General features: G+C 69.1%; 58 protein-coding genes (1 of these 58 only partly in view). 28 read left to right on the top strand and 30 right to left on the bottom strand.

The genetic code is table 11. The features are described 5' to 3' along the window. The 3 genes in view from KBY86_RS11050 to KBY86_RS11040 are tightly spaced (each overlapping or abutting the next) and all read right to left on the bottom strand, a layout consistent with a single transcriptional unit that may run on beyond the window. On the bottom strand, positions 1-908 hold the 5' portion of the coding sequence (locus KBY86_RS11050; protein ID WP_255141111.1) for a DNA polymerase III subunit delta'. Its footprint begins 52 nt before the window's first position; 908 of the gene's 960 nt are visible here — the first part of the coding sequence; the start codon lies at positions 906-908; its stop codon lies off the left edge, out of view. Continuing rightward, on the bottom strand, positions 901-1,575 hold the full coding sequence (tmk, locus tag KBY86_RS11045; RefSeq protein WP_255141110.1) for a dTMP kinase: 675 nt from the start codon (positions 1,573-1,575) through the stop codon (positions 901-903). Before tmk ends, KBY86_RS11050 begins: the two co-directional genes overlap by 8 nt. Beyond that, positions 1,562-3,994 (bottom strand): heavy metal translocating P-type ATPase, encoded by a 2,433-nt coding sequence (locus KBY86_RS11040; RefSeq protein WP_399221437.1) that lies wholly within the window; start codon positions 3,992-3,994, stop codon positions 1,562-1,564. The genes tmk and KBY86_RS11040 overlap by 14 nt, the downstream gene beginning before the upstream one ends. A gap of 160 nt (positions 3,995-4,154) precedes the next feature. On the opposite strand from KBY86_RS11040, the gene KBY86_RS11035 reads away from it, so the two are divergent. After that, a complete protein-coding gene (locus KBY86_RS11035) occupies positions 4,155-4,676 on the top strand; it encodes a photosystem I assembly protein Ycf3 (protein ID WP_094511597.1) in 522 nt (173 codons plus the stop codon). Positions 4,677-4,757: 81 nt separating this feature from the next. Here KBY86_RS11035 and radA read toward each other — a convergent pair whose 3' ends face one another. Continuing rightward, positions 4,758-6,239, bottom strand: coding sequence for a DNA repair protein RadA (radA, locus tag KBY86_RS11030; RefSeq protein WP_255141109.1), 1,482 nt, complete (start codon positions 6,237-6,239; stop codon positions 4,758-4,760). 92 nt (positions 6,240-6,331) lie between these two features. On the opposite strand from radA, the gene rpaB reads away from it, so the two are divergent. Genes rpaB through KBY86_RS11005 form a run of 5 tightly spaced genes read left to right on the top strand, consistent with a single transcriptional unit; the run spans position 6,332 to position 11,151 of the window. After that, entirely contained in the window at positions 6,332-7,078 is a 747-nt protein-coding gene (gene rpaB / locus KBY86_RS11025) for a response regulator transcription factor RpaB (protein WP_094511601.1), read from the top strand. After that, positions 7,059-8,432, top strand: a complete 1,374-nt coding sequence (plsX, locus tag KBY86_RS11020; protein ID WP_094511603.1) for a phosphate acyltransferase PlsX — start codon at positions 7,059-7,061, stop codon at positions 8,430-8,432. Before rpaB ends, plsX begins: the two co-directional genes overlap by 20 nt. Positions 8,433-8,483: 51 nt before the next feature. Then, complete coding sequence (locus KBY86_RS11015) at positions 8,484-9,476, top strand: beta-ketoacyl-ACP synthase III (protein WP_094511605.1); 993 nt, start codon at positions 8,484-8,486, stop codon at positions 9,474-9,476. Between the two features lie 53 nt (positions 9,477-9,529). Beyond that, positions 9,530-10,429, top strand: a complete 900-nt coding sequence (gene fabD / locus KBY86_RS11010; RefSeq protein ID WP_094511607.1) for an ACP S-malonyltransferase — start codon at positions 9,530-9,532, stop codon at positions 10,427-10,429. After that, positions 10,426-11,151: a 1-acyl-sn-glycerol-3-phosphate acyltransferase gene (locus KBY86_RS11005; RefSeq protein WP_094511609.1), complete on the top strand. Its 726-nt coding sequence runs from the start codon at positions 10,426-10,428 to the stop codon at positions 11,149-11,151. The genes fabD and KBY86_RS11005 overlap by 4 nt, the downstream gene beginning before the upstream one ends. Here the strand turns inward: KBY86_RS11005 and KBY86_RS11000 are convergent. From KBY86_RS11000 to KBY86_RS10990, 3 genes are read right to left on the bottom strand one after another with little or no spacing between them, the layout of a single operon-like run. Beyond that, a complete protein-coding gene (locus tag KBY86_RS11000; RefSeq protein ID WP_255141108.1) occupies positions 11,093-11,650 on the bottom strand; it encodes a YdcF family protein in 558 nt (185 codons plus the stop codon). The genes KBY86_RS11005 and KBY86_RS11000 overlap by 59 nt on opposite strands. After that, the gene (tsaB, locus tag KBY86_RS10995) at positions 11,650-12,291 is read right to left on the bottom strand and encodes a tRNA (adenosine(37)-N6)-threonylcarbamoyltransferase complex dimerization subunit type 1 TsaB (RefSeq protein WP_255141107.1); all 642 of its coding nucleotides are present in this window, start codon (positions 12,289-12,291) and stop codon (positions 11,650-11,652) included. Before tsaB ends, KBY86_RS11000 begins: the two co-directional genes overlap by 1 nt. Further along, positions 12,291-12,542: a Ycf34 family protein gene (locus KBY86_RS10990; protein WP_094511615.1), complete on the bottom strand. Its 252-nt coding sequence runs from the start codon at positions 12,540-12,542 to the stop codon at positions 12,291-12,293. The genes tsaB and KBY86_RS10990 overlap by 1 nt, the downstream gene beginning before the upstream one ends. Here KBY86_RS10990 and KBY86_RS10985 point away from each other — a divergent pair. From KBY86_RS10985 to KBY86_RS10975, 3 genes are all read left to right on the top strand, one after another. Beyond that, entirely contained in the window at positions 12,541-13,848 is a 1,308-nt protein-coding gene (locus KBY86_RS10985; protein WP_255141106.1) for a CCA tRNA nucleotidyltransferase, read from the top strand. The genes KBY86_RS10990 and KBY86_RS10985 overlap by 2 nt on opposite strands. A gap of 191 nt (positions 13,849-14,039) precedes the next feature. After that, positions 14,040-14,474, top strand: a complete 435-nt coding sequence (locus KBY86_RS10980) for an RNA-binding protein (RefSeq protein ID WP_094511619.1) — start codon at positions 14,040-14,042, stop codon at positions 14,472-14,474. Between the two features lie 38 nt (positions 14,475-14,512). Beyond that, positions 14,513-15,514, top strand: coding sequence for an alpha/beta fold hydrolase (locus KBY86_RS10975; RefSeq protein WP_255141105.1), 1,002 nt, complete (start codon positions 14,513-14,515; stop codon positions 15,512-15,514). Here the strand turns inward: KBY86_RS10975 and KBY86_RS10970 are convergent. Beyond that, complete coding sequence (locus tag KBY86_RS10970; protein ID WP_094512340.1) at positions 15,490-16,431, bottom strand: phytoene synthase; 942 nt, start codon at positions 16,429-16,431, stop codon at positions 15,490-15,492. The two genes, KBY86_RS10975 and KBY86_RS10970, sit on opposite strands and share 25 nt — an antisense overlap. Further along, positions 16,428-17,828, bottom strand: coding sequence for a 15-cis-phytoene desaturase (gene pds / locus KBY86_RS10965; protein ID WP_094511624.1), 1,401 nt, complete (start codon positions 17,826-17,828; stop codon positions 16,428-16,430). Before pds ends, KBY86_RS10970 begins: the two co-directional genes overlap by 4 nt. Positions 17,829-17,962: 134 nt before the next feature. On the opposite strand from pds, the gene KBY86_RS10960 reads away from it, so the two are divergent. After that, the gene (locus tag KBY86_RS10960; RefSeq protein WP_094511629.1) at positions 17,963-18,313 is read left to right on the top strand and encodes an NAD(P)H-quinone oxidoreductase subunit M; all 351 of its coding nucleotides are present in this window, start codon (positions 17,963-17,965) and stop codon (positions 18,311-18,313) included. After that, on the top strand, positions 18,310-19,080 hold the full coding sequence (locus KBY86_RS10955) for a DUF3172 domain-containing protein (RefSeq protein WP_255100075.1): 771 nt from the start codon (positions 18,310-18,312) through the stop codon (positions 19,078-19,080). The genes KBY86_RS10960 and KBY86_RS10955 overlap by 4 nt, the downstream gene beginning before the upstream one ends. A gap of 52 nt (positions 19,081-19,132) precedes the next feature. Here the strand turns inward: KBY86_RS10955 and KBY86_RS10950 are convergent, their stop codons facing one another. Then, entirely contained in the window at positions 19,133-20,131 is a 999-nt protein-coding gene (locus KBY86_RS10950; RefSeq protein ID WP_094511634.1) for a LysR family transcriptional regulator, read from the bottom strand. A gap of 73 nt (positions 20,132-20,204) precedes the next feature. Here KBY86_RS10950 and KBY86_RS10945 point away from each other — a divergent pair, with 73 nt between their 5' ends. From KBY86_RS10945 to KBY86_RS10920, 6 genes are all read left to right on the top strand, one after another. Continuing rightward, a complete protein-coding gene (locus KBY86_RS10945) occupies positions 20,205-20,984 on the top strand; it encodes an NnrU family protein (RefSeq protein WP_094511639.1) in 780 nt (259 codons plus the stop codon). A 72-nt stretch (positions 20,985-21,056) separates the two neighbouring features. Further along, a complete protein-coding gene (locus KBY86_RS10940; protein WP_255141104.1) occupies positions 21,057-23,063 on the top strand; it encodes an NAD(P)H-quinone oxidoreductase subunit 5 in 2,007 nt (668 codons plus the stop codon). 193 nt (positions 23,064-23,256) lie between these two features. Next, positions 23,257-24,831, top strand: coding sequence for an NAD(P)H-quinone oxidoreductase subunit 4 (locus tag KBY86_RS10935; protein ID WP_233132916.1), 1,575 nt, complete (start codon positions 23,257-23,259; stop codon positions 24,829-24,831). Positions 24,832-25,000: 169 nt separating this feature from the next. Further along, on the top strand, positions 25,001-25,372 hold the full coding sequence (locus KBY86_RS10930; protein ID WP_094511648.1) for a lipopolysaccharide assembly protein LapA domain-containing protein: 372 nt from the start codon (positions 25,001-25,003) through the stop codon (positions 25,370-25,372). A 43-nt stretch (positions 25,373-25,415) separates the two neighbouring features. Continuing rightward, positions 25,416-26,318, top strand: coding sequence for a segregation/condensation protein A (locus KBY86_RS10925; protein WP_233132890.1), 903 nt, complete (start codon positions 25,416-25,418; stop codon positions 26,316-26,318). A 48-nt stretch (positions 26,319-26,366) separates the two neighbouring features. Beyond that, the gene (locus KBY86_RS10920) at positions 26,367-27,554 is read left to right on the top strand and encodes an NDP-sugar synthase (RefSeq protein ID WP_094511658.1); all 1,188 of its coding nucleotides are present in this window, start codon (positions 26,367-26,369) and stop codon (positions 27,552-27,554) included. Positions 27,555-27,581: 27 nt separating this feature from the next. Here KBY86_RS10920 and KBY86_RS10915 read toward each other — a convergent pair whose 3' ends face one another. After that, the gene (locus tag KBY86_RS10915; protein WP_255100078.1) at positions 27,582-28,520 is read right to left on the bottom strand and encodes a methylenetetrahydrofolate reductase; all 939 of its coding nucleotides are present in this window, start codon (positions 28,518-28,520) and stop codon (positions 27,582-27,584) included. Between the two features lie 124 nt (positions 28,521-28,644). On the opposite strand from KBY86_RS10915, the gene KBY86_RS10910 reads away from it, so the two are divergent. Continuing rightward, the gene (locus tag KBY86_RS10910; RefSeq protein WP_094512353.1) at positions 28,645-28,920 is read left to right on the top strand and encodes a response regulator transcription factor; all 276 of its coding nucleotides are present in this window, start codon (positions 28,645-28,647) and stop codon (positions 28,918-28,920) included. Here the strand turns inward: KBY86_RS10910 and KBY86_RS10905 are convergent. The 9 genes from KBY86_RS10905 to KBY86_RS10865 form a co-directional block, all read right to left on the bottom strand. After that, the gene (locus KBY86_RS10905) at positions 28,880-29,434 is read right to left on the bottom strand and encodes a CYTH domain-containing protein (protein ID WP_255100079.1); all 555 of its coding nucleotides are present in this window, start codon (positions 29,432-29,434) and stop codon (positions 28,880-28,882) included. The genes KBY86_RS10910 and KBY86_RS10905 overlap by 41 nt on opposite strands. 60 nt (positions 29,435-29,494) lie before the next feature. Then, the gene (locus KBY86_RS10900) at positions 29,495-30,421 is read right to left on the bottom strand and encodes an NAD(+) kinase (RefSeq protein ID WP_255141103.1); all 927 of its coding nucleotides are present in this window, start codon (positions 30,419-30,421) and stop codon (positions 29,495-29,497) included. Between the two features lie 15 nt (positions 30,422-30,436). Beyond that, positions 30,437-30,766, bottom strand: a complete 330-nt coding sequence (gene nuoK / locus KBY86_RS10895) for an NADH-quinone oxidoreductase subunit NuoK (RefSeq protein WP_094511673.1) — start codon at positions 30,764-30,766, stop codon at positions 30,437-30,439. Next, positions 30,766-31,395: an NADH-quinone oxidoreductase subunit J gene (locus tag KBY86_RS10890; RefSeq protein WP_094511677.1), complete on the bottom strand. Its 630-nt coding sequence runs from the start codon at positions 31,393-31,395 to the stop codon at positions 30,766-30,768. The genes nuoK and KBY86_RS10890 overlap by 1 nt, the downstream gene beginning before the upstream one ends. Further along, a complete protein-coding gene (ndhI, locus tag KBY86_RS10885; RefSeq protein WP_255100080.1) occupies positions 31,395-32,006 on the bottom strand; it encodes an NAD(P)H-quinone oxidoreductase subunit I in 612 nt (203 codons plus the stop codon). Before ndhI ends, KBY86_RS10890 begins: the two co-directional genes overlap by 1 nt. A gap of 106 nt (positions 32,007-32,112) precedes the next feature. Next, the gene (gene nuoH / locus KBY86_RS10880) at positions 32,113-33,231 is read right to left on the bottom strand and encodes an NADH-quinone oxidoreductase subunit NuoH (protein ID WP_198948273.1); all 1,119 of its coding nucleotides are present in this window, start codon (positions 33,229-33,231) and stop codon (positions 32,113-32,115) included. Between the two features lie 93 nt (positions 33,232-33,324). Then, positions 33,325-34,473: a citrate synthase gene (locus KBY86_RS10875; RefSeq protein WP_094512362.1), complete on the bottom strand. Its 1,149-nt coding sequence runs from the start codon at positions 34,471-34,473 to the stop codon at positions 33,325-33,327. A gap of 215 nt (positions 34,474-34,688) precedes the next feature. Further along, the gene (locus tag KBY86_RS10870) at positions 34,689-35,297 is read right to left on the bottom strand and encodes a histidine phosphatase family protein (protein WP_255100081.1); all 609 of its coding nucleotides are present in this window, start codon (positions 35,295-35,297) and stop codon (positions 34,689-34,691) included. Beyond that, the gene (locus KBY86_RS10865) at positions 35,275-37,053 is read right to left on the bottom strand and encodes a DUF3352 domain-containing protein (RefSeq protein WP_255141102.1); all 1,779 of its coding nucleotides are present in this window, start codon (positions 37,051-37,053) and stop codon (positions 35,275-35,277) included. The genes KBY86_RS10870 and KBY86_RS10865 overlap by 23 nt, the downstream gene beginning before the upstream one ends. Before the next feature lie 97 nt (positions 37,054-37,150). Between KBY86_RS10865 and KBY86_RS10860 the strand changes: the two genes are divergently transcribed. The 3 genes from KBY86_RS10860 (at position 37,151) to KBY86_RS10850 (ending at position 39,872) form a co-directional block, all read left to right on the top strand. Continuing rightward, on the top strand, positions 37,151-37,516 hold the full coding sequence (locus KBY86_RS10860; RefSeq protein ID WP_255141101.1) for a rhodanese-like domain-containing protein: 366 nt from the start codon (positions 37,151-37,153) through the stop codon (positions 37,514-37,516). 516 nt (positions 37,517-38,032) lie between these two features. Next, positions 38,033-39,046: a heat-inducible transcriptional repressor HrcA gene (locus KBY86_RS10855; RefSeq protein WP_255100084.1), complete on the top strand. Its 1,014-nt coding sequence runs from the start codon at positions 38,033-38,035 to the stop codon at positions 39,044-39,046. A gap of 28 nt (positions 39,047-39,074) precedes the next feature. Further along, on the top strand, positions 39,075-39,872 hold the full coding sequence (locus tag KBY86_RS10850; protein ID WP_094511708.1) for a 20S proteasome subunit A/B: 798 nt from the start codon (positions 39,075-39,077) through the stop codon (positions 39,870-39,872). Here KBY86_RS10850 and trpB read toward each other — a convergent pair. Together trpB and KBY86_RS10840 are read right to left on the bottom strand one after the other, a co-directional pair. Beyond that, complete coding sequence (gene trpB / locus KBY86_RS10845; protein ID WP_255141100.1) at positions 39,857-41,116, bottom strand: tryptophan synthase subunit beta; 1,260 nt, start codon at positions 41,114-41,116, stop codon at positions 39,857-39,859. The genes KBY86_RS10850 and trpB overlap by 16 nt on opposite strands. A gap of 78 nt (positions 41,117-41,194) precedes the next feature. After that, positions 41,195-41,461 (bottom strand): hypothetical protein, encoded by a 267-nt coding sequence (locus KBY86_RS10840; protein WP_094511718.1) that lies wholly within the window; start codon positions 41,459-41,461, stop codon positions 41,195-41,197. A gap of 45 nt (positions 41,462-41,506) precedes the next feature. On the opposite strand from KBY86_RS10840, the gene KBY86_RS10835 reads away from it, so the two are divergent. Continuing rightward, the gene (locus KBY86_RS10835) at positions 41,507-41,833 is read left to right on the top strand and encodes a translation initiation factor (protein WP_094511722.1); all 327 of its coding nucleotides are present in this window, start codon (positions 41,507-41,509) and stop codon (positions 41,831-41,833) included. Here KBY86_RS10835 and KBY86_RS10830 read toward each other — a convergent pair. Together KBY86_RS10830 and purE are read right to left on the bottom strand one after the other, a co-directional pair. Continuing rightward, positions 41,793-42,908, bottom strand: a complete 1,116-nt coding sequence (locus KBY86_RS10830) for an AI-2E family transporter (RefSeq protein ID WP_198948263.1) — start codon at positions 42,906-42,908, stop codon at positions 41,793-41,795. The genes KBY86_RS10835 and KBY86_RS10830 overlap by 41 nt on opposite strands. A 3-nt stretch (positions 42,909-42,911) precedes the next feature. Then, on the bottom strand, positions 42,912-43,409 hold the full coding sequence (purE, locus tag KBY86_RS10825) for a 5-(carboxyamino)imidazole ribonucleotide mutase (RefSeq protein ID WP_094512368.1): 498 nt from the start codon (positions 43,407-43,409) through the stop codon (positions 42,912-42,914). Between the two features lie 131 nt (positions 43,410-43,540). On the opposite strand from purE, the gene KBY86_RS10820 reads away from it, so the two are divergent. From KBY86_RS10820 to KBY86_RS10810, 3 genes are read left to right on the top strand one after another with little or no spacing between them, the layout of a single operon-like run. After that, positions 43,541-44,710 carry an N-acetylglucosamine-6-phosphate deacetylase gene (locus KBY86_RS10820; protein ID WP_255141098.1) on the top strand — a complete coding sequence of 390 codons (1,170 nt, stop codon included), beginning with the start codon at positions 43,541-43,543 and terminating at the stop codon, positions 44,708-44,710. A gap of 28 nt (positions 44,711-44,738) precedes the next feature. After that, positions 44,739-45,476 (top strand): magnesium protoporphyrin IX methyltransferase, encoded by a 738-nt coding sequence (bchM, locus tag KBY86_RS10815; protein WP_255141097.1) that lies wholly within the window; start codon positions 44,739-44,741, stop codon positions 45,474-45,476. Then, positions 45,473-46,375 (top strand): NAD(P)-dependent oxidoreductase, encoded by a 903-nt coding sequence (locus tag KBY86_RS10810; protein WP_255141096.1) that lies wholly within the window; start codon positions 45,473-45,475, stop codon positions 46,373-46,375. Before bchM ends, KBY86_RS10810 begins: the two co-directional genes overlap by 4 nt. Before the next feature lie 17 nt (positions 46,376-46,392). Here KBY86_RS10810 and KBY86_RS10805 read toward each other — a convergent pair whose 3' ends face one another. Genes KBY86_RS10805 through KBY86_RS10795 form a run of 3 tightly spaced genes read right to left on the bottom strand, consistent with a single transcriptional unit; the run spans position 46,393 to position 48,828 of the window. Next, positions 46,393-47,409 carry a pseudouridine synthase gene (locus KBY86_RS10805; protein WP_255141095.1) on the bottom strand — a complete coding sequence of 339 codons (1,017 nt, stop codon included), beginning with the start codon at positions 47,407-47,409 and terminating at the stop codon, positions 46,393-46,395. A 43-nt stretch (positions 47,410-47,452) separates the two neighbouring features. After that, positions 47,453-48,271, bottom strand: coding sequence for a response regulator transcription factor (locus KBY86_RS10800; RefSeq protein WP_255141094.1), 819 nt, complete (start codon positions 48,269-48,271; stop codon positions 47,453-47,455). 59 nt (positions 48,272-48,330) lie between these two features. Next, complete coding sequence (locus tag KBY86_RS10795; RefSeq protein WP_255141093.1) at positions 48,331-48,828, bottom strand: hypothetical protein; 498 nt, start codon at positions 48,826-48,828, stop codon at positions 48,331-48,333. A gap of 189 nt (positions 48,829-49,017) precedes the next feature. On the opposite strand from KBY86_RS10795, the gene KBY86_RS10790 reads away from it, so the two are divergent. Next, a complete protein-coding gene (locus tag KBY86_RS10790; protein WP_255141092.1) occupies positions 49,018-50,205 on the top strand; it encodes a cysteine desulfurase family protein in 1,188 nt (395 codons plus the stop codon). Here KBY86_RS10790 and KBY86_RS10785 read toward each other — a convergent pair. After that, positions 50,183-50,728, bottom strand: a complete 546-nt coding sequence (locus tag KBY86_RS10785) for a DUF456 domain-containing protein (RefSeq protein ID WP_094511761.1) — start codon at positions 50,726-50,728, stop codon at positions 50,183-50,185. The two genes, KBY86_RS10790 and KBY86_RS10785, sit on opposite strands and share 23 nt — an antisense overlap. Then, a complete protein-coding gene (gene rsmH, locus KBY86_RS10780; RefSeq protein WP_255141091.1) occupies positions 50,728-51,621 on the bottom strand; it encodes a 16S rRNA (cytosine(1402)-N(4))-methyltransferase RsmH in 894 nt (297 codons plus the stop codon). The genes KBY86_RS10785 and rsmH overlap by 1 nt, the downstream gene beginning before the upstream one ends. A 61-nt stretch (positions 51,622-51,682) precedes the next feature. Between rsmH and KBY86_RS10775 the strand changes: the two genes are divergently transcribed. Both KBY86_RS10775 and KBY86_RS10770 read left to right on the top strand, forming a co-directional pair. Next, on the top strand, positions 51,683-52,867 hold the full coding sequence (locus tag KBY86_RS10775; RefSeq protein WP_094511771.1) for an NAD(P)H-quinone oxidoreductase subunit H: 1,185 nt from the start codon (positions 51,683-51,685) through the stop codon (positions 52,865-52,867). A 71-nt stretch (positions 52,868-52,938) separates the two neighbouring features. Beyond that, positions 52,939-53,304 (top strand): DUF2752 domain-containing protein, encoded by a 366-nt coding sequence (locus tag KBY86_RS10770; protein ID WP_255141090.1) that lies wholly within the window; start codon positions 52,939-52,941, stop codon positions 53,302-53,304. Between the two features lie 43 nt (positions 53,305-53,347). Here KBY86_RS10770 and KBY86_RS10765 read toward each other — a convergent pair whose 3' ends face one another. After that, positions 53,348-54,046 (bottom strand): hypothetical protein, encoded by a 699-nt coding sequence (locus KBY86_RS10765; RefSeq protein ID WP_255100094.1) that lies wholly within the window; start codon positions 54,044-54,046, stop codon positions 53,348-53,350. Positions 54,047-54,052 lie beyond the last annotated feature (6 nt).

Genomic DNA, 54,052 nt, shown 5'->3' with positions numbered 1-54,052 from the left:
GGTTGCACAGCCCCCTGCAACTGGCGCCGGAGGCGCTCGATCCGCTGCTGATCGGCCTGGCAGAGATCGCGGCGCCAGCTCTGCAGTTGCCACCAGTCGAGCAGCCACAGCTGAAGATCGAGGTCCAGGGCTTCGGTGAGCTCACGGGCCAGGGCCAGCGCCTCCAGCGGTTGGCCCGGCCGCTCCAGCAGCCGCTCCGCCAGCCCCGGTGGCAGGGCCTGCCATTGCTCCCGGTGGCGCAGCAACGCCCCCGGCGAGCCGGCCGCCAGCGCGATCAGGCCGGCGGCCTCTGGCCCCTCCGCCACGGGTGAGAGATCGGCGCGGCGGTGCAGCACCGCCTGCAGGGAGGCCGGATCCAGCCGGCTGAACACGATCTGCTGGCAACGGGAGCGAATCGTGCTCAGCAGGCGCTCGGGCGCGCTGGTCAGCAGCACGAGCAGCCCGTTGCCGGGCTCTTCCAGGGTTTTGAGCAGGGCATTGGCCGCCCCCTCCGCCATCATCTCCACTGCCTCGATCACCACAAGGCAGTGGTCGCCCTCCAACGGCCGACGGGCCAAGAAACGGCTGATCGCCCGCACCTGCTCCAGGCGCAGCTGGGGCAGCGACCGCTTCGCCACTCCCTGGGCGATCGCCTCCGAACGGGGGATCAGCTGGCCCTGGTGCTGGTAGGTGGGCTCCACCCAGAGCAGATCCGGGTGGTTGCCCTCCTCCAGCCGGCGTCGCAGCGGGGCTGAACCAGCGATCCCGGCCAGGACGCCCTCGAGGAAGCGCAGAGCCGCCAGGCGCCGTCCCACCCCATCCGGCCCGCTGAACAGGTAGGCCGGCGCCAGCCGCTGGCGCTGCAGCGACGCGGCAAGCAGGGCCACGGCCTGGGGCTGGCCGATCAGGTCGGCGAACAGATCAGCCATCGCAGCCACCAGCAGCGGCGAAACGGCACCGCAGCAGCGCCGCAATCGCTTCCGCCACCTGTTCGGGAGCAGCGGCAGCCTCCACCCGCGCCCAGCCCCGCTGCGCCGCCAGCTGGGCGAATCCTCCAGCCACCCGCTGCAGGAAGGGCAGTCCCGCCGACTCGATCCGATCGGCGGGCCGGTGGCCGCGACGCTCCAGTGAGAGCGGCAGGGGCAGGTCCAGCCAGAGGGTGAGGTCGGCCGTCAGGCCGGCGGTGGCGATGGCCTCCAGCTGGCCGATCAACGCGAGATCCAGGCCACGGCCATAGCCCTGGTAGGCGGCCGTGGAGCCGGCAAAGCGGTCGCTGATCACCCAATGGCCCGCCGCCAGGGCGGGCGCGATGCGGGCCTCCACGTGCTGGGCGCGGTCGGCCGCATAAAGCAGCAGTTCCGCGGTGGGGCAGGGGCTGGCCGCCTCCGGCGGATGCAGCAGCAGCTGCCGCAGCGCCTGGCCCAGCGGCGTCCCTCCCGGCTCGCGGCACACCACCAGCTCCGCCCCGGGCGCCAGCAGGCCGCTGCTGGGCAACCAGGCCTGCAGGCGTTTGAGCTGGGTGGTCTTGCCACAGCCATCGATGCCCTCCAGCACGAGAAAGCGCCCCCTGGGGCGATCGGGGTCAGGCTGGACCATGCAGCAGCAGCGCGTTCACCACCACGGTGATCGAGCTCATCGCCATCAGCAGGGCCGCCAGGGGTGGGGAGAGCACCACACCGAAGCCTGGCAGCAGGACGCCGGCCGCGATCGGCAGCACCACAAGGTTGTAGCCGAAGGCCCAGAAAAGGTTCTGGCGCACCTTGGCCAGCGTGCGCCGCGCCAGCTGCAGCGCCAGCACGAGCGAGGACAAGCGGTCGCCAAGGATCACCAGATCGGCGGTGTCCTGAGCGATCTGGGTGCCGGTGCCCACGGCGATGCCGAGATCGGCCGCCGCCAGAGCGGGCGCATCGTTGATGCCATCGCCCACCATCGCCACCGGCCCCAACTGCTGCCAGCGCACGATCTGGTCGAGCTTCTGCTCGGGGCGCAGTTCCCAGGCAAGGGCGTCGTCCGGCAAGCCGAGCCGTTCACCGAGGCGCCGCACGGCAGGCTGCCGGTCACCGCTGAGCACGCCGAGGTTCAGCCCCATGGCACCGAGCTCCTGCACGGTGGCGACCGCATCGGCGCGCGGTTGGTCGTGGACCGCCACGAGGCCCAGCAGGCGGCTGCCAACCGCCACGGCCAACACCGAGCCGCCGTCGGCCTCCAGTGCTGTGAGCCGCTGGCGGAGCGGAGCGCCCAGACCAACCCCTCGCTGCTCCAGCCAGTCGAGGCGACCCACCCGGCAAGGGCCGCTGACCCCTTCCAGTTCCCCCTCCACCCCGGTCCCGGCGAAGGTGACGCAGGTGCTCACCGGCCAGAGAGGAAGCTGGCGGCGCTCCGCCTCCTGCAGCAGGGCATGGGCGAGCGGGTGGCGGGTCTGCTGCTCCAGGCTGGCCGCCACACGGATCAGGGCATCGGCGTCGACCAGCTCGGCCGCCAGCTGGTGAGCTGGATCCGTGGGGGACAGCTCGATCGCCACCACCAGGGGGCGGCCCAGGGTGAGCGTGCCGGTCTTGTCGAACAGCACCGCCTGCAGACGCGCGGCGGTCTCGATCGCATCGCCGCCCCGGAACAGCACACCAGCCCGGGCCGCCAGCCCTGAGCCGACTGTGATCGCCGTGGGGGTGGCCAGGCCCAACGCACAGGGGCAGGCCACCACCAGCACGGAAATCGCCAGCTGCAGGGCCAGGCTGAACGGGGTCTCGGCGGCGGCCCCAGCCAGCCCGTGGCTGGGGCCGCCCATGCCCATACCACCAAGGCCGTGCCCACCGAAGCTGTGAGCAGCCCCGGCCCCATGGCCCAGCAGCGGAGCCACCATCAGCACGTCCGGCCACAGGCGGGTGCCCCACAGCCACCAGAACAGGAAGGTGGCCAGGGCGAGAACAAGCACCAGCACGGTGAAACGGCCGGCCACCCGGTCCACCAGGCGCTGTATCGGCGCCTTGCGGGCCTGGGCCTGCTCGACCAGCGCAATGATCCGGGCCAGGGCCGTCTCCGCACCGGCGCGGGTCACCTCCAGCACCAGCGGCGCCTGCAGGTTGAGCATGCCGGCCGCCAGCTCACAGCCCGGGCGGGCCTCCAGCGGCAGGGGTTCACCGGTGAGACTCGACACATCCACCGCCGAGCAGCCCTCCAGCACCACCCCATCCACCGGCACCCGGTCGCCCGGCAGCAGTTGCAACCGATCAGCGGGCCGCAGCCCTCCCACCCGCACCTCTCGCGGGGGGCCATCGCCCACCAGCAGCAGCGCCGTTTCGGGTTGGAGCTGGGCCAGCTGCTCCAGCGCCCGGCCGGTGCGGAAGCGGGCCCGTTCCTCCAGGAAGCGGCCCAGCAGCACGAAGCCGAGCAGCATCACCGGCTCATTGAAAAAACAGGGCCAGCCCGCCGCCGGCCAGAGCAGGGCCGCCAGGCTGGCGAGGTAGGCGCTGCCCATGCCCAGGCCCACCAGGGTGTCCATGCTGGGCATGCGGTGCCAGGCGCTCAGGGCGCCGCGCACCAGGATCGAACGACCCGGCAGCGCCAGGGCCAGGGTGGCCACGAGGGCGTGGAACCAGAGCGCCGCCAGCAGGGCTCCGAGCGGGGACGCCAGCAGCGATGCCGGCAGGCTGCCCGCCTCCGCCAGATGGCCCAGCACCGACACCACCAGCAGCGTCAGCGCCGCGATCAGCTGGCGCCACTCCAGCCACCAACGATGGCGCTGGGCCAGCTCGGCCGCCGTGGGTGCCGGCAGCGACTGATCACGCAGGCGTGCCGCAAAGCCGAGCCCCTCCAGGCTGGCCAGCAGGGCCGCCACCTGGGTGTCGAGGCCTGGCTGCGCGGCCTCGACAGGAGCGGCCAGGCCCACCCAGGCGGTGTGGGTGAGCAGGTTCACGCTTGCCTGGTGCACACCGGGCACGGCCAGCAGGCGCTTCTCCACCGCACGCACGCAGCCCCCGCACTTCATGCCGTCCACCTCGAGCAGCACCGGCACCAGGGGGCAGGGAGACGGTGCAGCCGGAAGCGGTGAGACGGCGGGGCCGGGGGAAACCTGAACCACTGGGATCGGCAGCTGGGTTTCAGGCTAGGGATGGCCTCCGGCAGAAGCTGGCTCGCCGCGCAGGCGTCAGGATGGGTCCACAAACCAGACCGTTCCCGTGCCCCGCAGCCAACGCAACGACAACTTCATCGACAAGAGCTTCACGGTCATGGCGGACCTGATCCTCAAGGTGATTCCCACCAACCGGCGGGCGAAGGAGGCCTTCGCGTACTACCGCGACGGCATGAGCGCCCAGGGCGACGGCGAATATGCCGAAGCGCTGGAGAACTACGAGGAAGCCCTGAAGCTGGAGGACGACCCCAACGACAAGGCCTTCATCCTCTACAACATGGCGCTGGTGTTCACCAGCAACGGCGATCACCAGAAGGCGCTGGAGTTCTACGAGCAGGCGCTGGATCTCAACCAGCACATGCCGCAGGCCCTCAACAACATCGCGGTGATTCACCACCACCTCGGCTCCCTGGCGGAAGAACGGGGCGACACCGATGAGTCGGACCGCTGCTTCTCCCGCGCCGCCGACTACTGGACCAAGGCGATCCGCATGGCGCCGAACAACTACATCGAAGCCCAGAACTGGCTCAAGACCAGCGGGCGCGGCAACGTCGACGTCTACTTCTGAGCCTCGTCGGGGCGCCTGGGCAGGGCGTTGCCCGGGGCGGGGTGTGGCCTGGCCGGGGCAGGGTGGAGCCGCCGGCCCGGCTCAGTCGGCAGCAGGGTCAAACCCCAGCCCGGCCACCAGGGCCTCCGCCACAGTGGCGGCTTCCAGCAGCTGGAGATCAAGCCCGGCGGCGATCGCCCCGAGGCCGCTGCCGCGCGGCACCACCGCCCGGCGGAACCCCAGCCGCGCCGCCTCCTGGAGGCGCAGCTCCAGCTGGCCCACCGGCCGCAGCTGCCCCCCCAGCCCCAGCTCCCCTACCAGCACCGTGCCGGCCGGCAGGGTCAGATCGCGGTAGCTGGCCACCACCGCCGCGGCCACGCCGAGATCGGCCGCCGGCTCCTCCACGTCGAGGCCACCGGCCACCGCCAGGTAGCAATCGAAGCGTGAGAGGGGCAGCCCCATGTGCTTTTCAAGCACGGCCAGGATCTGGTGCAGCCGGTTGATGCCGATGCCGGTGGCCGTGCGGCGTGGGCTGGCGTAGCTGGTGGTGCTCACCAGGGCCTGCAGCTCGACCACCAGCGAGCGGGTGCCTTCACAGGCCACGATCGTGGCGGTGCCGGCGGCGGGGCCGTCATGGCCGAGGAACAGCTCGCTGGGATTGGTGACTTCCGCCAGCCCCCGGTCGCGCATCTCGAACAGGCCCAGTTCGTGCGTGGCACCGAACCGGTTCTTGACCGCCCGCAGCAGCCGGTGGCTGGCGAAGCGGTCGCCCTCGAAGGTGAGCACCGCATCGACGAGGTGTTCGAGCACCTTGGGCCCGGCCAGCATCCCCTCCTTGGTGACATGCCCCACCAGCAGCAGGGCGGTGTCCTGGCGCTTGGCCAGCCGTTGCAGGGCACCGGCGCATTCGCGCACCTGGGCGACCGATCCCGGCGCGCTGCTGAGCTGGTCGTCATGCAGGGCCTGGATGCTGTCGATGATCGCCACCGCCGGCCGCAGCGCCTCAAGCTCCTGCAGCACCAGCTCCAGATCGGTTTCCGCCAGCAGCTGCAGCCCGGCACCCGCCGGCACGGCCCCATCGGCCCCAACCGGCTGCTCCGCAGCGCCGGCATCTGGCGGGGCGAGCCGGCTCCAGCGCAGGCGAACCTGCTGCGCCGACTCCTCGGCGCTCACGTAGAGCACCGAGGTGATGGCGGCCAGCGCCTGGGCGCTCTGCAGCAGCAGAGTGGATTTGCCGATGCCGGGATCGCCCCCCACCAGAACCAGCGCCCCGGGCACCAGCCCGCCGCCCAGCACCCGATCGAACTCGGCGAAGCCGCTGGGCAACCGCTGGAGCGGCCGCTCCACCGCCATCAGGATCGATTCCGAGCGCCGGGGACGCCCTGGCGCCTGGGCCACCTTCTCGCCCGCACCGGTACGGGCAGGCGCGCCCTCAGGGGCGGCGCGGCGGCGGCGGCCATCAGCGGCGGGGCCGCTCTGTTCCACCAGCGTGTTCCAGGCACCGCAGCCATGGCAGCGGCCGAAGAACTGGCGGGTCTGAGCTCCACAGGCCTGGCAGATGAACAGCGGTGCGGATCGGGCCACGGCGGTGTGTGAAGAATGGTGGCGTTGGGTGAATTTGCCGCCCCTCCGACCAGTTCAGTGGTCAGGACTTGTGTACCCAGGCCGGCGCAACCATGACGGCTTCCTCCTCCGCCAAGGAAACCATCCTGGTCGTTGACGACGAGGCGAGCATCCGCAGGATTCTCGAAACCCGCCTCACGATGATCGGCTACGACGTCGTCACCGCCTGTGACGGCGTGGAGGCGCTTGAGGCCTTCCGCCATTCCAGCCCGGATCTGGTGGTGCTCGACGTGATGATGCCCAAGCTCGACGGCTATGGCGTCTGCCAGGAGCTCCGTAAGGAATCCGATGTGCCGATCGTGATGCTCACCGCTCTGGGCGACGTGGCCGACCGCATCACCGGCCTAGAGCTCGGTGCCGACGACTACGTGGTGAAGCCCTTCAGCCCGAAGGAGCTGGAGGCCCGCATCCGCTGCGTGCTGCGCCGGGTGGAGAAGGAGCAGGTGGTGGGCATCCCCAACTCCGGCGTGATCCAGGTCAACGAGCTGCGCATCGACACCAACAAGCGCCAGGTGTACCGGGGCGAAGAGCGCATCCGCCTCACCGGCATGGAGTTCAGCCTGCTGGAGCTGCTGGTCAGCCGTTCGGGTGAGCCCTTCAGTCGCGGCGAGATTCTCAAGGAGGTCTGGGGTTATACCCCCGAGCGTCACGTGGACACCCGGGTGGTGGATGTCCACATCTCACGGCTGCGTTCCAAACTGGAAGATGATCCAGCCAACCCCGAGCTGATCCTCACCGCACGGGGTACGGGTTACCTGTTCCAGCGCATCGTGGAAGCCGTTGCCTCCGAAGGACTCTGATTCAGAACTGAGACAACGCCGCGCCAAACCCAGCCGCGCGATCCGCCGGCTGGTGGTCTGGTATCGCCGCAATGCGACGGTCACCAGCCTGGTTGACACGGCCACCTCCTCAGCCAGCACTGCCGCCTCCGCTGCTTCCGCCGCCGCCTCGGTGGCCGGCTCGATGGCCTCGGCGGCAGGTTCGGTGGCCTCCTCCGCAGGCACCATGGCGGGATCGGTTGCCGGCACAGTGCTGCAGCCGCTGATGAGTTACCCCCGCCGGCGCCTGCAGACCGGTGGCGATGGGTCCGCTCCGATCCGCGACCGTGACCGCATCTGGATGGCCGTCGACGGCATGGGGGGAGACCATGCCCCCGGCCCGATCCTCGAGGGCTGCCTGGCCGCCGTGCGCTGCCTGCCGGTGAAGATCCGCTTCGTGGCCGAAGCCGCGGCGGTGCAGCAGGCCGCGGCCGCCCTGAACCTGGAAGACGACCTGCGCGAGAGCCTGCAGGCCGGTCTGCTGCAGCTGGTCGCCAGCGGCCCTTCGGTGGGCATGGACGAGGAAGCCACGGTGGTGCGCCGCAAGCGCGACGCCAGCATCAACATGGCCATGGACCTGGTCAAGAGCGGTGAGGCGGCGGCGGTGTACTCCGCCGGCAACTCCGGTGCGGTGATGGCCTCGGCGATCTTCCGGCTCGGACGGCTCAAGGGCATCGACCGCCCCGCCATCGGCGCCCTCTTCCCCACCAAGGACCCGGGCCGGCAGGTGCTTGTGCTCGACGTGGGCGCCAACATGGACTGCAAGCCGGTGTACCTGCAGCAGTTCGCCCTGCTGGGCAGCATCTACAGCCGCGACGTGCTCGGCATCCCCCAGCCCCGCATCGGCCTGCTGAACATCGGCGAGGAGGCCTGCAAGGGCAACGAGCTCACCATCAAGGCCTACGCCCTGCTCGCCGCCGAGCAGCGGCTGCGCTTCGCCGGCAACTGCGAAGGCCGCGACGTCCTCTCCGGCAGCTTCGATGTGGTGGTCTGCGACGGCTACACCGGCAACGTGCTGCTCAAGTTCCTGGAGTCGGTGGGCAGCGTGCTGCTCGATGTGCTGCGGGCCGAACTGCCCCGGGGCAGGCGCGGCAAGGTGGGCTCCGCCTTCCTGCGCAGCAACCTGGTGCGGATCAAGAAGCGCCTCGACCATGCCGAGCACGGCGGCGCCCTGCTGCTCGGCGTCAATGGGGTCTGCGTGATCGGCCACGGCAGCAGCAAGGCCCTTTCGGTGGTCAGCGCGCTGCGTCTGGCGCACCTGGCCGCCAGCCATGGGGTGATGGAAGATCTGCACAAGCTCAGCAGCGAGGAGAGCTCCGTTCCTGCCTGTGGTTGACTGAGCCGAACCGTGGGTGAGTCGGTGGCGCTTGGCCGGATGGGCGCAGGCATGGCGCTCGTGGGATGCGGCAGTTCGCTCCCCGCTCTGATCGTCAGCAACGACGCGCTGAGCCTTCGCGTCGACACCAACGATGAGTGGATCCGCAGCCGCACCGGCATCGCTGCGCGCCGTGTGGCCGGGCCCACGGAAACGGTGACGTCGATGGCCACCGCCGCCGCCCGCAACGCCCTTGATCACGCCGGCTGGTCGGCGGAGACGGTGGATCTGATCCTGCTGGCCACCTCCAGCCCGGACGACCTGTTTGGCACCGCGCCGCGGGTGCAGGCGGGGCTGGGGGCCACCAACGCCGTGGCCTTCGATCTCACAGCCGCCTGCAGCGGCTTTCTCTTCGCCCTGATCACCGCAGCCCAATACATCCGCGCCGGTAGCGCGCGCAAGGTGCTGGTGATCGGGGCCGACCAGCTCAGCCGCTGGGTCGACTGGGACGACCGGCGCACCTGCGTGCTGTTCGGCGACGCCGCCGCCGCCATCGCCGTGGAGGCCTGTGAAGGCGAGCGGGATGGCCTGCTGGGCTTCCGCATGCGTTCTGACGGCCGCCGCGCCGCCTGCCTGACCCTGGCGCAGCGGGAGGAGCGGCAGGCGCTGCTCGACGGCCACACGGCCCAGCGCGGAGGCTTCGCGCCGATCCACATGAACGGCCAGGAGGTGTACAAGTTCGCCGTCAAGGAAGTGCCGGCCGTGCTGCAGGAGCTGCTCGCCGCCACTGGCACCACCGCGGCCGAGCTCGACTGGCTGCTGCTGCATCAGGCCAACCAGCGCATCCTCGATGCGGTGGCCCAGCGTTTCGCCATTCCCAACCAGCGGGTGCTCAGCAACCTGGCGGCCTACGGCAACACCTCTGCCGCCACGATCCCGCTGATGCTCGATGAAGCGGTACGTGATGGCCGCATCCAGCCTGGCCACCTGATCGCCAGCAGTGGCTTCGGCGCCGGGCTGAGCTGGGGAGCGGCGCTGCTCCGCTGGCGTGGACCCGGCGGCTGAGGGGGCTGGCCAGGGCGTCGCCGTAATCTCAGATTCCGTTCAAGACGAACAGGATGGGCATTGCCTGGGTGTTTCCCGGCCAGGGATCGCAGAAGCTGGGAATGGTGGGCGATCTGCTCGACCTGCCCGGAGCGCGCGAGCGGTTTGCTTCTGCTTCGGATCTCCTGGGCAGGGATCTGCTGGCGATCTGCGCCGGTGAACCGCTCAGTGATCCCACCGCGCCGGCCGACCTGAACGACACCCGCAACAGCCAGCCGGCCCTGTTCGTGCTGGAAAGCCTGCTGGTCGACGCGCTCAAGGGGATGGGCCGCTGCGCCCATCTTGTGGCCGGACACAGCCTTGGGGAGCTGGTGGCGCTCTACGCCGCTGGTGTCTTCGACCTTGAGGCAGGCCTGGCCCTGATGCGGCAGCGAAGCGAGCTGATGGCCGCCGCTGGTGGCGGGTCGATGACCGCCGTGATCGGCTTCAACCGGGAGGAGCTGGACGAACGGATCGCCGCCAGCGAAGGGGTGGTGATCGCCAACGACAACAGCGCCTCCCAAGTGGTGCTCTCCGGCAGCACCGAGGCGGTTCAGGCCCTGTGCCAGAGAATCAACTGCAAGCGGGCGATCCCCTTGGCTGTGTCGGGGGCCTTCCATTCCCCCTTCATGGCAGAAGCCGCGGCCGCCTTTCGCCAGCTCCTGGAGCAGGTCCCATTCGCCAATGCGGCCATTCCGGTGCTCAGCAACACCGATCCCACCCCGGCCACTGACGGCGCCCTGCTCAAGGAGCGCCTGAGCGAGCAGATGGTCACGGGGGTGCGCTGGCGCGAAACCATGGACCAGTTCCCGCGGCTAGCGATCGAAACCGTGGTGGAGGTCGGGCCGGGCAACGTGCTGAGCGGCCTGCTGCGCCGGGCAGTCCCCGGCCTCGCCACCGCCCAGATCGGCGCGGCGGCCGACCTGGCGCTTTGAGCGAATCCAAAGGGCTGGATTCCTCCGATCCGCTGGCGCTGTTGAATCCCCGCCCCAGCCTTACCTACCGGCTGATCAGCTATTTGCTGGTGTTCCCGCTCTACCGGATCCTGTTCCGTGGGCGCACCAGCGGCAATCGAAATGTGCCCACGGAGGGTGCACTTGTGGTGGTGGCCAACCACGGCTCCCACTTCGACCCGCCGTTGCTGGGCCACGCCTTGGGCCGACCCGTGGCCTTCATGGCAAAAGCAGAGCTGTTCAGGGTCCCCCTGCTGGGCCCGATCATTCGCGCCTGCGGGGCCTACCCGGTGCAGCGGGGGGCCAGCGACCGCGAAGCCATTCGGGTCGCCACAGCACGGCTGGCCCAGGGCTGGGCCACCGGGGTGTTCATCGATGGCACCCGGCAGCTGGACGGCCGCGTCAACCAGCCGCAGGCGGGCGCTGCTCTGCTGGCGGCACGGGCCGGCGTGCCCCTGCTGCCGGTGGCGATCGTCAACAGCCACCGGGCCATGGGCGCAGGCCGTACCTGGCCACGCCTGGTGCCGATCCACATCCGTATCGGCCAGCCGATCCCGCCGCCCGCCTCGCGCCGTCGCGAAGACCTCCTGGCGACCACCCAGGCCTGCCAGGACCAGATCAATGCCTTGCTGAATGAGGGCCTGATCAGGCCCGGGTCTGAGCGTGCTGCGCTTGCGCCCAGTTCTTCAGATCCCGCCCGCTGAGCACCCACACCACGGCCCGCAGGCCGTCGCCCCAGCGCTTGGGGAGGCTCTCAGGATGGCAGTGCTCCCCGCAGGAGACCGCCACGGGCGTCAGCTGGATGCCGCGGCTGCCGGCCACCACCCGGCCGACCAGCAGGGCCCGGTCCATGTGATCACTGCTGGTGACCAGCAGCACGTGACGGATGCCGCCACGGCGCAGATCATCCACCACGGTGGTGAAGTTGGAAAGCGTGTCATGGGCGCGGTAATCCAGCCGGTATTGCTGCTGCCGCAGGCCTTCCTGATCGAACAGCCAGCGGGCGTATTCCGGGTTGCTGCCGCCGCTGACCACCACCGGCAGACGGTATTGAGTCGCCAAGCGCCCGGCCACCTTCTCGCGCTTCACGTCACCGCCCAGCACGAGGATGAGCTGGGGCGGCGAAGCCGGCGGCACCAGCAGGGAACGTCCCAGCCAGAAGCTGCCCGCCGTCAGCAACGTCAGCAGCACCAGGCGGCGCATCAACCCTCTCCCCCCACGGGGCTGGTGGGATAGATCGGCAGCACCGTGCTCCAGGGGGCCGGCCCGCCGGCCAACGCCGCCGCCTTGCTGAAGGCGAGCAACTGGGCCACATCGGCTCTGGCTTCCACCACCGCCGGCAGCCGTGGGCCAGGAGGCACGGCATCGGCGTCGGCGAACAGACGCGGCGGCTGGCGCTCCACCACCCCCCCTGGAGCCCCTGCATCGAGCACGTAGGCACCCGCCACCACACCTCGGCGCGGCAGCTCGTGCAGCAGCCAGAACGGATCGGCGGCCGTCTGCGGCTCTCCGTCCTGCCAGAGGCGCCGCGCCACCAGCAGGAAACTGCTGACACCATCCAGGGGCAGAGCCAGCTGCTGGGCCAGCGTGCGGGCCATCACCACGGTGAGCCGGGTGCCAGTGAAGCCACCGGGCCCGGTGGCCACCGCCAGCCGTGCCAGCTGCGGCCAGCGGCAGGCTGGCAATACCTCCTCCACGCAGGCGAGCAGATCGTTGGAGAGCCGGCGCCCCAGCGGGAAGGTGTGGATCAAGGGCGGCGTCTCCGGCTCCAGCAGCGACTGGAGCGCCACTCCCAGCACCTCGCTGCTGCTGTGCAGGGCCAGGCCCCAGGCAGGAGCGTCCATCACCGCGGGACCGCCGCCAGAGGACGCAGCCGTTGCCAGCGGCCCGGTTCAGCCTGGAAGCTGGCGCAGGACCGCACGTCCCATTCCACGCCCACGCGGTTCTCCGGCAGATCCATCACCTGCACATGGATGCGTGGATCCACCGGGCGAAAGTCGGGGGCAACGGCGAGATGCTCGACGCCGTGCTGGCGCTCCACCGCGTGATAGGCCTGGCAGCGGTCCACCCAGTGGCAATCCACGCAGATGCACATGCCTGAGTGGTCTCCGAATGCAGCCATTCTGGCGGGCCAGGCCAGCGTGCCTCTGGATCTGGCCGCCGCCACGGCTCTGCTGCGCCGCCGCCTGGCGACGGAACGCTGGCCGGTGCCTCCGGCGGCCTTCCCTGCGGGCACCGCCCTGGTGGGAGGCGCCGTGCGCGATGGCCTGCTCGGGCGGCTGGGGGAGCGGCCCGACCTCGATCTGGTGGTGCCGGTGGAGGCCATTGCCCTGGGCGAGCGGCTGAGCCGGGAGCACGGTGGTCGCTGCGTGGTGCTGGATCAGGAGCGCTCGATCGCCCGGCTGGTGATCCGGGGCTGGAGCGTGGATCTGGCCCGCCAGGCCGGCACGGACCTGGCCACCGATCTGCTGCGCCGCGACTTCTGTCTCAACGCCCTGGCCTTGCCCTTGGCGGCAAGCAGCCAGCTGCTCGACCCGAGCGGCGGCCTGACCGATCTGGCGGCGGGACTGATCCGGGCCGTGAGCGAAGCGAACCTGCTGGACGACCCGCTGCGACTGCTGCGAGGTGAGCGACTGGCCGCGGAACTGGGCTTTCACCTCGACGCCACCAGCGCAGCCTGGATCCAGCACCACAGCCGCCGGATCGACCAAGTGGCCGTGGAGCGCGTGCGGGTGGAGCTGGAGAAGCTGGCGGCGTGCGCCGGCGGCGGCGAAGGGCTGGCCCGGGTGCTGACGATCGGCCTGCTGGACGCCTGGCGCCAGCCGGACGCTGTGGAAGGCGGTGCAGCCGGCAATGAAGCCGCCGGTGCCGCATTGCGACAGCTCACCCCGGCGGCGGCCGCAGCCAGGGGCCTGAGCGAAGACGAAGCCCGCGTGGCCCTGCCCCTGGCACGCCTGGCCACGCTGCTCGACGCCGCCAGCTGGGGGCGGCTGCATGCCAGCCGGGCGCTGCAGCGGCGCTGCGGACTGCTGCGGAGCTGGCGGGCGCAGCTGGAGGGGCCCGGCGGGGTGCGGGATCCCGCCGCCCCGTTCGGCTCGGAACGGGAGCAGGTGCACTTTCACCGCGACCTGGAGGACGACCTGCCCGCCCTGCTGCTCATGCTGCCGCTGCCGTTTGCGCGGGAGTGGCTGCCCCGCTGGCGTGATCCGGGCGATCCTCTCTTTCATCCCAGGCCCCCGCTCGACGGCACGGAACTGCAGCAGCGGCTGGGGCTGGCCCCGTCACGGCGGCTGGGCGAACTGCTGGCCCACCTGACGATCGAGCGCGCCTTCGGCCGCCTGGAGAGCAGCGAGGAGGCCCTGGCGGCGGCGCGTCGCTGGCTGGCTGGACCGGCGCCGTGATTGACTGCTCTGTGTACAGGCATCTTCCATCGCTTCATCGAAGCCCGAACGGCAACGGTTGACGTCCAGTTCCTGAACGTCAGAAACACCTCCCCGATCGCTCTTTGGCGCCTCCTGCGCTGCCCTGCGTTTCGCCGGTGCGTTCACCCGATGGCGCAGGCCGCCACCTCCCTTCTCTCCCCCCTCCTCCCATGAGTGTTCGTCTCTACGTCGGCAATCTGCCGCAGACTTTCGATGCCGCCGAGCTCGATGCTCTGTTCACTTCCATCGCCGAGGGCGTGCGCTTCAAGACCGTTCAGGACAGGGAAACGGGTGCCTGCCGTGGTTTCGGTTTCGCCAATGTCGAGGATGAGAAACTGGCCGACACCGTGATCGAGCAGCTCAACGGCCACGACTTCGGCGGCAACAGCCTGCGCATCGAGCGCTCCGAGCGCCGTGACAGCCGCCCCGGCACCGGCGATCGCCGGCCCGCCGCCGGCGGTGCCGCTCCCGTGGCGGCCCGCAAGGCCGTCAACAAGGTGGTGCACAGTGACACCATCACCGAAGGCGCCCCCGATCCGCGTTGGGCCGGTGAGCTCGCCAAACTGAAATCCCTGCTGGCCAACCAGACAGCCACCACGGTCTGAGCCAGCACCCCGTTCCGCCGGTCGGCGGCGATGCTGCCTTGACCCACCCGCTGGCTTCCACCGCGCCAAGCCCTGCCTCCTCCTCCTGGACCTGGCAGGGTCACACCATCCGCTACCGCTGCCTCGCCGGCCCCGAACCGGCGGGGCTTCAACGTGTGGTGCTGATTCACGGGTTCGGCGCGAGCCTGGGCCACTGGCGCCACAACCTGCCGGTGATCGCCAGCCGCTTCTCGGTGTGCGCCATCGATCTGCTCGGATTCGGCGCCAGCGACAAGCCGCGCTCCCGCCTGGCCGATGAAGCCGAGCAGCCCGGAGCGGTGCGCTACTGCTTCGATCTGTGGGCCGAGCAGGTGGCGGATTTCGTGCAGCAGGTGGCCCTGCAGCACGCTCCCTCCGCCCGCGTGCATCTGGTGGGCAATTCCATCGGCGGCGTGGTGGCCCTAAGGGCGGCCCAGCTGCTGGTGGCCCGCGGCGTTCCGCTGGCCCAGGTGATCCTGATCGACTGCGCCCAGCGCACGTTGGATGAAAAGCGCGTGGCGGAACTGCCGCTGCTGGAGCGCTGGAGCCGTCCCCTGGTGAAGCAACTGGTGCGGCAGCGCTGGCTGGTGGCTCCCCTGTTCCGCGCCCTGGCCCGGCCTGCCTTCATCCGTCAGGTGCTGGAGCGGGCATACCCCAGCGGCGCCAACATCGACGACGCCTTGGTGGAGCTGCTGCACCGGCCCAGTACCGATGCCGGAGCGCCCGAGAGCTTCCGCGGCTTCGTCAACCTGTTCGACGACCACCTGGCACCGGAGCTGCTTGCCGAGCTCACCGTGCCGGTGCGCATGCTGTGGGGAGCAGAGGATCCGTGGGAAGCGCCAGCCGAAGCCGAATGCTGGGCGCGCCTCTTCCCCTGCGTGCAGGAACTGAAGGTGCTGCCGGGGTTGGGGCACTGCCCTCATGACGAAGCTCCCGAACGGGTGAATCCGATCCTGCTGGACTGGCTGCAGGCGGAGGCCGGGGCCACTGCAGAGGTTCAGCGGGCCTGGGAGATCACGTAGGAGAGCGGCAGGTCGAGCAGCTTGAAGGGCTTGGGAACGTAGGCCCGGTGGTTGAAAACGTCGTAGTTGAGTTGCTCGATCACTGTGAGAATGCCGCGATACAGCCGCAGCGAGGCCCACACCGGCCAGCGGGCATCGGCCGCCAGCCAGCGCACCCCCGCCTCCGAACGGCCGAACCAGTAGCGGGCGCGTTGCAACTGAAAGGCCATCAGGGCCCGCCAGTTTTCATTGAGCAGCCCCGCCATCAGGTCGGATTCCGAGTAGTTGAAGCGCTGCAGATCTTCCTGCGGCAGATAGATGCGGCCACGGCTGCGGTCTTCGCCCACATCGCGCAGGATATTGGTGAGCTGGTTGGCGATGCCAAGGGCCACCGCCGCTTCGGAGGTGTCGGGCCGTTCGCTCCAGGGGGCCGTGGTGTAGGCCGGATCAAGCCCCATCACTTCCTGGGTCATCAGGCCCACGGTGCCGGCCACCCGATAGCAATAGAGCTGCAGTTCATCAAAGCTGGCGTAGCGATGGCAGACCAAGTCCATGCGCTGTCCCTCGATCATGTCGAGGTAGGGCTGGAGCGGCTGGGGATAGCGCTGGATGGTGTCCACCATGGCCAGATCGAGCGCATCGTGCACCTCGCCAGCAAACAGGCGGCGGGTGCGGGCTTCCCAGCGATCGAGCCGCTCGGCGAGTTGGTCAGTGGGCAGCCGCTGCGCCTGGGGGCTGTCCATCAGTTCGTCGGTGCGGCGGCACCACACGTAGATCGCCCAGATGGCCCGCCGCTTGGCGGGGGGCATCAGCAGGGTGCCGAGATAGAAGGTCTTGGCCCACTGGGCGGTTTCCTGGCGGCAGGCCTCGTAGGCGTGCTCCAGGTTCAGGCCGGAGCGGAGGGAAGCGGCGGTGGGTGAAGCGGCCAGCACGCTCACACCGCCACCGGCTGCACCAGCGCGGACGCCTGCCGGCTGACCGCCTCGGCGCACAGCTTGCCGCTCAGCACTGCCCCTTCCATCGAAGCCAGATAGCGCTGCATCGTGTAGTCGCCGGCCAGGAAGAAGTTGGCGATCGGCGATTGCTGCGAGGGCCGCAGCTGCTGGCAGCCGGGCACGGTCTTGTAGACGGAGAGGGGGGTTTTGACCACCCGGGCCTTGCGCAGCTTGGCCTGGTCGTCGCCGTTGAAGTGGTCGGGGAAGAGGCGGCGCAGCTCCTCGAGGGTGGCGGCCACGATGTCGTCATCGCTGCGGCCGATCCACTCCGCCGCAGGGGCGAAAACCAGCTCGAGCATGGAGCGGTCGGGGTCGGCGTACTCGCGGCAGGTGTTGCTCATGTCGGCGTAGACGCTGAGCAGGTCCGAACGACTGAACAGAAGATGGTCGATCGCGGTGAGTTTTCGATCGAACCAGAGATGAATGTTGATCACCGGCACCCCCTTGAGCCCGTCGAGCTTCTGGAAGTAGGGCAGCTGGCGCCAGGGATCCGGCAGCAGGAGCTTGAGCGGATCCACCGGCAGGGCGCTGACGTAGGCATCCGCCTCCACCTCACGGCCGGGCTGGCCCTGGATGCCGCCGATCCGGAAGCTGCGCACGCTGCCATCGGCGGCCAGGCGGATCTCGCGCAGGGGGCTGTCGAGGTGCACCTCGCCACCGCGCTCCCGTATCGAGGCCACGATCGGCTCACAGAGACGCTCTGGGGGGTTGCCGTCGAGGAAGGCCATCTTCGAGCCGTTCTTCTCCTGCAGGAAGCGGTTGAGGGCCGTGAGGATCACCGTTGAGGAGATTTCATCGGGATTGATGAAGTTGAGCGCCTTGCTCATGGCGATGAACACTTCATCGTTCACCCGCTGAGGAATGTTGTGAAGGCGCAGCCATTCCGACCAGGAGTATTTGTCGCACTCCTCCACGTAGTCCTGGCCGCGGAGCATGGCGGGCACCAGGCCGAGCCCGAAGGCGATCTTCTCGGGCCAGGTGAGCATGTCGTTGTTGCCGAGGATGGCGGCAACACCGTTGAGAGGGGCGGGAAGGTCGGGGAAATCGAAACGGCTGTAGGTGCCTGGCGCCTCCTTCTGGTTGAAGATCATCGCGTGATCCTTCCACTGCAGGCGATCCTCGATGCCCAGCTCCGCGAACAGCTGCAGCATGTTGGGGTAGGCCCCAAAGAAGATGTGCAGGCCGGTTTCATACCAGTCGCCGTCTTCGTCCTGCCAGGCCGCCACCTTGCCGCCGAGCACGTTGCGCCCCTCGAGCAGCACCGGCGTGTGGCCGGCATCGCAGAGGTATTTGGCACAGGACAGGCCGGCGAGTCCTGCTCCGGCAATGGCGACGCGCATGCAAAGACGAAAACCAGACGCCAACCTAAAAGGATGCCCCCTGCCAACGTCGGGCGCCTGGCTGCCGTGGCCCTGCACGCACCGGCGGTTCCTAGAGTTGCGGCGGCCCATCTCCGTCCGTTCGCCTCCGTTCCATGGCCGACGACCTGCTGCTCAAGTCCACCACCCGTCATGTGCGGCTGTTCACGGCACGGCTCGAGGGGGGTGAACTGGTCCCCGACCCGCACCAGCTGACCCTCGACCTCGACCCGGACAACGAGTTCCTCTGGGACGCCGGCGTGCTGCAGAAGGTGCAGCAGCGTTTCCGTGATCTGGTGGCCGGTTTCGCCGGCGCCGAGCTCACCGAATACAACCTGCGCCGCATCGGTTCGGAGCTGGAGGGCACGATCCGCCAGCTGCTGCAGGCGGGCGAACTCCGCTACAACCCGGACGCGCGGGTTCTCAACTACTCCATGGGCCTGCCCCGCAGTGCCGCTTCCACATGACCCGCTCCCGTGATGGCAGCGCCTTCTCCAGAGGCGATGGCAGAGGCAGCCGCGGCCGCTCCAGCGCCGATTACGCCGGGTCGGACTACGCCAGCTCCGACTACGCCTACGACCGCCGCGGCTCCCGCTACGACGCCGCCCGTTACGACGCCGCCGATGAGCGGGATCCCGGCGACCGCTCCCGCGCCGCCCGCCCCACCCGCAACGGGGGTGGCGGCGGTGGCGGTGGTGCCACACCGGGTGGGGGTGGGGGCAAACCCGGAGGCGGCCCCTTCGTGTTCAACGTGGCCACGATCGCGGTGCTGGCCGGGGTGCTCGTGGTGGGCATCGGCATCGGCACGGCGCTCTCCAGCAACACCGTGGGCAACCAGGGGAACATCGCCAGCAGCCAGCAACTCGACCTGGCCGTGCCCGACCCCGAGTTCTGCAAGCAGTGGGGTGCGAGCGCCTTCGTGATGGACGTGGAGCTCTACACCACCATGAACCCAAGCAGCAGCTTCGTGACCCAGCCGACGCTGCAGCCGGGCTGTGTGATCCGCCGCGAGAACTGGAGCGTGCTGCAGAAGGAGGGCGCCGTCACCTCCGAGCAGATGCGCCAGTGCAAGCAGCGCATGAACACCTTCGCCTACATCGGCTCGATCCGCGACAAGCCGATCGTCCGCTGCGTCTACCAGACCGACATCAGCGGCAACAAGTTTCAGACCCGGGGCATTGCCGGCGCTGCCGACGACGCCGTGGGCATCACCCCGGAAGGCGACCAGTTCTGAGTCTGATCCCGAGCCCCCGCCTGCGGGAACCTTCGGTCTCGCTCAGGCGGGCTCACGGGGCGGGCTGAAGCACCGTGGTGGCGGCTTCGGCCGGAGGGCTGGTGCGGGGGGTCTGGCGCAAGGGGCTGTCGGGGCTGGCGAAGACCGGCAGCACCTCGCGGCGGAAGGCTTCCGAAGCCCTGGAGCAGTAGCGGGCCGGATGGGTGATCAGCTTCAGCTGGCGGCGCACCAGCAGGTCGGTCACGTTGGGACGGTGCAGGGATCCGGTCGCCAGTTCCCGCTCGATCGACACCACCGGCAGGAAGGCGGCACCCAATCCCGACTGCACGGCGTTCTTGATCGCCTCGAAGGAATTGAGCTCCATCTCGATCTTGAGACGCTGCACTTCCAGGCCGGAGCGGGCCAGCAGCTGGTCCACCATCTTGCGGGTGGTGGACTGGGCATCAAGACAGACGAAGCTGAGCCGGTAGAGGTCGTCCTTGTGGAGTTCCGGCAGGCGGGCGAGGGGATGGTTCACCGGCAGCACCAGGGCCAGTTCATCGCTGGCGTAAGGAATCACCTGGAGCAGGTCGTTGAGCTCGCCGGGCAGCTCACCGCCGATGATCGCCAGATCCACCTGGCCGTTGGCCACGCTCCAACTGGTGCGCCGGGTGCTGTGCACCTGCAGCTGCACCGACACGTCGGGATACTTCTGCCGGAACAGGCCGATCATGCGCGGCATCAGGTAGGTGCCGGTGGTCTGGCTGGCGCCCACGATCAGGGAACCACCCTTGAGGTTGTGCAGGTCGTCGAGGGCGCGGCAGGCCTCCTGGCACTGGCCCAGGATGCGGTCGCAGTAGCTGAGCAGGAGATGACCCGCCTCGGTGAGCTGGGCCTTGCGGCCGCCCCGGTCGAAGAGCGACACATCAAGCTGCTTCTCCAGGTTCTGGATCTGCAGGCTCACCGCCGGCTGGGTGACGTAAAGGCTGTCGGCAGCCTTCTTGAAGCTGCCTTCGCTGGCGATGGCCCGCAGGATGCGCAGCTGATCGAGGGTGAACGGCAGATCAGCCATGGAACGACCCCGGGGCTGGACGCCGGCATGAACGGAGAACTTTAGGAGCAAAGCCCGGGCCGCCCAGCACGCCATGCCGCGGCGGACGAAGCAGAATCGCCGCTGCAGCTTCTGCCCCGTGCTTTCCCCGCTCCACCACACCAGCCTGGTGATGGTTGCCCTGCTGGTGGCCTTTGCGGTGCTGCACAGCGGCGGGGCCGCCCTGCGCGTGTGGGGGGAGCAGCGCATCGGGGCCCGGGCCTGGCGCCTGCTGTTCGCGGCTGTGAGCATTCCGGCCGCTGTGGTGGTGGTGGGGTACTTCCTCGCCCATCGCTATGACGGGGTGCGGCTCTGGACCCTGCAGGGCACCCCCGGACTCATCCCTGTGATCTGGGTGGGAACAGCGATCAGCTTCTTCTTTCTGTATCCCGCCACCTACAACCTGCTGGAGATTCCCGCGCTGCTGCAGCCCCAGGTGCGCCTCTACGAAACCGGGATCATCCGCATCAGCCGCCACCCCCAGGCCGTCGGTCAGATCCTCTGGTGCGCCACCCACCTGCTCTGGATCGGCAGCAGCTTCATGGTGGTCACCTGCGCCGGATTGATCGCCCACCACCTGTTTGCCGTCTGGCACGGCGACCGACGCCTGCGGGCGCGCTTCGGCGAGGCCTTCGAGCAGCTCAAGGCGCGCACCTCCGTGGTGCCGTTCCTGGCGGTGATCGACGGACGCCAGACGCTTCAACTCACAGAATTCCTGCGGCCTTCCCAGCTGGGGATCGCCATCGCCATCGGCCTGTTCTGGTGGAGCCACCGCTACATCGGGCCTGCGGCCAGCGCCTTTCTGAACGGACCCCTGGGACGGACGCTGGGCTGATCGCACACCCACACACAGGCCGGCCGTGCCCAGGAAGCTGCCTACACTCGCGGGGCCGCTAACTGGAGCTGGATGACATCGGCCGCTGAAATCGCCTGGTTGATTCCCGTTCTGCCCTTGGCGGGGGCGGCGCTCACCGGTCTCGGGCTGATCAGCTTCAACCGCACCGTCAACCGGCTGCGCAAGCCCGTTGCCCTGCTGCTCATCACCCTGATCGGGGCGGCAGCCGTGCTGAGTTACGCCGTGCTGGCGGAGCAGCTGGCCGGAGCGCCAGCCACCGAAGTGCTCTTCAACTGGGCCAGCGCCGGCACCTTCAACCTGCAGATGGGGTTCCGGGTTGATGCCCTCGGCGCCGTGATGCTGTCGCTGGTGACCACCATCGCCTTGCTGGTGATGGTGTATTCCGATGGCTACATGGCCCACGACAAGGGCTATGTGCGCTTCTTCACCTATCTCGCCCTGTTCAGCAGCTCGATGCTGGGGCTGGTGATCAGCCCCAACCTGCTTGAGATCTATGTGTTCTGGGAGCTGGTGGGCATGTGCTCCTACCTGCTGGTGGGCTTCTGGTACGACCGCGAGGGTGCCGCCCATGCCGCCCAGAAGGCCTTCATCGTGAACCGCGTCGGCGACTTCGGCCTGCTGCTCGGCATCCTCGGCCTGTTCTGGGCCACCGGCAGTTTCGGCTTCGAGGAGATCGGCGCCGGCCTCTCCGCCGCCGTGGCTGAAGGCTCGCTCTCCAACGGCGTGGCGGTGCTGCTGTGCCTGCTGGTGTTCATGGGCCCGATGGCCAAGTCGGCCCAGTTCCCCCTGCACGTGTGGTTGCCCGATGCGATGGAGGGTCCCACCCCGATCTCCGCCCTGATCCACGCAGCCACGATGGTGGCCGCCGGCGTGTTCCTGGTGGCCAGGCTGCAGCCGGTCTACGAACCCTTCCCGCTGGTGCAGGCCGTGATCGCCGTGATCGGCACGATCACCTGCTTCCTGGGGGCCTCGATCGCCCTCACCCAGATGGATCTCAAGAAAGGCCTGGCCTACAGCACCGTGTCACAGCTGGGTTACATGATGCTGGCGATGGGTTGCGGCGCTCCCGAGGCAGGCATGTTCCACCTCGTCACCCACGCCTTCTTCAAGGCCATGCTCTTCCTCTGCTCCGGCTCGGTGATCCATGCCATGGAAGAGGTGGTGGGCCATGAGCCGGTGCTTGCCCAGGACATGCGCCTGATGGGAGGGCTGCGCCGCTTCATGCCGGTCACCTCCACCACCTTTCTGATCGGCTGCGTGGCGATCAGCGGCATTCCGCCGCTGGCGGGCTTCTGGAGCAAGGATGAAATCCTCGGCCAGGCCTTCAACGCCTTCCCGCTGCTCTGGGCGGTGGGCTTCCTGACTGCCGGCATGACCGCCTTCTACATGTTCCGGCTCTACTTCCTCACCTTCGAGGGCAGCTTCCGCGGCGGTGACCTCAGCGTCCGCAGTGCCCTGCTCCAGGCTGCCGGCAAGGCCCCGGAAAGCCATGAGGAGGGCCATGGCTCCCACGCCTCCCACCCGCACGAATCGGGCTGGCAGATGGCCGCACCACTGGCGGTGCTTGCCGTTCCCTCGGTGCTGATCGGACTGCTCGGCACGCCCTGGAACAGCCGCTTCGCCGCCCTGCTCAACCCCGGCGAGGCCGCCGAGATGGCCGAGCACTTCAGCTGGGGCGAGTTCCTGCCTCTGGCCGGCGCTTCGGTGACGATCTCCGTGATCGGCATCACCATCGCGGTGCTGGCCTACGCCCTGCACAAGCTGGATATGGCCACCGCCGTGGCCGCCCGCTTCCCCACCATCAATGCCTTCCTGGCCAACAAGTGGTACCTGGATGCGATCAACGACCGCCTGTTCGTGAAAGGCAGCCGCAAGCTGGCGCGTCAGGTGCTGGAGGTGGACGCCAAGGTGGTGGACGGGGTGGTGAACCTCACCGGCCTGCTGACCCTGGGCAGCGGCGAAGGACTCAAGTACTTCGAAACCGGCCGCGCCCAGTTCTATGCGCTGATCGTGTTCGGCGGCGTGATCGCCCTGGTGCTGCTCTTCAGCAGCTTCTGAGTGCGCGCCTCGGCGCGGGCTCTGTGTGTCATCCCATATCTGGGCGGTACTGGGCAGTTGAGCATTTCTACACTCCGTCCAGAACTGAATTCCCTGGCCAGTGCCGCTTGACCCTGCCGTTGCTCCGGAGGCCCTTGCGGCCCTGGGCACAGCCTCCACCGGGGCCTTCCCCTGGCTGAGCGTTTCGATCCTGATGCCGATCGGAGCCGCGCTGCTGATCCCCTTCATCCCCGACCCAGGCGACGGCAAGACCATCCGCTGGTACGCCCTCGGCGTTGCCCTGCTCACCTTTCTGGTCACCGCCGGGGCCTACCTGAACGGCTACGACCCCTCGGTGGCCGGGCTCCAGCTGGTGGAACGGGTGGAATGGCTGCCTGATCTGGGGCTGGCCTGGTCGGTGGGCGCCGACGGGCTGTCGATGCCGCTGATCCTGCTCACCAGCTTCATCACCGCGCTAGCGGTGCTGGCCGCCTGGCCGGTCACCTTCAAGCCGCGGCTCTTCTACTTCCTGATCCTGGCCATGGATGGCGGCCAGATCGCCGTGTTTGCTGTTCAGGACATGCTCCTGTTCTTCCTGGCCTGGGAGCTGGAGCTGCTGCCGGTGTATCTGCTGCTGGCGATCTGGGGCGCCAAGAAGCGCCAGTACGCCGCCACCAAGTTCATCCTCTACACCGCTGGCGGCTCGGTGTTCATCCTGCTGGCCGCCCTGGCCATGGGCTTTTATGGCGGCGGCACGCCCAGCTTCGAATTCACCACTCTCGCGGCGAAGGAGTTCGGCACCCGCTTCCAGATGCTGGCCTACGCGGGCCTGCTGATCGCCTTCGGGGTCAAGCTGCCGATCGTGCCGCTGCACACTTGGCTGCCAGACGCCCACGGCGAGGCCACAGCACCGGTGCACATGCTGCTGGCCGGCATTCTGCTGAAGATGGGCGGCTACGCCCTGCTGCGCTTCAACGTTCAGCTGCTGCCCGAGGCCCACGCCCAGTTCGCGCCGCTGCTGGTGGTGCTGGGGGTGGTGAACATCATTTATGCGGCACTCACCTCCTTCGCGCAGCGCAACCTCAAGCGCAAGATCGCCTACAGCTCGATCAGCCACATGGGCTTCGTGCTGATCGGCATCGGCAGCTTCAGTGCCCTTGGCACCAGCGGCGCCATGCTGCAGATGGTGAGCCACGGCCTGATCGGTGCCAGCCTCTTCTTCCTGGTGGGCGCCACCTACGACCGCACCCACACGCTTCAGCTCGATGAGATGGGCGGCGTGGGCCAGAAGATGCGCAAGATGTTCGCCCTCTGGACGATCTGCTCGCTCGCGTCCCTGGCCCTGCCTGGCATGAGTGGCTTCGTGTCGGAACTGATGGTGTTCGTGGGCTTCGTGAACAGTGAGGCCTACGCGCTCAGCTTCCGCATCGTGATGGCAGCCCTGGCGGCCGTGGGGGTGATCCTCACTCCCGTGTACCTGCTCTCGATGCTGCGCGAGATCTTCTTCGGCAAGGAGAACGTGGAGCTGGCGGCCCACACCCGCCTGGTGGATGCCGAACCGCGCGAGATCTACGTGATCTCCTGCCTGCTGGTGCCGATCATCGGCATCGGTCTTTACCCGCGCCTCGTCACCGACAGCTACCGCGCCTCGATCGAAGCGCTCGTGGCCCGTGAGGACGTTGCCCTCACCAAGGTGGTGGGCCCCACGCCCAAGGGGCTGATCCGGGGGGCGGTGGGCAAGCAGCTGGCCTTGGCGCCGCCCCTGCTCCATGCGCCCGCCCTGGGCTGAGCGAATCGAGATCCTGCCGGCTGCCCAGCACCATCACCAGCACTGTGCGACGGCTTGCGCCCAATTCCGCTGAGGTGCCGCAAACTGGTCGACGGGATCGCTCCGCTGAGGCTGCCACCGGCCTGCCAGCCATGCGCCCCCGATTCAGAGCCTCGACCCACCACCCGCCATGCGACAGCTGAATTTCCTGCTGATCTTCAGTTTCGGCCTCGCCACGGTGATGTTCACGCTGGAGAACACCGATCCCACCACCGTGCGCTTCCTGCCGGGAGCGGCGGTCACCCTGCCGCTGGCGGCCTTGCTGCTGGTGGTGGGTGGCATCGGCGCCACCGCCGCCTGGGTGTTCGCCGTGTGGATCGGCGTGGTGAAGAAAGTGGAATTGATGCAGGACCGCAGCGAAATTGACGCCCAGCAGGTGCGCATCCGCGAGCTGGAAGACGACCTGCAGCGTTACCGCGCCACCGTGGACGCCCAGCTGGCCCTGTTGCCAGCCGCCGGAGAAAGTTCAGGGGGATCCGCGGCAGCGGATGCCGCTGGCTGAGTCGCCTCAGACCGGGTACGTTTCCGGCAGATCGGGGAGAACTGTGCCGAACGCAGGCGCCAGGCTGGCGATCCGCCTGCTTCAGGAGGCCGCCGAGCGCGGTGACCTCGACCCCTGGGATGTCGATGTGATCGCCGTGGTGGACGGTTTCCTCGATCAGCTGCGTCAGCGCATCGAGGTGCCACGCCTGGTGGCCCTCAGCTCCGGCCAGGGCGGCAGCTATGAGCAGGATCTCGCCGCCACCAGCGAGGCGTTTCTGGCGGCGTCAGTGCTGGTGGGCCTCAAGGCCGAAGTGCTGGAACGCCAGACCTTTCCGCCCATTGCCCTGGTCGCCGATCCTTGCGAGAGCGAGGATCCGGGCGAGGACAGCTGGTCGCTGGGGATCCAGCTGCCCCATCGGCCGGAGCGACAACTCTGGCGCAGGCCCGTGGCACCGCCGCCGCTGCAGCGGCCCGTGAGCCTCGGCGAGTTGATCCGCCAGCTGGAAGACATCGCCGAGCGGCTGGAGAGCGATAGCGGCCCGCGGCGCCACAAGCCGCGCAGCCGCCCCTACAGCGAACGCGACGCGATCGAACAGGTGAGCGCCCTGGCCCACCGGGAGAAACTGCCTGAAACCACTGCCGCCCTGAGCTTCTTCCTGCAGCAGTGGCCAGAGGCCCTGGAGTGGGTGAACTTCGATGCGCTGGTGGAGGCCTGGAAAGACGCAGCGCCCCCCGATCTTGATCACGACCGGGTGGGGGTGTTCTGGGCGCTGTTGTTCCTCTGTTCACAGGGACGCATCGATCTGCGGCAGGAAGGGGGCCTGTTCGGGCCGCTGCACCTGCGCCGCGCACGCGAGGCCGAATGCACGCTTCCGCTTCCCAGTCAGAGCGCTGCCGCAACCGCCACAGGCTCCTGGCCGGCCGTGCCAGCTCCCTTGCCGGCTAGGCCGGCACTGGCAGCCTGACGCCCTTTATTAGGGTGCATGCAGAACCAACCGAGCAGTAAGGCGCCCATGAAGGCGATGATCCTCGCAGCCGGCAAGGGAACACGGGTGAGGCCCATCACCCACACGATTCCCAAGCCGATGATTCCGATCCTGCAGAAGCCGGTGATGGAATTCCTGCTGGAGTTGCTCCGGGAGCATGGATTCAACGAGATCATGGTCAATGTGTCGCACCTGGCGGCAGAGATCGAGAACTATTTCCGTGATGGGCAGCGCTTCGGCGTGGAGATCGCCTACAGCTTCGAAGGCCACATTCAGGACGACGGCGAACTGATTGGCGAAGCCATGGGTTCTGCAGGCGGCATCAAGAAGATTCAGACCTTTCAGACCTTTTTCGACGACACCTTCGTGGTGCTCTGCGGCGATGCCCTGATCGACCTCGACCTTACCGAAGCGGTGCGGCGGCACAAGAAGAAAGGAGCGGTCGCCAGCCTGATCACCAAGCGGGTGCCGAAAGATCAGGTGAGCAGCTACGGTGTCGTGGTCACTGACGACAACTCTCGAGTGCTCTCCTTTCAGGAGAAGCCCTCGGTGGAAGAGGCCGCCAGCGACATGATCAATACCGGCATTTATATCTTCGAGCCCCAGGTGCTCGACCACGTTCCCGCCGGCGTGCCCTTCGACATCGGCGCTGATCTGTTTCCCCGTCTGGTGGCGGCAGGGGCACCTTTCTACGCGCTGCCCATGGATTTCGAGTGGGTGGACATCGGCAAGGTGCCGGATTACTGGCAGGCGATCCGGAGCGTGCTGCTGGGGAAGGTTCGCAAGGTTTCGATCCCTGGCCGCGAGGTGCGGCCCGGCGTGTTCACAGGCCTGAACGTAGCGGCCGACTGGGACAAGATCAACGTGCAGGGGCCCGTTTACGTGGGCGGCATGAGCAGGATCGAACCGGGGGTCACGATCATCGGACCAGCCATGATCGGCCCCAGCTGCCACATCTGCGAAGGCGCCACGATCGACAACTCGATCATCTTCGATTACTCCCGCATCGGGGCCGGAGTCAGGCTCACCGAGAAGTTGGTGTTTGGCCGTTATTGCGTGGACAGCAATGGTGACCATTTCGACCTCCAAGAGGCCGCCCTCGACTGGCTGATCACCGATGTACGCCGCCAGGATGTGGCTCTACCCTCCCCCGAGCAAAAGGCCCTCGCCGATCTGCTGGGCAACGATCTCACCGCCAGCCAGCGCGGCGGTTGAACAACGCTGGCTGCGCCTGCCCCAGTGTCAGGCGGATGGGCATGCCGTGAGCGGATCGATCGCCTCGATGCCGGCGAGGCTGAGGATGTTGGGGATCCGCTCTTCGGCCTTCACAGCCATCAGGTGCACGCCCTGGGCGATCTCACGGAAACTCGTGACCTGCTCCGCTGCGATCCTGATCCCCTCACTGGCCGGATCTGCCGCTGCCGCAAGACGCTCGATCACGTGCTGGGGAATGGAGGCGCCGGGCACCACACGGTTGATGAATTCGGCGTTGCGGGCGGATTTGAGCAGAAACACCCCCGCCAGCACCGGGAGGCCCAGCGGCGCGGCGATCTCCTCGCAGAAGCGGCGCAACACGCTCGCCTCCATGACCATCTGGGTCTGGAGGAACTTGGCGCCAGCAGCCTGCTTGCGGCTGAGGCGGCGGCGCAGGCCGCTCCAGCTGGGGGACTGGGGATCGGCGGCGGCGCCGGCGAACAAGGCGGTAGGGCCATCAGGGAGCGAGCCTCCCAGCGGATCACGGCCGGCATTGAAATCGCTCACCTGCTGCAACAGCCGCACCGCCTCCAACTCGTTCACCGGCCGGGCGTTCGGCTGATCGCCGGCCCGCACCGGGTCGCCCGTGAGGCAGAGCAGGTTGCGGATTCCCAGCGCATGAGCGCCCAGCAGCTCTGCCTGCAGGGCAATGCGATTGCGATCCCGGCAGGCCAGCTGCAGCACCGGTTCGAGCCCTGCGTCGAGCAGCAGGCGGCAGAGGGCCAGGCTGCTCATGCGCATCACCGCACGGCTCCCGTCGGTGACATTGACCGCGTGCACCCGCCCCTTCAGCAGCCTGGCCATCGCCAGGGTGCGGCTGGGGTCACCGCCCCTGGGCGGCATCACTTCCGCCGTGACCGCGAACGCTCCACGCGCGATGGCCCGCTGCAGCAGCACGACAACCGGGAAACAACCAGCGCCCATCATGCGTGAAGAGCGGCACCATCCAGGCCCCCCAGCCGGCAGCACCCCCGTGACCGTGGCGGTGGGCGTCCGTGGGGAGGTGTTGGAGGGGCTGTCTAGGATGCGTCCAGTCAGGCGGAGTGCGTTGATGTCCGTTCGAGACGACCTCAGCGCGCCGCGAACCGGCTTATCCGAACGGGAGCTGGAGATCATCAGCCTGGTGGCCACCGGCCTCACCAATCAGGAAATCGGCGAGCAGCTGATGATCAGCAAACGCACCGTCGACAATCACGTCAGCAACATCTTCACCAAAACCGGCGCGAAGAACCGGGTGGCGCTGCTGAACTGGGCGATGGACAACGGCAAGATCTGCCGGGACGGCTTCAACTGCTGCAATCTGCCGGCCCCGTCGCCGGGGCTCTGAGGCCCATCGCCGCCAGTACGGCCCGGCGCTCGTCCTCAGGCCACTGCGACAGCGGCGTGATCGACAGGGAGGCATTGCTGAGCTCCAGGCGGCCGGTGACCTCCAGGGCGCACCAGGGCGGCACCACCAGGGGCTGATCGGCCCGCTCCAGCTCCACTTCCGCCAGCACCAACGGCGCATTCGGGGCCTCGAACACATCGAGTACCCAGTCGCCGCCCGGCAGATCGAGGCCATAGCGGGTCTTGCCGAGGCGATGGGCCGCCAGATTCAGCAACGCCTCCCCATCGGTGGCGGGAATCGGATACTCGAACTCGTGGCGGGCGATGCCGGCGGCGGCCGCCTTGATCGTGAGCCGGGCCTGGTCGGTGGCGGTGTCTTCCCCGAGGCGCACCCGCACGGTGACACCAGCGGCGTCGCGCGTGAGGTAGCCCTGCCGCAGCGGGCGGCTCCAGCGCACCTGTGGTCGCCAGCCGTCGCCATGCACCAGGAAGCGCCGCTCGATCTCCAGGGCCAACGCCGTTCTCCGGGGCCAACCCCTCCAGCATGGGCCGCAACAGACCCGTTGGGCGACGGCCTAGTTCGGCGACGGCTCCGCAGCGGTGAGGTCACCGGCCCAGTGCAGCTTGTGGCTGAGGGTGCGGTAGTAGGAGGGGCTCTGATCGAGCACCACCATCAGTGCGTCGTGGCTGGAGCGCTGCACCACGCAGCGGTCACCCGGTTCGAGCACGGTGGCATGGGCGCCGTCTTTCCAGAGCTTCACCCGGCGACTGGTTTCCCCCAGTGGCCACACCGCCAGCATCGCCCGGGGTGGCACCACGATCGGCCGACTGGAGAGGCTCATCGGGCAGATCGGGTTGACCACGATCGCGTCGATGCCGGGATGGAGGATCGGACCGCCCGCCGCCATCGAGTAGCCGGTGGAGCCGGTGGGGGTGGCGATGATCAGGCCGTCCCCGCGGAACTGGTCCACCACTTCGCCGTCGATCTCCAGCTCCAGCACGCAGGTGGGCGACACCTCATCAAGGCTGGGCCGGAAGTAGAAGTCGTTGAGGGCGCGGTGGATCGGCTCGCCATCCACGCTGCCGTCACTGCGCACCACCCGGCCCTCCAGCATCATGCGCCGCTCCAGGGCGAAGCGGTCATCGCGCAGCCGCTGCCAGAGGTTGTCCTCACTGGAGCCTGAGCTGAGCACGAGCCGCTTGCGCTCATGGGTGAGGAAGCCAAGGTGGCCGCCGATGTTGAAGCTCAGGATCGGCACCTGCAGGGGCGCCAGATGGCGGGCGGCCCCCAGCACCGTGCCGTCGCCGCCAAGCACGACGGTGAGATCGGGCAGGAGCGGTTCGCTGGCCAGGAGCCCCGGAAAGGGGTTGGAGGCCAGACCACTGGCGGCCACGGCCACATGCACACCCTGGTTGCGCAGATCTTCCGCGCAGATGCGGGCCTTGCGCTGGGCGGCCTGGCTGTGGGCACGAACAATCAGCCAGACCCGCTGGAGCTGCATGACGGAACGGTGCCGCTACCAGCGCAGCAGGTTGAAGCGCTCCATGTCGACGGTTTCGCGGTTGCGGTAGAGGGAGAGCAGGATGGCCAGCCCCACCGCCGCCTCTGCGGCCGCCACGGTGATCACGAAGATGGCGAACACCTGGCCGCGGATCTCCTGGCCATCGATGTAGCTGGAGAAGGCCATCAGGTTGATGTTGACGGCATTGAGCATCAGCTCGATGCTCATCAGCACGCGTACGGCGTTGCGGCTGTTGATCAGGCCCCACACCCCCGTGCAGAAGAGAACGGCCGCCAGCACCAGGTAGGCCTGGAGCGGCACATCGATGGGTGTTTCGATCGGCATCAGAGGGTCTCCTGAAGGGCGGAGGGAGATGGGGTGGGGGGATCGAGGAGCAGGGGCGGGCGAACCTTCTCGATCAGGCCCTGATCGACGTCTTCGCCGGTTGTGAGGTCGGTGCCGAACACATCGCGGCGGGCCAGCACGATGGCGCCGATCATCGACATCAGCAACAGCACCGAAGCCAGCTCGAAGGGCAGCAGGTAGTCGCTGAAGAGATGCTCGCCGATACGGATGGTGGCGCCTTCACCGAGGGAGGCCGGGCCTGGAACGGCCCAGGGGGTGGTGAGATCGACCCGGAGCAACAGCAGGAACAGGCCGAGGCAGACGCCACCGGAGAGCAGGCGCCGCAGGGCAAGACGGGGGATCTCGGAGAGGTCTTCCTTCTTGTTCACGAGCATGATCGCGAACAGGATCAGCACGTTCACTGCGCCCACATACACGAGCACCTGGGCGGCGGCCACGAAGCTGGCGTTCAGCAGCAGGTAGAGACCTGCCACCGAGAGGAAGACACCGCAGAGCAGGAAGGCGGAATAGACGATGTTCGGCAGCAGCACGACCCCGAGGGCTCCCAGCACCAAGGTGATGGAGAGCGCCACGAAGCAGATCAGCTGGGTGGTGGAGGCGATCGTCATCAGACCCCTTCCTCGCTGGCGGTGGTGGTGGAGCTGGACGCGGCCAGCACCTGTTCAGGCAGTTTGCCGGCCCGGGGGCTGGCGGGATCCACCGTGTGGGGATCGAGCTCGCCGGCGGGCAGATAGGCCAGCTCGCGCAGAGCCACCACGGCAGGGTCGCTGGTGACGCTGGTGGGCAGGCGACCGAGGGCGACGTTGTCGAAGTTGAGGCTATGGCGATCAAACGCCGCCAGTTCGTACTCCTCGGTCATCGAGAGGCAATTGGTGGGGCAATACTCCACGCAGTTGCCACAGAAGATGCACACCCCGAAATCGATCGAGTAATTGCGCAACTCCTTCTTCTTCGTTTGCTTGTTCATCGCCCAATCCACCACCGGCAGATTGATCGGACAGACCCGCACGCACACCTCGCAGGCGATGCACTTGTCGAACTCGAAGTGGATGCGGCCGCGGTAGCGCTCCGAAGGGATCAGCTTTTCGTAGGGGTACTGCACCGTGATCGGCCGGCGGCGCAGGTGATCGAAGGTGACCGAAAGCCCCTGGGTGATGGCGCTGGCGGCACCGACGGCGTCCTTGGCGTAGTCGCCGACCTTTTGGAGAAAACCGAACATGGGCGTGGCGGAATTCGAGGAGAGGGACGGAGGAGGAAAGCAGTGGGCTCAGCGGGCCTGGATCAAGGCCTGAGGGCCAGTGGGGTCATGATGGCTGGCCCGTGGCTCAACCGCCGAAAAAGGCGGGAAAGGCCAGTTTGAGCCCGGCGGTGACGAGCAGATTCACCAGGGCGATGGGCAGCAGGAACTTCCAGCCCAGATCCAGCAGCTGGTCGATGCGCACCCGTGGCAGGGTCCAGCGCAGCAGGATCGCGATGAACACCAGCAGGTAGGCCTTCAGCACGGTCATCACGATGCCGACAGACCCGGTGATGACCTGCACCAGCGGAGCGTCCACCGACTGGCCAAGGGCTCCGGCCAGCCATTCGACAGGCAGGGGGAAGCCCCAGCCACCCAGGTAGAGCACCGCCACCAGCAGGGCGGAGAGCACCAGGTTGATGTAGCTGCCCAGGTAGAAGAGGGCGAACTTCATGCCGGCGTACTCCGTTTGGTAGCCGGCCACCAGCTCCTCCTCGGCCTCGGGCAAGTCGAAGGGGAGGCGCTCGCATTCGGCCAGGGCACAGATCCAGAAGATCAGGAAGCCCACCGGCTGACGCCAGATGTTCCAGCTGAGGATGCCGGCGCCGCTCTGCTGATTGACGATGTCGACGGTGCTGAGCGAATTGCTCATCATCACGACGGCCAGCACGGCCAGGGCGAGCGGGATCTCGTAGCTGATCGACTGAGCCGCCGCCCGCAGGCCGCCCAGCAGCGAATACTTGTTGTTGCTGGAGTAGCCGCTCATCAGCAGGCCGATCGGCTGGATGCTGCTGAGGGCGATCCAGAGGAAGATGCCCACCCCCACATCGCTGATCACCAGGTGCTGGCCGAAGGGAACCACCAGCCAGGAGAGGATCACGGGGATCAGCACCAGCACGGGGCCGAGCGTGAACAGCAGGCCATCGGCCCGCTTCGGGATCACGTCTTCCTTGAAGAGCAGCTTGAGGCCATCGGCCAGGGGCTGCAGCACCCCGAGGGCACCGGCATACTCCGGGCCGATGCGCTGCTGGACGGCAGCGGAGATCTTGCGCTCCAGCCACACGTTCACCAGCACGCCCACCACGGCGGCCACCAGCACCAGCAGCATCGGCAGGGGCAGCCAGATGAGATGGGCGGCGGCGGGGCTGAGGCCGAAGCCCTCCAGGATGGTGGTGAATCCGCTCTGCAGGTCGATGCCGGGGGGCACCGCCGCCTCGAGGACCGGGGGAGGCGACAGGGTCGCGGCTGTGGTCATGATCTCCACGGCGTCCGAACTCGAAACCGAACCGACGAGGGCAAGTTAAGCGCCCGCACCGCTGGATCGGGTGTCGATGGGCAACCAGGTCTTGCCGGACGCCCCCGTGTAGATCTGCGTGGGCCGGTAAATCCGGTTGGCACCGAGCTGCTCTTTCCAGTGGGCCAGCCAGCCGGCCACCCGCGCGATCGCGAAGATCGGCGTGAAGAGGTCGCGGGGGATGCCGAGCTTGCGGTACACGAGCCCGGAATAGAAATCCACATTCGGATAGATCCCCTTGGCGCCGAGGCGGCTTTCAGCAGCCTTCTCGAGCCGTCGGGCCACGTCGTACATGTGGTCGTGGCCGAAGCGGTCGAACAGCTCCTCGGCCAGCTCTTGCAGGATCACGGCACGGGGATCCTTGACGCGGTACTCGCGGTGGCCGAAGCCCATGATCTTCTGCTTTTCGGCCACCGCCCGCTCGAGGTAGGCCTCCACCCGGTCTTCGCTGCCGATCTGGTCGAGCATGGTGAGCACGTCTTCGTTGGCGCCGCCATGCAGCGGGCCGGCCAGGGTGCCCACTGCCGAGGCCACCACCGCGTAGGGATCGGTGAGGGTGCTGGCGGTGACGCGGGCACTGAAGGTGCTGGCGTTGAGCGAGTGTTCGGCGTGGAGGATCAGGCAGGCATCGAAGATGCGGGCAGCCATCGGGTCAGGCACCCGCTCGGTGATCATGTACAGGAAATTGGCCGAGTACGACAGGTCGTCGCGGGGCTGGATCGGGTCCTGGCCTTTGCGGATCAGCTGGAAGGCCGCCACCATCGTGGGGATCTTGGCGATCAACCGCACCACCGCCTCCTCGATGTACTGGGGGTCGTCGAGAGCACGGCGCGAATAGAACAGGCCCAGTGAGGCTGCGCTCGACTGCAGCGCATCCATGGGGTGCCCGTCGGCCGGGAAGCACTTCATCATGTCGCGGATGCGGAAGCTCACCCGCCGGTGCATCTGCACCTCGTACTCGAAGCGCCGCAGCTGCTCGCCCGTGGGCAACTCACCCCAGATCAGCAGGTAGGCGGTTTCCAGGAAGCTGCTGTGGTTGGCGAGCTGCTCCACCGGGTAGCCCCGGTAGGTGAGCACGCCGTTGCGGCCGTCGATGTCACAGATGGCGGACTGGGTGGCCGGCACCCCTTCAAGGCCGGGGCGGAACGCCGGCATGGCCGGCTGGGCCGCGACAGGTTCGCTGGCCACCGGGGTGGCCGCTGGAGTTGTGGCGGAGTCACCGGCCGCTGAGAAATCCGTGACCGCCGGCGCCCCATCCGTTGCCATGCCGAGCTTCCACGCTGTTGATCGAAACCTAGATCCATTCCTGACAGCCGCGCCGTAACACCGCCGACCGGCCACCAGGGCCCCGTTTCAGCGGCGTCCGCGCCTCAGCCCTCCCCCAGCAGAGCGCGGGGGGAGAGCAGCAGGGTGAGCCGCGTGCGGCCCAGGGCAGCCTCCCAGCCGCGCGCCTCCCCGGAACCACCGGAAGGCACCGGAGCCTGCCAGGGAAGCGCCAGGACCACCACACCGGCCTTGCGCAGGCGCAGGGCGCCGGGAGGGGCGCCGCAGAGCCGGCAGGCCAGCTCGCTGAGATCGGGTTCATGCCCGACCAGCGCCAGGCGCCGCCAGGGGCTGGGCCGCTCGGCGCCTTCGCCCCCGGCGCTGAACCAGCGCTCCAGCAGCGGCGCTGGGTCACCACCCGGGGCCAGCTCCGCGCAGACCTCGAAGCGGTGGAGGGCCAGTCCGCCCTCGCGGGCCAGCTCCGCCGTCTGGTGCGCACGCAGCAACGGGCTGGTGAGCAGTGGATCCACAGCCAGTCCGAGCGTCACGAGACGGCGCACCACGGCGGCGGTGCGCCGGCGGCCGGCGGCGGTGAGCGCCCGTGCCTCGTCGTCCAGGCCGCGATCGGCCGCCAGCTGGCGATCGATCGCGACCCCATGGCGCAGTAGCAGCAGCTCCGCAGCGGCCATGGCCTCAGCCCAGCTCCAGGCGGCCATGCAGCCGCAGTGCCGGGGCCGCGGCTGCAGGATCGCTCTCCAGGCTCACGGCCAGGCCCTGCACAGTGGGAGCGAGCGGCTCGCCGGCCAGGCCGGTGAGCAGCAGCCAGGGGTCCCAGCGGGCCAGCAGCGCACGGGCCGACGGGGCGGCCATGGCCCACTGCAGGGGCGCGGCCTGATCCTCCAGACCCTGAAGCTGGGCCAGCCTCTCGCTGGGCGGCGCGGCCCCCTCCAGCAGGCCGGTGAGGGCGGTGATGCCCTCACTCCACCAGGCCACACCGCGCTGGTCGAGGCGGGCGCCGGCGATGGCGGCGTCCAGTTGGTCGGGGTGGCTGCGGGAATTGCCGGCGGTCAGCTGGGTCCAGAGCTGCAGCGTTTTGCCATTGCGGCTCAGCGGAGCAGCGATCAGGCCTTTGCGCGCCAGCACGTCGCTGATCGAGGCGATGGCGGGGCTGTCAGGAGCCGTGGCCAGCAGCCAGCCGCGGGAGCTATGGCTCAACAGCAGGGGGCCTGGATCCTGGGCAACAACCAGCGGGGGCAGCACCCCCGGCAGGCTCGCGAGGGCTTGGGCGAGGACAGGTGCCACCAGCTCCGACCAGACATCCGGAATGTCGGCGGGGACGCTGCTGGTGGCTTCAGGGCTGGGGATGGTGGTGTCTCCGTCACCATCGGCAGCGGCACTGTCCGTGGCGTCCCCATCGGAGCCGGCGGAATCCGGGCTGGAGGCGGTGGCCTCAGGGATCGCCTGGGCGACGGCGATGGCTGCCGCTGAGGCAGCTGTTCCTGGTGCAGCAGGAGCTGAGAGCAGGGCGGGGTTCTGGATCATCGCCAGGCTGTCCGAGGGCCCCTGCAGGCCCGCCAGCAGATCCGGCGTGGGCGTGAGCGCCAGTGCTGCGGGGGCGTGGCGCAGCTCAAGGCGGCCGTTGAGGTCGAGGGTGCGGCCTCGGGGCGCCAGAGCTGCCACCAGGCCGAGCACCTCCTGCTGTGCTGCGACGAAAGGGGAAGCAGCCAGCCAAGGGGTGAAGCTGTCGGGGCAGGCCACCACCAGGGCCACGCCCTGGCCGAGGGTGGCCACGGCGGTGGCGAGGCGGGGGTCGCCGGCCTGGTTGAGTTCGTCGATCTGGGAGACATCCAGCGCCTGCTCCAGCACCCCCCGACCCGAGGCGATCAGCACCAGCCGGTCGTCGATCAAGGCGGTGGCCAGGGGCAGGGCGTTCTGGCCCAGCAGGGCGCCCCGGCCGCTGATCAGCCCCATGCCTCGATAGGTGCTCACCTGCAGCTCGTTGCCGGCCAGGCTGCGGGTCTGCCAGAAGCGCTGCAGAAAGCGCCGAGCCCCCTCCGACTCACGGCTGCGCAGGGCCAGCAACCAGCCCGCCGGCTGTGACGCACCCGCCGGGGTGAGCAGCGCGACACTGGACTCCTCCCCCACCCAGCCGGCCAGTTCCTCGGCGTAGTCGAGGCCGGCAGCGGCGAAGGCCCCGTCCCGCAGCTGCTCAAGGGCGGCGGCGGCATGGCGGCGTTGGCGGGGCGGCGCCACGGCCCGGGCGTAGGCCCCGAGCTGGTCGGGCGGGACCAGCAGGTGCAGGCTCAGCGAGGCCTGCCGGGGGATGAAGCGAGCCGCCAGTGGCAGGGTGAGGGGTTGGTGCTGCAGGGCGAGGGGGCTGCTGCGCCAGAGCACCACCCAGCCCGCCGCTCCGATCAGCAGCAGCGTGACGGCCACGGCCAGGATCGCCGCCAGGAATGGGCGGATCTTCATGCGTAGCGCGCAGGAATGGCCTCATCCTTATGCATGAAGCCGCCTCCGTGCATCGTCAACGCACACCCGGCCAGCCACCACGCCCATGCCCGCACCCATGCCCCAGGAAAGCCAAACCACCCCCACCCCGGCCCCGCTGCAGGCACGGGATCTGCAGCAGCGGCTCAACGAGGGTGCCGATCTGCAGCTGGTGGATGTGCGGGAACCGGCAGAGCTGGCCTTGGCCGCGCTGCAGCAGAGAGTGATCCATCTGCCCTTGAGCCGCTCCTCGGAATGGGTCAGCCGGATCGACGCGCTGCTCGACCGCGAGCGTGAGGTGGTGGTGCTCTGCCATGCCGGCATGCGCAGCTGGCAGTTCGGCTGCTGGTTGATGGAGCAACAGGGTTTCGAGCGGGTCTGGAACCTGGAGGGGGGCATCGATGCCTGGAGCGTCCAGGTCGATCGGTCGGTGCCGCGTTACTGAGCAGCGCTACCAGACCGATGGCGCTGTACATGTCCTCGTCTTACCGCAGTCAGCGGAGCTGCGGCGGTAAGACGGGCTGGCCCAGATCGGCTCCAGCCTCTGACGCCGGAGCAGCTCCACAGTTTGTGGCGGTGATGGTGCTGAGCTGCGCAACCAGCAGGGACTGGCCGACCCGGCGGGTTCGGACCCCGCTCCTCTTTTGCACCTGCTGACGCTGGAGATCGTGGAGGGTGATCGCCTGCTCCAGCCGCACCACTCCATGAGCAACAGGGGCCGCGCCTGTGAGCGGAGTGGTCTCCGCGATCCTGGGCACGCTGGTGTGTGTCCTCAAGGGTCAGGTTGGATTCGCTGTCGACTGCGGCCGCTGCCAACGCTTCACTGGCTTCTGCCTGCTGCCATCCAAGCGATCAGCCATGAAGCCCGAACCAACACCTAGCGGCCTTGTTGCCCAGACAAAATGGTGTTCCTGTTGGCCAGCGGCGTCGTTGGTATCGGTTACGGTTCGCGCACCATCCGTTGACTAGCCCCTCGTTGCCTCACCTCAGCCGCCGCCATCAGCAGGTGTTGCAGGCAACGGTGCAGCATTACGTGGACACGGTCGAGCCCGTGGGGAGCCGCACCCTGGTGCAACGCTTCGGCTTCCAGACCTCACCTGCCACGGTGCGTTCGGCCATGGGGGCGCTGGAGCAACAGGGCCTGCTTGTGCAGCCGCACACCTCCGCCGGGCGTATTCCAAGCCAGCGCGGCTACCGCCTCTACGTGGACAGCCTGCTGCCACCCCCCGGTGCCGGAGCGCTGCAACTGGAGCAGGAACTGCTGGGGCTGAGCCTGCGCTGGGCTGCCCTCGACGATCTGCTGCTGCATCTGGCGCGGCGGCTGGCCGATCTCACCGGCCTGCTGAGCCTGATCACACGCCCCCAGGGCGATCGCTCCGCGCTTCAGGCCGTGCGCCTGGTGCCAAGCGGCGACCGCCTGCTGGTGTTCCTGGTGGAGAACGCCGTGATGACCAGCTGCCTGAACCTACATCTGCCACCGGCGGCGGCCCCCGAGCTGCTGCCGCTCGAGCGCTGGGTGATGGATCAGCTCAGCCTGCATCCGGGCCAGCCAATCCCCTGGAACGCCCTGCCGCCTCAGCTGCAGCGCAGCGGCTGGCTGCTGCGCGAGGCGCTCCGCAGCCACCGCATGGCCCGTCCGGGCGATGCCGACGGCGCCCTCGCGCTCGGGCTGGGGGGATTGCTGGGGCAGCCGGAATTCAGCCGCACCGCCACGCTGCGGCCGCTGGTGCAGCTGGTGGAGGAAGACCCCCATCTGCTGCTGCAACCTGACGGCAGACCCAGCGAAGGCGTCTGGATCGGTGCCGAAAATCCCCATCCCGCCCTGCAGGACTGCGCACTCGTGCAGGCCACTTACCGCACCGGCGACGGCAGCCAGGGGCACGTGGCCCTGGTGGGGCCGATGCGGATGGCCTACGCCACCGCCCGGGCGGCGGTGCGCTCGGTGGCCGCCAGCCTGCAGCGGTTGCTCAGTTGAGCGGCCGGCGGCTTGAGAGCATGGCGCCATGACTTACTGCGTCGGTTTCCTGCTCAAGGAGGGTCTGGTGATGTGCGCCGACTCCCGCACCAATGCGGGGGTGGACTACATCTCCAGCTACCGGAAACTGCACGTGTTCCAGCCGGCACCTGACCGGCTGTTCGTTCTTCTGGCGGCGGGCAACCTGGCCACCACCCAGGCGATCCTCAACTGGATCCGCCGCGACCTCAGCGCCGCCGCCACTCCGGCGGCCGTGGGGGCGCCGGCCAGCGCTGCAGCTGATGACCGGACCGCCGGACCGGACCTGCTCAGCTGCCGCCATCTGTTCGAGGCGGCGGCCTACATCGGCCGCCTGAGCGTGGCGGTGCAGAACGAGAACGAGAGCGCCCTCAAGCAGGTGGGCGCCAGCGGTGAGGCCACCTTCATCCTTGGCGGCCAGATCGCCGGCAACGACCACGGCCTCTACAGGATCTACGCCCAGGGCAACGCGATCATGGCCACGCCGGAAACGCCGTTCCTGCAGATCGGCGAGAGCAAATACGGCAAGCCTCCCCTCGATGTGGTGGGTGACTACGGGATGTCGCTGGAGGATGCCACCCGCCTCTGCCTGATTTCCCAGGTGATCACCCGGCGCTCCAACCTCACGGTGGGGCCCCCGTTCGAGGTGGCGCTCTATCCGCGCAATTCGCTGGCCATCTCCCAGCACCTGCGCCTGGAGCGGGGCTCCAAGCTGCTCGGCGAGATGGCCCGGATCTGGGCAGACAGCCAGCGCGATGCGCTCAGCAACCTGCCCCGGCTGCCCTGGGAGCCTCAGCCGGCCAGCTGATCCCCCAACCGGTCAGCCACGGTGTTCACGTCCTTGTCGCCGCGGCCGGAGAGGTTCACCACCACTTCGGTGCCCGGCGCCAGGGTGGGGCAGAGCTGCTCCAGCCAGGCGAAGGCGTGGGCGGTTTCCAGCGCCGGGATGATCCCCTCCAGTTCGCACACCAGGCGCAGGGCGGTGAGCGCCTCGTCGTCGGTGACGGCGGCATACTCCGCCCGGCCCACATCCCGCAGGTAGCTGTGCTCAGGGCCGACGCCCGGGTAATCCAGGCCGGCGCTGATCGAATGGGCCTCCTGCACCTGCCCTTCGCCGTCCTGCAGCAGCAAGCTCATGGCGCCATGCAGCACGCCGATCCGCCCTTCGGTGATCGTGGCGGCATGGCGGCCCGTGGCCACGCCCTCGCCGGCGGCCTCGACGCCGATCAGCCGCACGGAGGTGTCTTCCACGAACGGGTGGAACAGGCCCATGGCGTTGGAGCCACCACCCACGCAGGCCACCAGCACATCGGGCAGACGGCCGAAGGCCTCCTGGCACTGGCGCTTGGCCTCCTGGCCGATCACGGCATGGAAATCACGCACCAGCATCGGGTAGGGGTGCGGGCCGGCCACCGAGCCGAGGATGTAGTGGGTGGTTTCCACGTTGGTCACCCAGTCGCGGATGGCTTCGCTGGTGGCGTCCTTGAGGGTGGCGGTGCCGGCGGTGACCGGCTGCACCGTGGCGCCCAGCAGGCGCATGCGGAACACGTTGAGCGCCTGGCGGCGCATGTCTTCGGCGCCCATGTACACCACACACTCGAGACCGAAGCGGGCGCAGACGGTGGCGGTGGCGACGCCGTGCTGGCCGGCGCCGGTTTCAGCGATGACCCGCTTCTTGCCCATGCGCAGGGCCAGCAGGGCCTGGCCGAGGGCGTTGTTGATCTTGTGGGCGCCGGTGTGGTTGAGGTCTTCGCGCTTCAGCCAGAGGCGCGGGCCTCCTTCCGGGCGGGCGTAGTGGGCGGTGAGCCGCTCGGCTTCGTAGAGCGGCGTGGGGCGGCCCACATAGGTGCGCAGCAGGTGGTCGAGCCGGCTGGTGAAGGCGGGATCGGCCCAGGCCTCCGCAGCCGCCTGCTCCAGCTCCGCCAGGGCGGGCATCAGCGTTTCCGGCACGTATTGCCCGCCGAAACGGCCGAAGCGCCCCTGGGGAGTGGGCCGCACGGACACCTGAAGGTCGGCGGGATTAGGGGAGAGCGGGGGGAAGGTGCTGGTCACCGGTGCCGGGCGGTATCGGGCCAGCCTAGGAAGCGGAAGTCGCTGCCACGCTCCCGGGCGTCAGCGCTGCTGACCAGCTCAGGGGGGAAGCGGTGGTGGCGGCGTCAGCCGCGGCCAGGTCGACGGGGCACGCTGGCTGGGGGGACCGGCCGGCGGGACACAGGGGGCCTGCCCGGGCACCACGAAGCGCAAGGCCCGCACCTGGCCCGGCGCCGGCGGCCCGGTGCCGCCGATGGCGGCGTCAGGCGGCGGGGAGGGAGTCAGCCCCGCCGGCGGGCAGGGCAGGGGTTGGCGCGTGTCCAGATCGAGGCGAAGCATCTCCAGACGGAGAGGTGGCAGGTCCATGCCCGGCAGGTGCGCTGTGATGGAAGCGTCGCCACCACGATCGCCATGGGCAAGGGAAGCTGGCAGGAATTCAGCCGCGCCGAGAGCACGGCACGGCCGGCGGGCCCGGTGTCCCCGGCCGCGCCCCGCAACCAGCAACGGGTGCGGGTGCAGCGCACCAAGGCAGGCAAAGGCGGCAAGACCGTCACCGCCATCACCGGCCTGGAGTTGCCGGAAGATGACGCCCGCACCCTGCTGAAGCAGCTCAAGGCCCGTGCCGGCACCGGCGGCACCCTCAAGGACGGGGTGATCGAGCTGCAGGGCGATCAGGTAGGGCCGGCGCTGGAAGCGCTTACGGCAGCGGGCTTCCGACCGAAGCAGGCGGGGGGGTGAGCGGCTGGGGCTCCGGCAGCCCCAGCCGCCGGGCCAGTTCATCGAGAAAGGTTTTCAGGCAGCTCGCCACCGGCACCGCCAGCAGCAGGCCCAGCAATTCACCGAGCCCCAGCAGGCTGCCCACCCGGGCACCCACCGGCAGGCTGAGCAGCAGCCAGGCCGGCTGCAGACCCACGATCTGGCCCATCAGCCGGGGCTGAATCACCTGATCCACCACCTGCCCCACGCTGATGGCCGCCACCAGCACCTCCACGCCTGTGCGGGGGTCTTCAAGCACCAGCAGGCCGCTCACCAGCAGGATCGTCAGCGCGCTGGCATAGGGAACCAAGGTGGTGAAGCCGATCGCCACGGCAAACAGCACGCCGTAGGGGATCTGCAGCAGGGTGAACACCACGATCTGGGCCACGCTGAGGATCAGGGCCAGCACCACCTGGCCGCCGAAGTAGCCGCGGAAGGTGGTGACCAGGGTGTTCAGGACCATCGCCCGCCAGCTGGAGGGCAGCCAGCGGGCCAGACCGCGTGGGATCGCCTCGCCGCCCACCAGCAGAAAAACAGCCAGCACCACCACGATCAAGGTGTTGATCGTGAGGTTGAGCGTGGCGCCGAGCAGCCCAAGCAGGCGCTGGCTGAGCTGGCTGGCGAACTTGGTGGAGCCGGTGAGCAGTTCGCTGCTGAAATCGCTGAAATCAGCGGGCAGGCCATGGGCGGCGGCCCAGAGCTGGGTCTGATCCAGCAGCATCTGCCCCTGCACCAGCCAGCCGGGCAGGGCATTGAGCAGATCGCCGAGCTGCTGCACCAGCCGCGGCAGCAGCCAGAGGCTCGCCAGCACCAGCAGGGCAAGCCCCAGCCCGAGCACCAGGAGCAGCGCCAACACGCGCGGCATGCCGCGCTGCGTAAGCCAGCGGCTGGGGATGTCCAGCAGGAAGGCGATCAGGGCAGCGCCCAGGAACAGGGAGGGGAAGGGCGCCAGCGGCACCAGCACCTGCCGCAGCACGAACATGTTCAGCACCAGCAGCGGCAGTGTGAGCCCGAAGCGAACCCAGAGCGGCAGCGGCATGGTGAAGCGTTCAGCCATCGATCAGCTCCCCATGCCCTGCAGGTAGGCCGCGCTGCCCAGCTCCTGCAGACGCCGGTCCTTGGTGGTCACCTGGTCGTGGAGAGCACGGCGATGGGCGAGCACACGGTCAGCCAGCTCGGCATCGGCGGTGGCCAGGATCTGTGCCGCCAGCAGGCCCGCATTGGTGCCGCCACCGATCGCCACGGTGGCCACCGGGATGCCGGCCGGCATCTGCACGATCGAATGGAGTGAATCCACCCCAGACAGGGCCCGGCTCTGAACCGGAACGCCGATCACCGGCAGAGGCGTGAGTGCCGCCACCATGCCGGGCAGGTGTGCGGCACCGCCAGCGCCGGCAATGATCACCTTGAGCCCCCGGCCGGCGGCGGCTTCAGCGAAGGCCACCATCTCCAGCGGCGTGCGATGGGCGGAGAGCACGCGCACCTCCACCGCCACCCCGAACTGCTCCAGCACGGCCACCGCCGGCTGCAGCGTGGGCAGGTCGGAGTCGCTGCCCATCACCACGGCCACACGGGGACAGGCGGCCTGCCCAGGGCCGGTGGCAGCAGCGGAAGCAGACACAGCAACCACAGGGGGCAGGGCAGCGAGGATGGCATTCTCCCGCCGACCGCGGCCCGCCGCTGACGTTGATGCGCTGGCTCAGCAACGTTCGCCTCCCGGAGGCCGTGCCGCCCTGCAGCCCAGGGCGCTGGCGCGTCGGCGTGGACACGGCCGGAACGATCGCCTGCCTTGAACCACTGGAGGCGGGCAGCGCCGCCGCAGGCGACGACTGGAACGGCGACTGGCTCAGCCCGGCCGGGGTGGACCTGCAGATCAACGGCGGGCTGGGACTGGCCTTTCCAGAGCTCACCGACGCGGATCTGCCCCGCCTGCTGGAGCTGCTGGAACTGCTGTGGCGCGATGGCGTGGAGGCGATCAGCCCCACCCTGGTGACCTGCGGCGTGGCGCCGCTGCGCCAGGCCCTGGCGGTGCTGCGGACGGCCCGCGCCCTTCCCGCCCCTGGCCGGGCCCGGCTGCTGGGGGCGCACCTGGAGGGTCCGTTCCTGGCGAAGGCGCGGCGGGGCGCCCACCCGGAGGCGCACCTGGCGCTGCCCAGCCTCGCAGCTCTGCAGGCGCGAATCGAGGGGTTCGAATCCGAGATCGCCCTGATGACGCTGGCGCCGGAGCTGGACGGGGCCGAAGCGGTGATCGCCGCCCTGTGTGCGCAGGGGATCGTGGTGAGCCTGGGCCACAGCGAAGCCAGTGAGCGGCAGGCGCAGCACGCCTTCGAGGCGGGCGTGGGCATGCTCACCCACGCCTTCAACGCCATGCCCGGCCTGCACCACCGGGCGCCGGGGCCGGTGGCGGCGGCGGTGCTGCGCGGCGACGTGGCCATGGGCCTGATCGCCGACGGGGTGCATGTGGCGCCGTCGCAGGCGGTGCTGCTGCAGCGGCTCGCGCCGCAGCAGGTGGTGCTGGTGAGTGATGCCCTGGCGCCCTACGGGCTGCCGGAGGGGCGGCACCGCTGGGACAGCCGCAGCCTGCTGGTGGAGAACGGCAGTTGCCGGCTGGAGGACGGCACCCTGGCGGGGGTGACGCTGCCGCTGCTGGAGGGCGTGGTGCGGCTGGCGGGCTGGAGCCGGGCGCCGGGGGCGGCGATCGCCGCGGCCACCGTGCTGCCCCGGCGCGTGCTGGGTGATCACCGCCCCGTGCAGGAGCTGCTGCTGGGTCAGCCGCTGGCGGAGGCCCTGCGCTGGAGCGGTGGCGACGCGGACCCGCTGCGCTGGTGCCGTGCCGGCGAAGCCACCCGCACTCCTTAGGATCCGGCCACCCACACCCCCTGAGCGCATGGCCGCCGAACCGCTGCTGGACACCGACGCGGCGCCCACCACCAGCGAGAAGGCAGCGGAGAAGCTGGAGGTGCGCGACTACTTCAACAGCACCGGCTTCGAGCGCTGGAATCGCATCTACAGCGACAGTGACGACGTCAACAAGGTGCAGCGCAACATCCGCATCGGCCACCAGAAGACGGTGGATCAGGTGCTGGCCTGGCTGCAGGAGGAAGGCGACCTGGCCGGCCGCAGCTTCTGCGACGCCGGCTGCGGGGTGGGCAGCCTCAGCCTGCCGCTGGCCGGCCTGGGGGCCGGCAGCATCTCGGCCAGCGACCTCTCGGAAGCCATGGTGCAGGAAGCTGGTCGCCGCGCCGCCGCCGCCGGCATCGATCCCGCCCGGCTGACCTTCCACACCTCCGATCTGGAGAGCCTCAGCGGCCGCTACGACACGGTGGTGTGCCTCGATGTGTTCATCCACTACCCCCAGGCCGCCGCCGAGGAGATGGTGCGGCATCTGGCCGGTCTGGCAGAGCGGCGGCTGATCGTGAGCTTCGCCCCCTACACGCCACTGCTGGCGTTGCTCAAGGGGATCGGCCAGCTGTTCCCCGGCCCCAGCAAGACCACCCGCGCCTACACCCTGCGTGAAGACGGCATCGTGGCCGCCGCCGCCGCCGCCGGCTTCCAGCCGCTGCGCCGCAGCCTCAACCAGGCGCCCTTCTACTTCTCCCGCCTGATCGCCTTCGAGCGGGCATGAGGGCCGCCGCGGAGGCCGCGGCGGCAACGCCGAAGCGGGAGCCGGTGGCCTTCATCGGCCTCGGCGCCCTGGGAGCGCCGATGGCAGCCCGGCTGCTGCAGGCGGGCCACCCGCTCACCGTGCATAACCGCAGCCGTGAGCGGGAGCTGCCGCTGGCGGCTGCCGGCGCCCGCCGGGCCGCCTCGGTGCCGCAGGCTGCCGCCACTGCTGCGGTGCTGTGCCTCTGCCTCAGTGACGACCGGGCCGTGCAGGCCGTGCTGCTGGAGCAAGCGCTGGCGGCCCTGACCCCCGGCGCCTTGGTGATCGACTTCTCCACGATTGCTCCCGCCACCAGCCGCGCCCTCGCCACCCGCCTGGAGGCCGATGGGATCACCTACCTCGATGCACCGGTGACCGGCGGCACCGAGGGGGCCCGCGCCGGCAGGTTGGCGGTGCTGGTGGGCGGCAACGCGGCGGCGCTGGAGCGGGCCCGGCCGCTGCTGGAGGCGGTGGGCAGCTCGATCAGCCACTTCGGCCCCGTGGGCGCCGGGCAGCAGGCCAAGGCGGTGAACCAGGTGCTGGTGGCCGGCAGCTATGCCGCCGTGGCGGAAGCGATCGCCCTGGGCCGAAGGCTTGGGCTGCCGATGGCAGAGGTGTGCGCCGCGCTCGAAGGGGGCGCGGCCGGCTCCTGGGCCCTGCTCCACCGGGCGGGCAACATGCTCAGCGATCACTACCCGTTGGGCTTCCGGCTCGCCCTGCACCGCAAAGACCTGGCGATCGCCCTGGCGGAAGCGGCCGCCGCCGGGCTGGAGCTGCCGCTCACCACCCAGGTGGCCGCGATGGAAGACACGCTCATCGCCGCCGGTCACGCCGAGGAGGATGTGTCGGTGCTGGCCCGCTGGTTCGAGGCCGGCCACTGAGCGCCGGCCACTGAGCATCAGCCGCCAGCTGCCGGGGCGAGCTCCAGAGCTGGCGGCAGCTGAGCCTCCAGCTCCAGCCAGGTGCCTTCGGGCCGGGGCAGCACGAGTCGGTGGGCGTGCAGCTGGTAGCCCCCCAGGCCCGGCAGGGCCTGGGGGCGGGCCTGGCCGCCGGGCAGGTAGAGGGGATCGCCCAGCAGCGGCGTGCCGACGCTGGCGGCATGGATACGGATCTGATGGGGGCGACCGCTGCGGATCGCCACCTCCACCAGATGGGCCTGCGGGCGCACCTGCAGCAGGTGCAGCTCGCTCCAGGCCGGCAGGGGCGCCGCCGCAGAGTCCGCAGCGGAGGCGGCCGCCCACACCTGGCCCAGCAGCGGATGGGGCCAGCGGCCGATCGGCGTGTGGATCTCCAGCCGCTCGCCCACAGCGATCGGCAGGGGGCCTGCCTGCGTGAGTGCGCGGTAGAGCTTGCGACAGCCGCTCTCGGGGGCAGCGGTGCTCTCGCGCAGCAGGGCGCTGAGCCAGGCGCGGGTGGCCGGCTGGCGGGCCAGCACCAGCAACCCGGAGGTGAAGCGGCCGAGCCGATGGACGGGCCGGGGCACGCCGGTGGTGGCAGTGGCGGCCGCGTCCCGCTGTCGCCGCTCGATCAGACGCAGCACGGTGTGCTCCAGGAAGCCGCCGGCCGGCAGCACCGGCAGGCCGCTGGGCTTGTCGATCACCAGGATGTCGCCGTCGTCATGGACGACCTGCCACTGATCCGGCACCGGCGGTTCTTGCCAGGGGGGCCGATGCCACGCCAGCCGATCCCCCGGCGCGAGGCTGCCATCGGCCCGGAGCTGCTGGCCGTTCCTGTGGATCTCGCCGGCCTCCAGCCGCGCCTGCCACACCTGTTGATCGGAATGGCGGTAGCGGGCGGCGTAGAAGGCGGAGATCGTCTGGCCCGCCGTGGCGCTGCCGGCCCGGTCGGTGTAGATCCAGCCCTGGTTGAGCGACCCTGCAGGCACGGGCTTCAGGGGGATTGAGGAGAAGGACACCCTGCCCGGGCCACGACCGGTGCTGGAGCTGCCGGTGGCTATCTCATTCCACCAGGCTGTTTTCGAGCGCGTAGCGGACCAGTTCGGTACGGCTGGTGGTGCCGGTCTTGGTGAACAGGCGGCTCACGTACTTCTCGACGTTGCGGATCGAGGTTTCCAGACGGCGGGCGATCTCCTTGTTCATCAGGCCTTCGGCCACCAGCTGCAGCACACTCGCCTCGCGGGGCGTGAAGTCGAGCTTGACGCCGGTCGGCGCCTTCTTGCCACCACCCCCCTGCAGCAGCGAGCGGATCTCGGTGATCTGGCGCGCCATCTGGCCGATGTCGGCATCGGCGTAGCGGGCGGCCTCGGCCAGCAGCCGCTCCTGGCGCCGCACCATGTTGCGCACCCGGGCCACCAGCTCGTCAGGGTCGAATGGCTTGGGGATGTAATCGTCGACGCCCGCCTGGAAGCCCTCGATGCGGTCGGCGGTCATGCCCTTGGCGGTGAGGAAGATCACCGGCGTACCCCCCAGCCGCTCATCGCCCCGCAGGCGCCTGAGCAGGCCGTAGCCATCGAGGCGGGGCATCATCACGTCGGTGAGCACCACATCCGGCACGATCTCCTGGGCCACCTTCCAGCCTTCTTCGCCGTCGTTGGCGGTGACCACTTCGAAGCCCTCGTCCTGCAAGTAGGCCTGCACCGCGGTGCGCAGCCCCGGCTCGTCGTCGACGAGCAGCAGGCGCGGCGGCTGGGCGGCCACAGGGGTGGCGGCGCTGGCCTCGCCGGAATGGGCCGCGGCGGTGGGCTCCAGACCCTGTGCAAAGGGGTGGTCCGGGGAGGCGTCGCCGTCGGGTGCGGCTGCTGGGATGGCTTGGCTCATGGACCCACCGGTGGTGCCGGAAATCTATCCAGGGCCGCCAACCCGGCTGCGGGCCGGCTTCAGAGCGATCCTGCGGGCAGCAGTTGCTCCCGTTCCTGCAGGTTGCCGCTGTATCCCAGCTGCAGCGCCACGGCACGCAGCCCATCCGGGTCCTGGCCCGCATGCTGTGGGTGGCACGAGGCCCACCAGACGAGATGGTCCCGGCGGTTGACGCTGGTGATCACCCCGCCGGGGTTGAGCTGGCGCAGGATCAGCTGGCGGCCGTCATTGGTGACCCGCATCGGCGCCGTGACGGAGCAGCCGATCGTTTCGCTGCGCACCTTGACGTCGTTCGGCAGCTCCTCCCACACCTTGATGCGCAGCAGACCGGGGCGAGCCGGATCAGCGGTGACTGCATAGACCCCCAGCGCCTGCACGCCCCCGGGCACCACACGCTCCACCAGCAGTGCCATGCCCGGCGGGCGGTTCTGGGAAGGGATCAGCACCGGCACGCCCTGGCCATGGGCCGCGGCCACCACCAGGACCATGGAGCTGAGGGCCAGTGCGCAGCGAGGCATCAGCAGGAGAGCGCAGGGGCAGGACAGCAAGCCAAGGATCTGGCGCCTGCCGCCATTCTCCACGCTTCTTCCCGGCCAGCGCGTCCACATCGAAGCCACAACGCCGCTGTGATCGTGCGGCGCCACTGCTACAAGGGAAGCGGGGTCGCCGCAGCGTCCCGACCCTTCTTCCCAGCCCCAGGCGATCCCGTGACCCATCCCTACCTGGACTACCAGGCCACCACCCCCTGCGAGCCGGCGGTGGTGGAAGCGATGGCGCCCTACTGGAGCGAGCTGTTCGCCAATCCGTCCAGCCGCCTGCACCGGCCGGGGCTGGAGGCGGCCACGGCGGTGGAGCGGGCGCGGGAGCAGCTGGCGGCGCAGCTGGGGGTGTCGATCGAGCGCGTCGTGTTCACCAGCGGCGCCACCGAAGCCAACAATCTGGCGCTCAAGGGGCTGGCGGAAGCGCGGCAGCACCTGGGCCGTCACCTGATCACGGTGGCCACGGAGCACAAGGCGGTGCTCGACACCATGCGCGAGCTGGAGCGGCGCGGCTTTGCTCTCACCGTGCTGCCGGTGGGCGCCGATGGCCTGCTGGATCTGGGTGATCTGGTGGCGGCGCTGCGCCACGACACGATCCTGGTGAGCGTGATGGCCGCCAACAACGAAATCGGCGTGCTGCAGCCGCTGGCGGCGATCGGTTCGCTCTGCCGCGCCAGCGGTGTGGCGTTTCATTGCGATGCCGCCCAGGCCTTCGGCCACATGGCGCTGCAACCCGACGCCCTCGGCATCGATCTGCTCAGCATGAGCGCCCACAAGTTCTACGGGCCGAAGGGCATCGGCGCGCTGGTGGTGGGCGAGGGGATCACGCTCAACCCCCAGCAGCACGGCGGCGGCCAGGAAGGGGGCCTGCGGGCCGGCACCCTGCCGGTGCCGCTGATCGTGGGCATGGCCAAGGCCGCCACGCTCGCCCTGGCCGACCGGGAGGAGCGCGAGGAGCGGCTCGGCGCCCTGCGGCAGCGGCTGCTGCACGGCCTGCTGGCGATCGAGGGCGTGGCGGTGAACGGCAGCCTTGAGCAGCGCCTGGCTCACAACCTCAACGTGCGCATCGTCGGTGTCGATGGCAACCGGCTGCACAGCCTGTTGCGGCGCCAGCTCACGGTGAGCGGCGGCTCGGCTTGCAGTGCCGGCAGCCCCTCCCATGTGCTCGCCGCCCTGGGGCTCGACCGCGCCGCGGCGGCGGCCTCGGTGCGCTTCGGGCTGGGCCGCGGCACCACCACGGGCGACATCGATCAGGCGATCGCCGCTGTGGCCGCCGCGGTGGCGGAGCTACGCCAGGCGCCCGCCGCGGTGACCGCGCTGGACACGGAGGCGCTCAGGGCGCCAGCACCGTGCTGAGCAGCACAAAGCCCGCCACCCCCAGCAGCGCCAGCAGGAACTGAGCCACCCGGCTCACCAACATGCCGGCCACCACCGCCAGCCCCACGAGCAACGCACGGCGCAGCCGCTCCAGCCCCAGCGGCCCCAGCGCCGACGACGCCGACACCAGCTCCCCGAGGGTGGCCCCCAGCAGCGGCCCCACCAGGGCACCGAGCAGCGGTCCGCCCACCGGCAGGGCGGGCAGCAGCCCCAGCAAGCCCACCACCAACCCGAGGCCGGCGCCGATGTAGGCCCAGCGGGTGGCCTGTAGACGGGCCGCCCCCAGCACCACCCCGAGCGCGTCGGCCCCCCAGCCCAGCAGCAGGATCAGGCAGGCCAGCAGCAGGGTGGGCCAGGCGGTGCTCCAGCCCGCCGCCCACACCCACAGGCCGGCCCCGAGCGGCAGGAAGATCAGCCCCGGCAGCACGGGCAACAGCGTGCCGGGAATGGCCACCAGCTGCAGCGTGAGCGCTACCCACCACAACGCATCGAGCGAAGCCATCAGCGCCTTGCCGCCAGCCGCAGCTTGGCGGAGCGGCTGCGGGGATTGGCCTCCTGCTCTGCCGCCGTGGCGATCAGCGGCTTGCGCGTGCGCCGCTCGAGGCGTTCATCGCTCAGAAAGGCCGTCTTGACGCGGCGATCTTCGAGCGAATGGAAGCTGATCACCGCCAGGACACCGCCCGGCAGCAACCACGGCGGAGCCTGCTGCAGGAAGCGGTCGAGGGCGCCGAGTTCATCGTTGACGGCGATGCGCAGGGCCTGGAAGGTGCGGGTGGCGGGGTGAATGCGGCCGCGCCGGGCCGCTGGCGGGTAGCAGCCGGCCACCAGGTAGGCAAGGGCGCTGGTGCCGCCGCCCGTTCGGTCCGCCGGGCTCCAGGGGCGCTGCTCGACGATGCGGCGGGCGATCCGCCGCGAGAGCCGTTCCTCGCCGTAGGCATAGATCAGATCCGCAAGGTCCTTCTCGTCGAGGCGGTCGAGCAGCTCGGCGGCACTCTCGCCGGCGCTGGTGTTCATGCGCATGTCGAGGGGGCCATCGGCGCGGAAGCTGAAGCCGCGCTCCGCCACATCCAGCTGGGGACTGCTCACGCCCAGATCGGCCAGCACCCCGTGCACAGGGGTGGCGGGGGCGTAGGCGGCGAAATTGGTGGCGATCAGGCGCACCCGCTCGCCGAACGGGGCCAGCCGCGTGGCGGCGGCGGCCAGGGCGGTGGCGTCCTGATCCAGACCGATCAGCTGCAGGTCGGGATGGGCCTCCAGCAGCAGGGCGCTGTGGCCGCCACCGCCCACGGTGGCATCGATCACGGTGGCGCCAGGAGGCAGGTCGCTGAAGGCCGCCAGCACGGCATCGGCGAGCACCGGCAGATGGTGGAACCCGGAGGGGGCGTCTGGCGGCAAAGGCCCTGGTTGCGGCGATCCCTTCCTAAGATCCGGCGGATCGCTCGCCCGCCCCGGCGCCATGACGCAGCTCGAAACACGCACCGAGCCGATGGTGGTGAACTTCGGGCCTCACCACCCCTCGATGCACGGGGTGTTGCGGCTGGTGGTGACCCTCGACGGCGAGGACGTGGTGGACTGCGAGCCGGTGATCGGCTACCTCCATCGCGGCATGGAGAAGATCGCCGAGAACCGCACGAACGTGATGTTCGTGCCCTACGTGAGCCGCTGGGACTATGCCGCCGGCATGTTCAACGAGGCGATCACGGTGAACGCGCCGGAACGGCTGGCCGACATCCCGGTGCCGAAGCGGGCCAGCTACATCCGGGTGCTGATGCTGGAGCTCAACCGCATCGCCAACCACCTGCTCTGGCTGGGCCCGTTCCTGGCGGATGTGGGCGCCCAGACCCCTTTCTTCTACATCTTCCGCGAACGGGAGATGATCTACGACCTCTGGGAAGCGGCCACCGGCCAGCGGCTGATCAACAACAACTACTTCCGCATCGGAGGCGTGGCTGCCGATCTTCCCTACGGCTGGCTGGAGAAGTGCCTCGATTTCCTCGATTATTTCGGCCCAAAGATCGATGAATACGAAAAGCTGATCACCAACAACCCGATCTTCAAGCGCCGGATCCAGGGCCTCGGCGTGATCAGCCGTGAGATGGCCATCAACTGGAGCCTGTCGGGCCCGATGCTGCGCGCCTCCGGCGTGCCCTGGGATCTGCGCAAGGTGGATCACTACGAGTGCTACGACGACTTCGACTGGGACGTGGCCTGGCGCACGGAAGGCGATTGCTACGCGCGCTATCAGGTGCGCATCGAGGAGATGCGTCAATCCCTCAAGATCCTGCGGCAGGCCTGCAAGGGAATCCCAGGCGGCCCCACCGAAAACCTGGAGGCCAGGCGCATGAGCGAGGGTAAGGGGGGTGAATCCTTCGGCTTCGACTATCAGTACATCGCCAAGAAAGTGGCCCCCACCTTCAAGATCCCCGGTGGTGAGCTCTACGCGCGGCTGGAATCCGGCAAAGGGGAGCTGGGCGTGTTCATCATGGGCAACGACGACGTCACCCCCTGGCGCTGGAAGATCCGCGCCGCCGATTTCAACAACCTGCAGATCCTGCCCCACATCCTCACCGGGGCCAAGGTGGCCGACATCATGGCGATCCTCGGCTCCATCGACGTGATCATGGGCTCGGTGGATCGCTGAGCGCTTCGCGCCGCCGTGATCCGCAGCGGAGCCGGCGCCAGCGCTGGCTCGATCAGTTGCGGCGCTGCGGGGTGGCCCTTCCGGCCTTGCTAACCGGCTATCTCTGGCTGAAGGGCTGGCACGCCGGCCTGCCGGGGCTGTCCTGTCCGCTGCGGGCGCTCACGGGGATTCCCTGCCCCACCTGCTTCCTCACCCGTGCCACGGTAGCCGCTCTCAACGGCCAGCTGGCCACCTCGGCTCAGCTGCACGCCTTCGGGCCGCTCGCCGCGGCCGCCCTGGTGGTGTGGTCCGTGGCAGCGTTGCGCAGTGGTCAACTGGTGCCCCGGGCTCTGAACGAACGTCATCTGGTGCTGGCTGCCGCGGCATTGCTGCTCTACTGGGCCGCACGGATGCTGTTCAGTTACGGGCTCGGTCTGCCTGCGTTTCCAAGCGGGTAGCCCACTCCAGCTCAGCGGATATGGGCGTGATGCTTCCGGGGAGCTAGCTGATGGCTCCCTGGTGATACGCGGAGTTCTGGATGTAGAAGGTTCCCACCGGCACGGCCACGAGAGCTCCGAGGCCACAGGTGCAGACGGAAACGATCAGTACGACCAGCCAGGTGAGCAGCTGGATGCCGGCAAACGTGCGACCGCGCGGTGAGCGATACACCGCCTGGAACGAAGACACGAAGGCCTCCACGATCGGCTGATCACTGAGGAAGATCCTGTTCACGAACACCGGCGTCACCAAGGCCACGGCAATACCGGGCAGGATGCAGAGCAGGAAGCCCACGGTGGTCACCACCGAAAACAACGCACCGGCGAGCAGGTAACGCAAGGGCCGCTGCAGCAGGGCGCGGAAGGCCACCTGAGAGGAAATGTTCTCGCCGCTGTCGTAATGCATGGCGGGCACGGCCACGAACAGCACCCCCACCAGATTGGAGAGGATCGCGAACGGCACCTGGGAGAGATTGCCCAGCCAAACGGCCAACGACCCCACGGCTTCAGCATCGGTATTGCCGCCGGCCAGACCGATCCCGATCAACGAAAAGATCACCGATACGACAAAGCCGATCACAGCGATGACGATGGTGGCCACCCAGATCAGCAGGATGGTGGGGATGTGGGCCACAAACGCCGCCCAGGCCTTGTTGATGCTGGGCGGCTCGTAAGCGATCTCGGCGGCCAAAAGAAAAAACAACGCACT

Source organism: Synechococcus sp. Lug-A, assembly GCF_024345655.1.
Lineage (GTDB): Bacteria > Cyanobacteriota > Cyanobacteriia > PCC-6307 > Cyanobiaceae > MW101C3.
Note: the sequence above shows the minus strand (reverse complement) of the source record. Positions and strands in the feature narration are given on the sequence as shown.

Excerpts from the sequence above, each read along its gene's own strand:
- KBY86_RS10955 (WP_255100075.1), top strand. The coding sequence starts at position 18,310 with ATGACCCGCTCCCGTGATGGCAGCGCCTTCTCCAGAGGCGATGGCAGA.
- rpaB (WP_094511601.1), top strand. The coding sequence starts at position 6,332 with ATGACGGCTTCCTCCTCCGCCAAGGAAACCATCCTGGTCGTTGACGAC.
- KBY86_RS10800 (WP_255141094.1), bottom strand. The coding sequence starts at position 48,271 with ATGAGCCAAGCCATCCCAGCAGCCGCACCCGACGGCGACGCCTCCCCG.
- purE (WP_094512368.1), bottom strand. The coding sequence starts at position 43,409 with ATGGGCAGCGACTCCGACCTGCCCACGCTGCAGCCGGCGGTGGCCGTG.
- KBY86_RS10990 (WP_094511615.1), bottom strand. The coding sequence starts at position 12,542 with ATGTGCATCTGCGTGGATTGCCACTGGGTGGACCGCTGCCAGGCCTAT.
- KBY86_RS10810 (WP_255141096.1), top strand. The coding sequence starts at position 45,473 with ATGAGGGCCGCCGCGGAGGCCGCGGCGGCAACGCCGAAGCGGGAGCCG.
- KBY86_RS10950 (WP_094511634.1), bottom strand. The coding sequence starts at position 20,131 with ATGGCTGATCTGCCGTTCACCCTCGATCAGCTGCGCATCCTGCGGGCC.
- KBY86_RS10875 (WP_094512362.1), bottom strand. The coding sequence starts at position 34,473 with ATGCCGGCGTTCCGCCCCGGCCTTGAAGGGGTGCCGGCCACCCAGTCC.
- fabD (WP_094511607.1), top strand. The coding sequence starts at position 9,530 with ATGGGCATTGCCTGGGTGTTTCCCGGCCAGGGATCGCAGAAGCTGGGA.
- KBY86_RS10920 (WP_094511658.1), top strand. The coding sequence starts at position 26,367 with ATGAAGGCGATGATCCTCGCAGCCGGCAAGGGAACACGGGTGAGGCCC.
- tsaB (WP_255141107.1), bottom strand. The coding sequence starts at position 12,291 with ATGGACGCTCCTGCCTGGGGCCTGGCCCTGCACAGCAGCAGCGAGGTG.
- tmk (WP_255141110.1), bottom strand. The coding sequence starts at position 1,575 with ATGGTCCAGCCTGACCCCGATCGCCCCAGGGGGCGCTTTCTCGTGCTG.
- KBY86_RS10910 (WP_094512353.1), top strand. The coding sequence starts at position 28,645 with ATGTCCGTTCGAGACGACCTCAGCGCGCCGCGAACCGGCTTATCCGAA.
- KBY86_RS10890 (WP_094511677.1), bottom strand. The coding sequence starts at position 31,395 with ATGACGATCGCCTCCACCACCCAGCTGATCTGCTTCGTGGCGCTCTCC.
- KBY86_RS10835 (WP_094511722.1), top strand. The coding sequence starts at position 41,507 with ATGGGCAAGGGAAGCTGGCAGGAATTCAGCCGCGCCGAGAGCACGGCA.
- KBY86_RS10940 (WP_255141104.1), top strand. The coding sequence starts at position 21,057 with ATGACATCGGCCGCTGAAATCGCCTGGTTGATTCCCGTTCTGCCCTTG.
- nuoK (WP_094511673.1), bottom strand. The coding sequence starts at position 30,766 with ATGCCGATCGAAACACCCATCGATGTGCCGCTCCAGGCCTACCTGGTG.
- KBY86_RS10860 (WP_255141101.1), top strand. The coding sequence starts at position 37,151 with ATGCCCCAGGAAAGCCAAACCACCCCCACCCCGGCCCCGCTGCAGGCA.
- KBY86_RS10915 (WP_255100078.1), bottom strand. The coding sequence starts at position 28,520 with ATGATGGGCGCTGGTTGTTTCCCGGTTGTCGTGCTGCTGCAGCGGGCC.
- KBY86_RS10985 (WP_255141106.1), top strand. The coding sequence starts at position 12,541 with ATGCCTGAGTGGTCTCCGAATGCAGCCATTCTGGCGGGCCAGGCCAGC.
- KBY86_RS11015 (WP_094511605.1), top strand. The coding sequence starts at position 8,484 with ATGGCGCTCGTGGGATGCGGCAGTTCGCTCCCCGCTCTGATCGTCAGC.
- pds (WP_094511624.1), bottom strand. The coding sequence starts at position 17,828 with ATGCGCGTCGCCATTGCCGGAGCAGGACTCGCCGGCCTGTCCTGTGCC.
- KBY86_RS10900 (WP_255141103.1), bottom strand. The coding sequence starts at position 30,421 with ATGCAGCTCCAGCGGGTCTGGCTGATTGTTCGTGCCCACAGCCAGGCC.
- KBY86_RS11000 (WP_255141108.1), bottom strand. The coding sequence starts at position 11,650 with ATGCGCCGCCTGGTGCTGCTGACGTTGCTGACGGCGGGCAGCTTCTGG.
- KBY86_RS10840 (WP_094511718.1), bottom strand. The coding sequence starts at position 41,461 with ATGGACCTGCCACCTCTCCGTCTGGAGATGCTTCGCCTCGATCTGGAC.
- KBY86_RS10865 (WP_255141102.1), bottom strand. The coding sequence starts at position 37,053 with ATGAAGATCCGCCCATTCCTGGCGGCGATCCTGGCCGTGGCCGTCACG.
- KBY86_RS10830 (WP_198948263.1), bottom strand. The coding sequence starts at position 42,908 with ATGGCTGAACGCTTCACCATGCCGCTGCCGCTCTGGGTTCGCTTCGGG.
- KBY86_RS10795 (WP_255141093.1), bottom strand. The coding sequence starts at position 48,828 with ATGCCTCGCTGCGCACTGGCCCTCAGCTCCATGGTCCTGGTGGTGGCC.
- ndhI (WP_255100080.1), bottom strand. The coding sequence starts at position 32,006 with ATGTTCGGTTTTCTCCAAAAGGTCGGCGACTACGCCAAGGACGCCGTC.
- KBY86_RS10945 (WP_094511639.1), top strand. The coding sequence starts at position 20,205 with ATGCCGCGGCGGACGAAGCAGAATCGCCGCTGCAGCTTCTGCCCCGTG.
- KBY86_RS10870 (WP_255100081.1), bottom strand. The coding sequence starts at position 35,297 with ATGGCCGCCTGGAGCTGGGCTGAGGCCATGGCCGCTGCGGAGCTGCTG.
- KBY86_RS10850 (WP_094511708.1), top strand. The coding sequence starts at position 39,075 with ATGACTTACTGCGTCGGTTTCCTGCTCAAGGAGGGTCTGGTGATGTGC.
- KBY86_RS10775 (WP_094511771.1), top strand. The coding sequence starts at position 51,683 with ATGACGCAGCTCGAAACACGCACCGAGCCGATGGTGGTGAACTTCGGG.
- KBY86_RS10980 (WP_094511619.1), top strand. The coding sequence starts at position 14,040 with ATGAGTGTTCGTCTCTACGTCGGCAATCTGCCGCAGACTTTCGATGCC.
- bchM (WP_255141097.1), top strand. The coding sequence starts at position 44,739 with ATGGCCGCCGAACCGCTGCTGGACACCGACGCGGCGCCCACCACCAGC.
- KBY86_RS10935 (WP_233132916.1), top strand. The coding sequence starts at position 23,257 with ATGCCGATCGGAGCCGCGCTGCTGATCCCCTTCATCCCCGACCCAGGC.
- KBY86_RS10785 (WP_094511761.1), bottom strand. The coding sequence starts at position 50,728 with ATGGCTTCGCTCGATGCGTTGTGGTGGGTAGCGCTCACGCTGCAGCTG.
- KBY86_RS10960 (WP_094511629.1), top strand. The coding sequence starts at position 17,963 with ATGGCCGACGACCTGCTGCTCAAGTCCACCACCCGTCATGTGCGGCTG.
- KBY86_RS10820 (WP_255141098.1), top strand. The coding sequence starts at position 43,541 with ATGCGCTGGCTCAGCAACGTTCGCCTCCCGGAGGCCGTGCCGCCCTGC.
- KBY86_RS10930 (WP_094511648.1), top strand. The coding sequence starts at position 25,001 with ATGCGACAGCTGAATTTCCTGCTGATCTTCAGTTTCGGCCTCGCCACG.